This window comes from Actinoplanes sp. DH11 (assembly GCF_020873875.1).
GTDB lineage: Bacteria > Actinomycetota > Actinomycetes > Mycobacteriales > Micromonosporaceae > Actinoplanes.
Window position 1 is genome coordinate 113,383 of the sequence record NZ_JAHWGU010000008.1, and the last position, 57,671, is coordinate 171,053.

Sequence of the window (57,671 nt, forward strand, 5' to 3'; positions counted from 1 at the left end):
CGCAGCGGTCACCAGCGACCGGCTACGGCTGCGGGTCACCGCCGCCCGCGGCATCCCGCAGGTGGCCACGCTCACCGCGTACGCCACGGACACCGCCGCCAACCCGGCGTCCTGCTGACCCGTCCGCACCAGAACTCCGGCCTGATCTTCCCCGGTGTCGCGCCAGGGTCCGCTGTGCGGTCGCGGCCCCCGGCCGCACCTTCGCCCTCCACCCGTCCGGCCCGCCTTACCAGCCATACCTCCCGGCAGCATCCTCCCCTAATACCGGCCGGTGGCCTTGCCGGGCGCGAACCGCCCCCCGGCAAGGCCACCGGCGTCACCGCGCCGGGTGCACCGGCGCGGCGGTTCAGGCGCGGCTGAGCCGCCACTGCTGGCCGAGGTCGCCGGTGTCGCTTTGCTGGACCACCGGCGCACCGTCGCGGGTGACGTCGCCGGCCACGCCGAGCACCCTGCCGGTGGAGACGTTGACCAGCTTCACGTACTCGCCGGTGACCGTGACCACCCGCCACTGCTGGTTCGTCCCGCCGTTGCCCGCCCACTGGATGATCCGGGCGCCGTCGGTGCTCACGTTGCCCTCGACGTCGGCCAGCAGCGCCGAGTTGACGTTGGTGATCGTGGTGACGCCGCCGGCCGCGCCGGCCATCAGCCATTTCTGGTTGGTGCCGCCGTTGCCGGCCCATTGCACGAGTTGCACGCCGGGTTCGCGGGACAGTGCGGGCACGTCGAGGGCCTTGCCGCTGCGCCGGTTCGTCAGGGTGTAGGTGAGCGCGCCGGCCTGCCCGCTCAGCGAGTCCTCGAAGGTGATCGGCTGGGCCTGGGTCTGGTGCAGGTCGAACACGACGATCTCGTTGGCGCCGGTGCGCAGCCACGGCGCCGGGCAGTAGAGCCGGTGCTGGGGGCCGATCTTCCAGTAGCGGCCCAGGTTACGGCCGTTGACCCAGACCACGCCCTTGGTCCAGCGTGACATGTCGAGGTAGGTGTCGCCGGTCTCGGTGAGGGTGACGGTGGCTTTGAAGAAGATGCCGGGACGCGACGGGTTGCTCAGCACCGGGCGCAGGCCGGCGACGTACGCCTCGTCGACCGGCAGCGAGAACGTCTGCCAGCCGGTCAGTGCCGTGCCGCCCAGCGACACCGAGGTGGTGATGCCTTTGCGGTCGACCACGTACCGGCCGAAGTTGTTGCGACCCATCCCCTCGACCAGGATGTCGAGGGTGGGATTGGCGGTGGCGGAGGCCTGCAGGGGCAGCGCTGCGGTGCCGGACACGATGCCCAGCGGCCCGGTGTAGGCGGACGTCACGGCCTGCCGGGAGATGCCGCCCTGGTAGACGCCGTCGAGGAACACGGTGGCGTAGTCACGGACGGCGTTGACGGTGAGGTTGGCACGGGCGTAACCGGGCAGGGTGCGCCGGTAGAGGATGAAGCCGAAACTCTGCCCGTACATCTCCATGGGTTGGGGGTTGACCGTCTGCGCGGCCGGCAGCGCGGCGGGCAGGTTGTCCCAGATCGACGCGAACGGTGTGGGGGTGACCGCCTGGCTGCCGGTGCGCACGATGGTCGCGACGGGGGCGGGCACGGCCGGTGGGGTGGTGCCGAGCGCGGTGGAGATGATCTGGCGGTACGCCTGGTACATGCGTCCCGGCCGGCCCTGTTCGGTGATCGGCGCGCCATAGTCGTAGCTGGTGATGTCGGCCTGGTAGCCGCTGCCGTCGTCATTGGCGTTGGCTCCGGCGAAGTAACCGAAATTGGTGCCGCCGTGCAGCATGTAGAAGTTGAACGACAGCCCGCCGGCCATCAGCCCGCGCAGTTCGGCGGAGATGTCGGTGGCCGATCCGGCGAAGGTGGTGTCGCCCCAGTGCGTCAGCCACCCCGGGTACAGCTCACCGGAAAAGGCCGGCACCGCCGGGAACGACTGCCGTGATGCCGCGATGGCGGCCGCGTCGCCTCGGCTGAGCCCGATCGCCCCGCCGGTGACGACCGAGCGGTTGGCCTGCACCTGGGCGAGGGGGTCCTGGGTGTAGAACGGCCCGTTGATGCCGGCGCGCAGCCACAGCTGCCGCAGTTCCTCGAGGTAGACGCTGTCGTTGCCGAAAAAGCCGTACTCGTTCTCCACCTGAACCATCAGGATCGGCCCGCCGTTGTAGACCATCAGCGACCGGACCTGCGCGGCCAGGGCGTTGGTGTAGCGGGTGGCCGCGGCCATGTAGTGCGGGTCGGCCGCGGCTCGGACCCGCAGCTTCACGCCCGGGTGGCGCAACAGGTACGCCGGGATGCCACCGGCATCCCATTCGGCGCACACGTACGGGCCGGGCCGTAGCAGCACGTACATGCCCTCTTCCTGGCACAGCCGGATGAAGCCGGCAATGTTGCGGCGGTCGGTGGTGAAGTCGAAGACGCCCTCGCGTGGCTCGACGTCGTTCCACATCACGTAGATGCCGATGGTGTTCAGGCCCATGGCCTTGGCCATCTGGATCCGGTGCCGCCAGTGCTGCACGGGGATGCGGGAGGGGTGCATCTCGCCGCTGCGGATCTGGAACGGCCGGCCGTCGAGGAGGAAGGCGCTGCCGTCCGCGGCGAAGGAGAAGTTCTGCGGCGCGGCGGCGTGGGCGGGTCCGCCCGAGGCCATCATCGCGGCGAACGGGCTGAGCGCGCTGACAGTGAGCAGGGTGCGTCGATGCATGGGCTCTCCCAGGAGGTTCACATCGCTCGATGCGTTGCCACCGATGCTGCCAGGCTCTGATCAAAGTTGTAAATATGGCCACTCAATATTGCATATATTTTCAGGTAATGAGGACGTATCCGGCCACAGCTACCCCACCGGCCAGCACGAGGACACTGCCGACGGCGAGCAGACCGGCGCCGCCCGGGCACCCGAGAACCTCGGGCACCCGGACGGCGCGGTACCGCCGGCGGGCCAGGACGGCGACCACGCCGGCGATCGGGGCGCAGGCCAGCACGCACGCGGCGGCGATCCGGTGCTGCGCCAGCAGTTCGCGCCCCACAACCAGCAGCGTCGCGGCCGCGGCCAGGGCGGTCCGCGACCACGCGAGCAGCGTGCGCTCGGCCTGCGCGCCGGGGTCGCCCGGTTCGAGCGGCGTCATCGAAGCACCACCGCCACCCCAGGCGTCAGCACAGCAACACCGCCGCCCCGGGTGTCCTCACAGCAACACCGCCGCCCCGAGGGCCGTACCGGCCACGATCACCACCACCGCCGAGAGCGCCACGACCGGCGTCGACGGCAGCGGGGACCGCAGCCGCAGGGCCCGTTCGTTGCGGCCCCACCGCGGGAAGGCCTCGACGGCCACCACGACGGCCAGCACCGCCAGTACCCCGGCGCCCCAGCGCGCCTGCTCGGCACCGAAAGCCTTGACCGCCACGGCCGCGACCATGAGTCCGAGCGCCGTTCGCAGCCAGGCGAGGAAGGTGCGCTCGTTGGCGAGGGTGAACCGGGGATCCGGTTCGGTGCCCACCTGGTAGACCCGGCGCGGCCAGCGGCGGTCCTCACCGCCCGGCGGGGGTCCAGGCGACGTCACCGCACTCCTCCTGCACCCGGGCGAGCTCCCGGGTGAGCTGCTCGCGGACGGAGGCGTACGCCGGATCGTCGTAGACGCTGCGCATCTCCCACGGATCCGCCCGCAGGTCGAACAGCTCCCATTCCGGCTCCTGCGGCGTGGCCGACGTGCCGGGCAGACCGAGCCCGTCGGCGTAGTAGAAGACGAGCTTGTGGTCGTGCGTGCGTACCCCGTAGTGCGCCCACACGTGGTGCTCGTCGTCGTCGTGTTCCCAGTAGCGGTAGTACACCGACCGGCGCCAGTCCGTGATCTGCTCACCGCGCAGCAGTTCCCGCAGCGAGCGGCCCTGCATCCGCGGGTCGGCCGGCACCCCGGCGTAGTCCAGGAAGGTCTGGGCGAAGTCGACGTTCATGGCCAGCGCGTTGCTGGTCAGCCCGGCCGGGATCTCCGCCGGGTAGCGGATGAGGAACGGCATGCGCAGCGATTCCTCGTACATGAAACGCTTGTCGTACCAGCCGTGGTCGCCGAGGAAGAAGCCCTGGTCCGAGGTGTAGACGACGATCGTGTCGTCGGTCAGGCCGTGCTCGTCGAGGTAGTCCAGCAGCCGGCCGACGTTGTCGTCGACGCTCGCCACGCAGCGCAGGTAGTCCTTGATGTAGCGCTGGTACTTCCACAGCGCCGCCTCGTCCGGGTCCAGGCCCGGCGGCAGCATCTCCTTGATGTCGTCGGCGGTCAGGTCCCGGTCGATACGCATCCGGGCAGCGCGGGCGGCCGCGGCGTGCCCGGTGTGGTCGTCGTCGAAGGTGGCCGGGACGAACACGTCGTCGACGTACATGTCCCGGTGCTTGTCGTCGGGCTCCCAGTTGCGGTGCGGGGCCTTGTGGTGCACCAGCAGGCAGAACGGACGCTCCTGGTCACGGCGGTCCAGCCAGTCCACGGCCAGGTCGGTGATGATGTTCGTGCAGTAGCCCTCCCGGACCCGCTCGACACCGTCCATGCCGATGAAGACCGGGTCGCGGTAGCGGCCCTGGCCGGGCACGACTTCCCAGTAGTCGAAGCCGCGCGGATCGTGCTCGGGACCGTGTCCCAGGTGCCACTTGCCGACCAGGGCGGTCTGGTAACCGGCCCGGCGCAGCAGCTCGGGGAAGACAAGCTGCCGGTTGTCGAACTCGGTCGAGAGCGTCTGCACGCCGTTGACGTGGTTGTAGGTGCCGGTGAGGATCGTCGCCCGGCTGGGCGCGCACAGCGAGTTGGTGCAGAAGCAGTTGTCCAGCAGCGCGCCACCGTCCGCGATGCGGTCGATGTGCGGTGTCTCGTTGATCTTGCTGCCGTAGGCGCCGACCGCGTGGGCGGCGTGGTCGTCGGCCATGATGAAGACGATGTTGGGCCGCACGGCCTTCCTTTCTTGCCGGAGCTGCGGAACGTCAGGCGGCGTACGCGGCCGCGTCGTAGTAGGTGGCCGGGTCGACGACGCCGGGCAGCTTGCCGAGGTCCTTGAACAGGCCGTTGAGACCGGTGAGCCAGCCGTTCACGGTGCCGTCGCCGGACTTGGCGGCCAGCTCGGCCGAGGGCAGGAAGCGGGCATTGTCCGCCTCGGCGCGCAGCTGGTCGGCCGGCGCGGATTTCAGGAACTTGGTGGTGACCTCGACCGCGTTGTCCAGGTCGGTGGCCCGCTGGTCGTTGGCGGCCTTGAGGACGGCGAGCACCTTGCCGACCAGCTCAGGCTTGCCGGTGACCACCTCGGTGCGGCCCACGTACGCCGACGGGAAGCTCACCTTCGGGTAGAAGTCCTCGTTCTTGGCCAGTTCGGTCAGCTGCGGCACGCGCTTCTTGATGGTGCCGATCAGCGGGTACCAGATGCCGGCCGCGTCGATCTGCCCGGACCCGAACGCGGTCACCACCGTACTCGCGTCCATGGTGACCTTCTCGATGTCGTCCATGGTCATCCCGGCCTGCTGCAGCGCCAGCCGCACGATCATGTCGCCCGAGGTGCCCTCCGGCACGCCGACCTTCTTGCCCTTGAGCGCGGCCAGCGACGTGATGCCCGGTTGCGCGATGACCCGGTCGGCGAAGCCGAGGGAGTTGATGGCGATGACCCGCGCCTTGCCGGAGGCCGGCAGCCACATGGCGCCCGGGCCGACGTAGCCGAAGTCGAGGTCGCCGGCGCCCAGCGCCTGTACCTGCAGCGGCCCGTTGGTGAACACTTTGAGTTCGGGCTTGAGGCCGTGCTCGGCCCACAGGCCCTTGTCCTCGGCGATCGCCATCAGGCTGGCGCCGGTGAAGTCGGCGATGTAGCCGAGGCGTACCGGCTCGGTGCCGGAGTCGCCGGATCCGGCGTCCTCCTCACCGCAGGCGGCCAGGGCGGCGGCGGCGCCGATGCCGGCGAGGCCGGCCAGGACGGAACGACGGGACAGCGGGCTCATCGGGAAAGGCCTTCCTGTACGGGCTGGTGGTAGACGGCGCGCCAGACCCGGTTGCGGATCCGGGTGAACTCCGGGGACAGCCGGACGGCTTCGGTGCGCGGGTACGGCAGGTCGACGTCGATGACCTCCTGCACCCGACCGGGGCGCGCGGCCATCACGACGACCCGGTTGGCCAGGTAGACGGCCTCGTCGACGTCGTGGGTGATGAACATGACGGTGCGCTGCTCGGTGCCCCAGGTGGCGAGCAGCTGGTCCTGCATCTGCACGCGGGTGAGCGCGTCGAGGGCGCCGAACGGCTCGTCCATGAGCAGTACCTGCGGGTCCACCGCGTAGGCGCGAGCGATGGCGCAGCGCTGCTTCATGCCGCCGGACAGCATCCGGGGCAGCACGTCGGCGAAGTCGGTGAGCCCGACCAGGTCGATGAAGTGCTGGGCGCGCCGCCGGCGTTCGGTGCGGCCGACCTTGGCGATGCGCAGGCCGAACTCGACGTTCTCCCGGACGGTCAGCCAGGGGAACAGCGCGTACTGCTGGAAGATGACGCCGCGCTCGGGGCTGGGCCCGTGCACGGGCCGGGAGTCGACGAGCACCTCCCCGCCGGTCGGCTCGATGAGCCCGGCGGCGATGTTCATCAGCGTGGACTTGCCACATCCGGAGGGCCCGACCACGGTGACGAACTCGCGGTCGGCGATGTCGAGGTCGACGCTCTGCAGGGCGTGGAAGGGTTTGCCGCCGACGTCGAAGGTGCGGCTTGTGGAGCGGAAGGAGATCTTCTCGGTCATCGGCGTTCCTGCCATCCGGTGAGGCGCTTCTCGGCGGCGAGCAGGAGCCGGTCCATGATCAGGCCGAGCACGCCGATGGTGATCAGTCCGACGAAGATGCTGGGCAGGTCGTAGTAGATCTGGGCCTGCTGCATCCGGTAGCCGAGGCCTTCCTGCGCGGCGATCAGCTCGGCGGCGACCAGGGTGGCCCAGGCCGCGCCCAGGCCGACGCGCATGCCGACCAGGATGAACGGGGTGGAGGCCGGGACGATGATCCGGCGGAACACGACCGCGTCGCCGGCACCGAGGACCCGGGCCGCGTTGATGGTGGTCTTGTCGACGCTCACCACGCCCTGGAAGGTCGACACGACGCAGGACAGGAACGCGGCCAGGAAGATGACGAAGATCTTCGGGGTCTCGCCGATGCCCATCAGCAGGATGGCCAGCGGGATGACGGCCAGTGGCGGGATGGTGCGGAAGAACTGCACGTAGGGCTCGATGAGGCCGCGCGCGGTGCGGTACCAGCCCATGAGGAAGCCGACCGGGACGGCCAGGGCGGTGCCGAGGGCGAAGCCGATGAGCACCCGGCGCAGGCTGGCAAGGCCGTCGTCGAGCAGGGTGCCGTCCATGGCGAGTTCGCCGGCACGGACGGCGACCTCCTGCGGGCCGGGCAGCCCGGAGACGCCGGCCCGGGCGAGGCCGGCCCAGACGGCGAGGCCGAGCACGACGGCGAGCACGTTCCACACCGGCAGGGGCAGGCCGCGGCGCGGTGGTGAGGCCGCGCGGGTGGTCGCGGGCGCACGCGGCGGCGGTGGACGAAGATCTGTCGGCACGAAGGTCCTCCGTAGCCAGGTTCGGGGGGCGGGCACAGGAATCTTGGGCGCCACCGTGAATCTTGTCAACCCGTCGGACTAAATCCGAGAGCTGGATCTGATCGTAGGATGTCCCACGTCCTGAGAAAAGCCCTCTTTTATGTCCGGCTCATTGACGTAATTCGACGGCGCGGCCACACTCCGCTTACCCGCCCCTCACGGACGACGAAGGAGTCCCGTGCCAGTCCCCCGTAAACGCCGCGCGGCGGCGTATGCCGCCGTCGTGCTCGCCACGACCGTCCTGGCCCCGCTCGCCGGCAGCGCTTCCCCGGCCACCGCCGCACCCGTCAACCTGGCCCGCACCGGTACCGCCACTGCCTCGAGCGTCGAACTGGATCGCACCGAGTTCGCCGCGTCCCGCGTCAACGACGGCGACCGCGGCACCCGCTGGTCGTCGAAGTACCAGGACGACAGCTGGGTGCAGGTGAAGCTGGCGGCCGCCGCCCACGTCGACCACGTCACGCTCAGCTGGCCCAACGCCTGCGCCCGCGACTTCGTTCTGCAGACCTCGCCCGACGGCGCCACCTGGACCGACGTGGCCCGCGTGCAACGCGACACCTGCCCGCGTAGCGACGTCGTCGACGTCAAGTCGGCCCAGCCGGTCACCCACGTCCGGATGCAGGGACGCCAGCGGTGGGGCAGCTACGGCTACTCCCTCGCCGAGTTCGAGATCTGGGACAGCGCCACCCCGGCACCCACGCCGTCGCTGGGACTGATCCCCAAGCCGGTGTCGCTGGTGGAGAACGGCGGCACCCCGTTCACCCTCACCCCTGCCAGCCCCATCGTCGCGACCGGCGCCGGGGCCGGCGCCCCGGCGGCCTACCTGGCCGGCATCCTGCGCCCGTCCACCGGGTACGCCCTGCCCGTCGTCACTCAGAGCAGCGCGGCAGCACCGATCGTCATCGAGGTCGGCACCGGCAAGGGACCCGCCGGGCAGGCCGCCGAGGGCTACCGGCTCACCGTGACCAGCACCCGGGTCCAGATCGGCGCGGACACCGCGGCCGGCGCGCTCAACGGGGTGCAGACGCTGCGCCAGCTGTTCCCGCAGTGGGTGGAGTCGGACACGGTGGCGTCCGCGGTCTGGCAGGTGCCGGCCGTGAGCGTCACCGACTACCCCCGGTTCGCCTACCGGGGCATGATGCTCGACGTCGCCCGCAGCTTCTACCCGGTCACCGAGGTGAAGGCTTACATCGACGCCGCCGCCCAGTACAAGGTCAACCGGCTGCACCTGCACCTCACCGATGACCAGGGCTGGCGCATCGCCCTGGACAACCCGGCGAGCAACCCGGCCGGCATCGACTACACCCGCCTGACCGGGATCAGCGGGCGTACCGCGATGACCTACAACGACAGCGGCCAGCTGATGGGCACCGAGCTCGGCGTGACCGGTTTCTACACCAAGGCCGACTACGCGGAGATCGTGCGCTACGCCGGCCTCAACGGGATGACGGTGGTGCCGGAGATCGACATGCCGGGGCACACCAACGCGGCCCTGCACGCCATCCCGCAGCTCAACACCGCCGGCGCCCAGCCCCGGCCGGCACCCGGGCAGCAGACCGTGCCGGCCAACGGAACCGGCAACGTCGGCTACTCGTCGCTGGACGCCGCGAGCCCGGTCACCTACGAGTTCGTCCGCCAGGTGCTGACCCAGATCGCCGCGATGACGCCCGGGCCGTACCTACACATCGGCGGCGACGAGGCGCACGTGACCAGCCACGCCGACTACACCGCCATGGTCAACGCGTTCAACGGCACGGTCGCCTCGCTGGGCAAGACCGTGGTCGGCTGGAACGAGTACGCCGGCACCACGCTGCCGCAGAACAACGCCGTGGTGCAGTACTGGAACGGCGACCGCAACGCCGTGGCGAACGCGGTCACCGGCCGCGGCGCCAAGGCTATCCTCTCTCCCGCACCGCACACATACGTGCCGCAGAAGCAGGACTCGCGCCAGCCGCTGGGCGGCACCTGGGCCTGCGGCGGCCCGTGCGGGCTGGACCGGCACTACAACTGGAACCCCGGCACGTTCATCCCCAACATCGCCGAGACCAGCGTGCTCGGCGTCGAGTCGGCGCTGTGGGGCGAGTTCATCCGCCGCCTCGGGCAGGCCCAGTACTACAGCTACCCCCGGCTCATCGCCACCGCCGAGGTCGGCTGGACGCCGCAGGCGCAACGCGACTACGCCGACTTCACCACGCGGCTGTCGGTGGCCGGCGGCCGGTTGACGGTCCAGGGCGTCAACTTCTTCCCGGCCGCCGACGTGACCTGGCGCCGCCAGGTCATCGGCAAACCGGTCACCGTGGCCGCCGGCGCACCGGCCGGCGCCACCTGGACGGTTACCGCACCCGGCGCCGCGGCCGCCGACCTCATCACGACGGTCACCTGGAGCGACGGACGCGTCGAGGCGCTGACACCCACCGCGACCCAGGAGGCGAACATCCCGGCGATGCGGATCAACAGCGGGTTCACCGTGACGTCGCTTCGGACCTTCAGCACACCGGGCACGTACACCGGGACACTGTCGGTGCGCGCTGCCGGACAGCCCGCGCTGACCCGCAACCTCACAGTCACCGTCCGACCCGCCGCCTGAGGCCCGGCCACCGCCGTCATTCCCGCCCGGGTGACGGCGGTGGCCGGTGGGCGCTCCCGCGGTTCGCGGCTGCCGGACAGCTGACGCCGCCGGTCACGGCGCCTCGAGCAGCTCCAGCAGCCGGCTCACCACACCGGTCATCGCCTCGCGTCCCGCGGCCAGGTACCGGCGTGGGTCCGCCGTCGCGGGCAACGCGACGCGCACCGCATCGGTGAAGGCCACATTGAGTGCCGTCCCGACATTGATCTTCGTCATGCCGCGGCCGGTGGCGGCGCGGATCTGCTCCAGCGGCACGCCGGAGGAGCCGTGCAGCACCAGTGGCACCGGCACCGCGTCGCGGATCGCGGCGAGGAGATCCAGATCCAGTGCCGCGGTGCGCTCGGCCATCGCGTGTGAGCTGCCCACCGCGACCGCCAGGGCATCGACGTCGGTCTCGGCGACATAGCGGGCCGCCTCTTGCGGGTCGGTGCGCACCCCGGCGGCGTGTGCGTTGGCGGGGGCGTCCGGTTTGCCGCCGACGTAGCCAAGTTCCGCCTCCACCCACAGGCCGTGCCCGTGCGCCCACGCGGTGGCGTCGCGGGTAGTGGTCACGTTGGCGGCGTACGGCAGCCTCGACGCGTCGACCATGACAGAGCTGAACCCGGCTGCCGGGGCCTGTCGCAGCAGGTCGAGGTCGTCGACGTGATCCAGGTGCAGTGACAGTCGCGCCGGGCACCGCTGCGCGATGTCGCGGGTGGCTGCGGCGATGGCCGACAGGCCGCCGTGGTAGCGGGCAGCGTTCTGGCTGATCTGCAGGATGGCCGGCCGGCCCGTACGCCCGGCGGCGGCTGCGATCGCCTGGGCGTGTTCGATGGTGATGACGTTGAAGGCGAGCACACCGGTGCCGCACGCCCGGGCCGCGGCGATCAGCTGCGCGGTGGTGACCAGCGCCATCAGAGAGCCGGCTCGGGCAGCACGACGGAGCGGGTGAGCAGCCGGGGACGGTCGGGATGCAGGCCGCGGCGGGTGGCGAGCTCGACCGCGAGCCGTTGCGCACCGATCAGGTGCGCCATCGGGTCGATCGGCGCGTGCACCACGAGCGCGCCCGTCGCGGTGAGGTCCTCGAGCAGCCCCGGTACCGGCGGCCCGAAGATCCACACCACGGAGCGGTGCCCGGCCACGCTGATCGGCCCGTGGCGGAACTCCATGGCCGGGTACGACTCGGCCCAGACCTGTGCGGCCTCACGCAGCTTGAGGGCCGCCTCGTTCGCCAGGCCCACGGTCCAGCCGGTGCCGAGGAAGGTGAACTGCTCGCGCTCGGCGAGCCGTTGCTCGATCGGCGCGCCGGTCTGGGCCCGCGCGTCGGTGATCGCCATGGTGAGGTCGTGGCCCAGGCGGGCCCGCCAGGTGGCCAGTACGGTGGTGGCGAAGCGGGTCTGCACCACGGACTGCTCGTCGGCGAAGTCCAGGACTACGCGGTCGGTGGCGAGCCGGGTCACCGGCCGATCGGTGGCGGTGGTGACCACCGTCGAGCGACTGCCGGCGGGTAGATCGCGCAACAGCCGGTTCACCTCGGTGGTGGTGCCCGAGCGGGTGATCGCCACGATCCGGTCGTAGCGCCGCGTGCCCGGGAACTCCGAAGCGGCGAAGGCGTCGGTCTCACCGTGCCCGGCGGCCTCGCGCAGGGCCGCGCAGCTCTGCGCGATGAAGTACGAGGTGCCGCATCCGACGACGGCGACCCGTTCGCCGGGCTGCGGCAGCGCGCGCACGGTCGCCGGTGAGGCGGCCAGTTGTGCGGCACGCCGCCAGGTGTCGGGCTGGGAGGCTATCTCGGCGGCGACGTACACGTGTCCTGCTTTCTCTCGGTGGTTCGCACGATGACTTCGGGCAGCAGCCGCGAAGCCACGTCGGGATCGAATCCGCCCGCCCAGGGGCAGGCCACGGCGGCCGCGGACACGGCCGCCGCGCGGGCGAGCACATCGGGCAACGGCACCCGGCGGGCCAGCCCGTGTGCCAGTACGGCGGCCAGTGCGTCACCGGCGCCGGTCGGGTTGCCGGTGACCGGGTGCGGCACGCGGACGCGGTAGCTGGCTCCGGCAGTCACCGCGACGAAGCCGTCGGCGCCGCAGGAGACCACCCCGGCCCTCGCGCCGAGGTCGACGAGGCGCTGCGCTGCCGCGACCGCGTCGTCGTGCCCGCGCACCGGGCGTTCGATCAGCTCGGCCGCCTCGGCGGCGTTGGGCTTCGCCACCGCCGGCGCTGTGTCCAGGGCGCGTCGCAGCGCCGGTCCCTCGGTGTCCACGAGCACCTCGGCGCCGGCCGCGGTGGCGATGCCCGCCAGGTCGGCGTAGGCGCTCACCGGCACACCCGGTGGCCGGCTGCCGGTCAGCACCACCACCCGGGCCTCGCGCACCACACCGGCGAACAACTCCTGAAAAGCCGTCCACTCGGCTGCGGTGACGTGCGGTCCGGGCTCGTTGAGCACCGTGGCCTGCGGCCCCGCCACGACGCTCACGGTCCGGCGGGTGCGTCCGCCCACCCGCACGAACCGGGCCGGCACGCCGGCCTGCGCCAGTTCGGCCGTGATGTCGCTGCCCGTGGCATCGTCGCCGATCAGGCCCAGCACGACGGCGTCGCTGCCGAGCCGGCCCAGCACCCGGGCCACGTTGACGCCTTTGCCACCGGCGCGCGTCACGACGTCGGTGACCCGGTGCGAGGTGTCCGGCATCAGGTGGGGAACGGTGTAGGTGATGTCGAGGGCGGTGTTGAGCGACACCGCGACGACCTCGCCGGGGCTCATTTGACCGCGCCGGCGGTGAGACCGCCGACCACCTTGCGTTCGATCAGCGCGAACAGCACGATGACCGGCACGGTGGCGACCGCGGAGGCGGCGAACAGATGCCCCCAGTCGATCTGGTAGCCGCCGAGGTAACTGTCGAGTACCACGGTCAGCGGCTGTTTGGCGGGATCGGAGGTCAGGATCAGGGCGACCACGAACTCGTTCCAGGCGGCGATGAACGTGAAGATGAGTGCGGTGACAACCCCGGGCCAGGCCAGCGGCAGGGTGACCCGCAGCAGCGCGCCGAGCCGGCCGGCACCGTCGACGGTCGCGGCCTCCTCCAGCTCCACCGGGATGGAGCTGATGTAGGCGTTGAGGATCCAGGTCGCGAACGCGAGGTTGAACCCGGCGTTGACCAGGATCAGTCCCCAGATCGAGTTGTTCAGCCCCAGGGCCACGAACTCGCGATAGATGCCGACGAGCATCGCGGTGGGCTGGAACATCTGCGTGACCAGCACGAGCAGCAGGAAGGCGGTGCGGCCGCGGAAGCGGCGACGGGCGGTGAAGTACGCCGCCGGCAGGGACACCAGCAGCACCAGCGCGGTCGCGCCGGCTGCCACCTGCAGACTGATCCCGAGGTTGGCGCCGAGTCCGCTGGACCACAGGGTGACGAAGTTCGACCAGTCGAATCGCGACGGCAGATACGTCGGGTCCTTGAGCTCGCCGGCCGGCCGGGCCGCCGCGACCACCATCGCCAGGTACGGCAGCAGGAACAGCGCGGCGACGCCGTAGGCGAGCACCGCCAGGACGATCTTGCGGGTGGCGCTCACGACTGCACCTGCGATCTGCCGCCCGCGGCCTTGAGGAACAGCACGACGAGCACGATGACGATGCCGAAGTTGACCACTGACAGGGCCGCCGACTCGGCGATCGACGACGATTTGAGCTGGTACATGAAGATCGTGGTGGTGGCGGTCTGGTCACCGGGCCCACCGGCGGTCATGGCCCAGATGATCGGGAAGCTGTTGAACACGTTCATGATGTTGATGAGCACCGCGACCAGCAGTGCCGGGCGCAGCAGCGGCAGGGTGATCGAGCGGTAGGTGCGCCACGGCGACGCACCGTCGAGCACCGCGGCCTCGTACACGTCCGCGGGGATCGCCTGCAGCCCGGCCAGGATGGCGTAGGTGGTGAACGGGATGGAGACGAAGACCGCGACCCCGATCATCCACCACAGCGCGGCGGAGGGTCGCCCGAGCCAGTCGGCCTGCGCGGTGCCGAGTTCGGGCAGGACGCCGATGTCGTGCAGGAAGATGTTGATCAGCCCGGATCGGGGATCCAGCATCCAGCGGAAGACCACGGCGGTCATGAAGACCGAGGCCGCCCACGGCGCGATCAGCGCCCATCGGGCCACCCGGCGGCCCGGGAAGCGCTGGTTGAACAGTTGGGCCAGCAGCAGCGAGCACACCATCGTGGCGGTCACCACAACCACCACCCAGACCGCGGTACGGGTGACGACCGCCGCCAGGGAGGGCTCGCGCAGCAGCGCCTCGAAGTTCGCCCAGCCGACGAAGCCGCGGTCGAAGCCGACGGCGTCGATGTCGTGGAAGGCGGTGCGGAACATCAGCACGACCGGCACCAGCACCACGCTGAAGATCAGCACGATTGCCGGGCCGATCCAGGCCAGCGGCTGACAGGCGGCCCACACCCGCTGTCGAGGGGTGCCCCGCCGGCCGGCACACGGCTCGGCGGGGACCGGTGGTGGTGGCGGTGCCAGCGTCACATTCGGCTGCATGTCAGCGGCCCGCGGTGGCCTTGGCCTGCAGGTCGCCGAGCACCCGCGCGGGGTCCTCAATCACGGCCAGGCCGATGTTCTTCTTGACCGCGGGCAGCACCGTGGCCGTCCACTTCTCGTCGCTGGGGAACTGCACCGTCTGCGGCAGCAGCTGCGCGAAGGTTCCCAGCACCGGATCGTCTTTTAGGCTGTCGAGCGCGGACTGCGTACCGGGCAGCAGCGCGTACTGCTCGGCGAAGGCGAGCTGGTGCTCGTCGGCGAGCGCGAAGTCGAGGAACTTCTTGATCGCCTCGCCTTTGGCGGCGTCGGTGGTCTTGAAGGCCTGGACGGCGTCGGCCACCCCGAGCGTCTGCTGGACCGGTGCGGTGCGACCGGGGATCGGGGCGGTGGCGAAGTCCGACTTCCCCAGCTTGCCGGCCGAGGCGATCGTGGCGGTCAGGAACGGTCCGCTCAGCGCCATGCCGACCTTGCCTGCGGCGAAGTCGGCGGAGGCGTTCGCGGTCCGGTCGTAGGTCGCCGGGTTCGGCTGGGTCAGGCCGGCGGAGACCAGGTTCTTCAGGAACCCGAAGGTCTGCACGTTCTGCGGGCTGTCGATGGTGTACTGCCCGTCGGTCTGCCAGCCGCCGCCGTTGCCGAGCATCCACAGGGTGGACTCGGCCTGTGCCTCCTCGGGGCCCAGCGGCAGCGCGTACCCGATGTATCCCTTGGCTTTCAAGGCCCGTGCCGCGGTTTCCAGCTCTGCCCAGGTGGCCGGGGGCTGGGTGAGGCCGACGTCGGCGAACGCCTTCTTGTTGTAGAACATGGCGCGGGCGGAGGTGGTGAACGGCGCGGCGTACTGCACGCCGTTGACGCTGAACGCCTCGTTGAAGACGGCCGTGCCGGCCCTCGGGTTCGACATCACCTCGCTTAGCGGCGCCACCAGACCGTTCGTGGCGTACTGGGGATAGAAGACGCCCTGAAGGATGTCCGGGTAGTCCTTGTTCTGCAGCTGAGTCTTGACCTTGGTGTCGTAGTCGGTCCAGTTGATGGTCGAGACCTCGACGGTGATCGACGGGTTCTGCGCATGGAAGGCGTCGGCGATGCCCTGCCAGTACTTCGCGGTGCTGTCCTCGGGGCCGGTGCCGTAGTCGGCACCGACCAGCTTCAGGACGATCGATCCGTCGGACCCCTCGTCGGCCGATCCGCAGGCGGTGATCAGGAGGGCTGATGCGGCGGCGGCGGCGAGTGCCGCGCCCAGACGTCGCTTCATGTTAGCCTCTTCCGGCATGTGAAATCATGATGTGAACGAGTCAGTTTCAATCAAGATATTGCATGACAGTAAGAGGCCGGTATGTCGTCGTCAAGGCTTCGACCCGTGCGCAACCGAGCGCTGAACAGGCGCCGCGCCCGCGCATCACCGCATCGGCGCACGTCACATCGCACGATGTGGCACGAGGCTCGCGGCGCGCACCGCATCGCCGCTGCAAGTTTGTGTGACCTCGCCGGGCGCGGCTCAGTCTCCACCGTGTACGAAATTGTTTCGTGAAGGCGAGGTTGTGAGCGTGACTCATCAGGAATACCCGGACAGGATCGACATGGCAGCGCAGGTGGACAGGGCCCGCCGCGGGAATCAGACGGCGATGGACGAGGTGGTCTCACACCACCTGCCGCTGGTGTACAACATCGTGGGCCGGGCGCTGAACCGGTCGGCGGACGTGGACGACGTCGTGCAGAACACGATGGTGCGGGTCGTGCGTGGCATGGCGGGTGTTCGTGATCCTCGGCGGTTCCGGTCGTGGCTGGTTGCCGTCACCATGAACGAGGTCCGCAACCACCAGAAACACCGGCAGGTCATGCCTGTGCCGTCGGAGGACATCGACACGCTGATCGATGCCGGCTCCGACTTCGAGGACCTGACCCTGACCCGGCTCGGCCTGTCAGCTCAGCGCCGGGAAGTCGTCCTGGCCACACGCTGGCTCGACGACGACCATCGCCACCTGCTGTCGCTGTGGTGGCTGGCGGAGGCCGGTCACCTGTCCCGAGCCGACCTGGCCGACGCCCTGCAGCTGAGCCCGCACCACGTGACCGTCCGCGTGGCGCGGATGAAGGCGCAGTTGGACACGGCGCGGTGGGTGGTACGGGCCCTTGCCGCCCGGCCTGGCTGCGCCGACCTGATCGGCGCGGCCTCCGACTGGGACGGCCGGCCCGCCCCGGTGTGGCGTAAACGACTGGTGCGACACATCCGCACCTGTGCGTACTGCCCGCGCATCTCGTCGGAGCTTGTCCCGGCCGAGCGGCTCTTGGCCGGTCTGGCACTTACTCCGGTCCCGGTCGATGCAGCCTCTCAGATCACTCAGCAGGTCCATGCCGTCGCCGGCACGTGGCGGACCGGTGCCCAGGCGGGTGCGCACGCTAAGAACACCGGGGTGTTGCGGCAGGTTCGCGTCGCGGCACTGTCGGCGCCCAAGTCGCTGGTCGGCGTCGTCGCGGCGGCGGCCCTGGCGGGCGGGGCGGGGCTGGTGGTCACCGGATATTCGGCCGGGCCGAGCCCGGAACCGGCGAGTGCGGCACCAGCGCAGCCCTCATCCGTGGCGTCCGCACCCGCCTCGGCATCCGGATCCGAGACGAGCGCGGCCGGGCTCCCAGCGCCGTCCTCGTCCACGCCCGACGCGTCGCCGGCCGCCACGGACTCGAACTCCACCCGCACCAAGAGCCCGGCCCCCGCCTCGTCACCGACCATCACCAAGACACCGAAACCCACCACGACGCCGACGGCCACCAGGTCTTCGACCCCGGCCGAGGCGCCGACGGCCACCAAACCGTCGAACAAGCCAACCGGTACGGCCAGCAGTACGTCCGGCAGCGTGTCCGCGGCGGAACAGCGTCTGCTGGTGCTGCTCAACGACCGGCGCAGCGCGCTGGGACTGCCCGTGGTGGAGCTGGGCACGACGGAGCGGCGCGCTGCGGAGTCCTGTGTGAAACAGAACCTGGACGCGGGGACGTTCGAGCACTGCGGGCATGAGGTCTTGTTCGCCTCCGGAGGCAACTCCACACCGGAGCAGATGATCGAGGCCTGGTTCAACAGTCCCGGGCACAAAGCGGCGCTGACCTACTCCAGCTCCCGCTTCGCCGGCCCCGCCATCGTTTTCAACGGTTCGCGCCAGATCGCCGCCATCAACATCGATTACTGAAGCGTCCCGATGGAGGGCCTGACCACGAGCCTCGAGTATCTGGTCGGGGTGAGCGTGACCGCGACGACCACGTCGCGGTCACGCCTCATTCGACTGATCCGGCAGAGAGCCCGCCGTTCATCGGCGGTGAACGAGGGCCCCGGTGCTGGACCCTAGACCTGGACCACCGTCACACCGGCCTGCTCGATGAGCCGCACCTGATCCTGATCGGCCGCCTTGTCGGTGATCAAGGTGTCGATGCTGCCCGGCAGGCAGATCCGGTTGAAGGTGCGGCGGCCGATCTTCGAGGAGTCGGCCACCACGAGCGTACGGGCCGCACTGGTCACCATGACGTGGTTGATCGCCGCCTCGTCGTCGTTGTGCGCACTGGCCCCGTGCTGGTGGTCGACGGCGTCCACTCCCAGCACGACCAGGTCCAGCGCCACCGAGGTCAGCATCGTCTCGGCGATCCGGCCGACCAGCTCGTACGACTGCGTGCGTGCCGTCCCGCCGGTCATCACGACCCGGATGTGCGGGCGCACGATCAGCTCGTTGGCGATGTTGAGCGCGTTGGTGACCACCGTGACCGGGGTGGGCGAGCCGTCCGGGTCGGTACGCAGCGCGAGTACCCGGGCCACCTCGGTCGTGGTGGTGCCGCCGTTGAGCCCCACCGTGACCCCGGCCGGGATCATCGCGGCGGCCGCCGCGGCGATGCGCTGTTTCTCCGGCGCCTGCCGCGCGACCTTGTAACGCAACGGCAGGTCGTAGGAGACGCTGGTGGCTATCACGCCACCGCGGGTGCGGGTGACCAGCTGCTGGCCTGCGAGTTCGTCGAAGTCGCGCCGGACGGTCGCCGCGCTCACCCCCAGCTCACGAGCGGTGGACTCGATGTCGAGCTGCCCGGCGTCCGCCACCATCTCCAGCAGCCGGTGCCACCGCTCGTGCTGATTCACGCTTCACTCCGGTCATCGGGCCGCCGTTTGCGCCATCTTTGCATCCGCTGTGCAAAGTACGGACAGCACCGTGGCCGGGGCGGCGATGAGGGCACCGCCCCGGTCACGGATTCAGCGGCGGCACCGCCACCGTCTGGTCAGCCGATCACCCCGGCGCGGATAATGGCAGCCGCCAGCGCTGGGCGAGGGATCCGTCGCAGGTCCAGATCCGCAGCCGTCTTCACAAGAACTTCAGGCCGCGTACGCGGCACCGTCGTAGTAGGTAGCCGGATCGGTGACCTTCTTCAGTTTGCCGATCTGCTGGAACAGCTCGTTGAGCTCGGTGAGCCAGCCGTTGACGGTACCGTCCGCCGACTTGGCCGCCAGCTCGGCGCTGGTGAGGAACCGGGCGCTGTACGCCTCCGTTCGCAGCTGTTCGGCCGACACGGTACGCAGGAATCTGCTGGTCACCTCGATCGCCTCCGGGACACCGAGCGCGCGGATGTCGGTGGCCTCGCGCAGCACGGCCAGCATCTTGCGCACCAGCGGCGCCTCGCCGGTGACCACCTCGTTGCGCGCGAGGTAGGCCGAGGGGAAACTGACCGCCGGGTAGTAGTCGTCGTTCTTGGCCAGCTCCACCAGGTCCGGGACGCGTTTCTTGATCGTGTCGATCAGTGGGTACCAGATGCCGGCCGCGTCGATCTTGCCGGAGCTGAAGGCGGTGACGACCGTGGCGGCGTCCATGGTGACCCGTTCGACATCGTCCTCGGTGAGCCCGGCGGCCTGCAGGGTCAGCCGGACCAGCATGTCGCCCGACGTACCCTCCGGCACGCCGATCCGCTTGCCGGCGAGGTCCTCGGCCTCGGCGATGCCCGGCTGGGCGATCACCCGGTCGGCGAAGCCCAGCGAGTTGATGGCGACGACCCGCGCCTTGCCGGAGGCCGGCAGCCACATGGCACCCGGGCCGACGTAGCCGAAGTCCAGGTCACCGGCACCCAGCGCCTGCACCTGCAACGGCCCGTTGGTGAACACCGACAGTTCGGGCCGCAGCCCGTTCTTCGCCCACAGATCCTGGTCGTTGGCGATCGCCATGAGGCTGGCGCCGGTGAAGTCGGCGATGTAGCCGATCCGGACCCGCTCGGCGACCCCGGTCCCGCCGGGCGCATCCTGCTCCGCCGCACCGCAGCCGGCAAGAGCCGCGGCGCCGATGCCCGCGAGACCGGCGAGAACAGAACGACGGGGCAGAACGCTCATGAGGAGGCCTCTTCTGTGGGAGGGAAAGCCACAGAAATCTTGGGCGGACCGGCAAATCTTGTCAACCCGTCGGAATAATAATGCGCACGCCGCCGCGCATCGAGCCCGCGGCGGCGCACCGCGTCGTCAGGCGATGCGGAACCGCTGGTTCCCGCCGCCGTGGCAGTCCCAGATGACCAGCCGGGTGCCCGGCGCGGTGGCGTTGGCCGGCGCGTCCACGCACCGCTGCGACGCCGGGTTCATCAACGTCCCGTCGATGCGCTGCACCCACTGCTGGTTCGCGCCGCCGGTGCAGGTCCACAGCACGAGGGCCGCACCTTGGGCGGTGCTACCGGCGGTGACGTCGAGGCAGCCGCCGTTCGCCCGCATCGTCCCGTCCGCGTTCAGCGACCACTGCTGACCGGTGCACGGCGCCACCTGGATCACCGTGCCGACCGGCGCGACGCAGGTGTTGGCCGGGCCGGCCAGCACCCCGCTCAACGCCGGGCCGGGCGTGCCCGGCAGCCGGAAGCGCTGACTCGCCGCAGCCGTGCAGGCGGAGATCTGCAACCGGCTCCCGGTGGACACCGCGGCGCCAACCGTGTCGAGGCACATGTTCGAACGAGGATTGCGCAGGGTGCCGTCAGGCTGCTGCCGCCACTGCTGGCCGCCGGCGCCGTTGCAGTCCCACAGGATCACCGCCGTGCCGCTCGCGGTGCCGCTGCCGTAGACGTCGAGACACCTGCCGTAGGCGCGGACGGTGCCGTCGGCCACCTCGGTCCAGGCCTGGGGGGCGTTGTCCGTGCACTCCGCCAACTGCACCCGTACGCCACTGGTCGCGGTGCCGCCGGGCACCTCCAGACAGGTGCCCGCCGGCGCGGCGACGCTGCCTCGGCGGTGGAACGCTGACAGGTCGACGGCGTTCGCGAGCGCCTGCGCACCGGCCGCGTTGAAGTGCAGATGGTCGCCGGAGTCGAAGGCGGGAAGGATGCAGTTCGGCGACGCCGGGTTCCGCACGGCGGCGTGGAAATCCACCGTCGCCTCCACCATGCCCGTCGCGCGAATCCAGTCGTTGATCACAGCGATCTTGGTGTCCCAGGCGTCGTCCGGCTGCCCGCAACCTTTGTGCCGGGGCGTCACGGTGGCCAGCATGACCGACACGTTTGCCGCGTGCGCACGGTCCACCAGTTGCGTCAGCCCGTCGATCACCTGCTGGGCGGTAGCGTTGCGGGAGATGTCGTTGATGCCTTCCAGCAGCACCATGTGCGCCACCCGGCGCTGTTGCAGCACGTCGGTGTCGAAGCGGGCGAGCGCGGTGGGACTGCTGGCCCCGGCGGCCACGACGGTGTTGCCGCTGATACCCATGTTGACCACCGACAGCCGGCTGCCGGCCGCGGTGCGCTGCAGCCGGCGCGACAGGTGGTCGGGGTACCGCTGGTAGGCGGCTGCCAAGGCGTCGTTGCCGTCGGTCAACGAATCACCGAGCGTGACGACGGCGTTCTCCGCACTCGACGCCTGCACGTCGACGCCGTTGAGCCACCACACGGCGTTCTGGCGTTGCGGCAGACTCACCACGGCGGTGTCCCTGGTACGGTCACCGCCGCTGCCGTCGAAGGCGGAACAGTAACCCGGTGCCGCCATCTCGTGCTCGGAGATCGTGGTGACCGCGCCGGGCACGTACACACTGACCGCGACCTCCATACCGGCCGCCACACGCAGTGCCACCGTGTCGCTGGTGACCTCCGCGCCGGGGGCGAGCGTGACAGCGGCCTGCCCGCCGAAACGGACCGGCACCGCGGTTCCCGTGGCGCCGTCACCGCGGTGCGCCGCGGCGGTGACCGCACCGAACGTCACGGGGGCGGTGCCGCGGCTGTTCGACAGCCGGATGCGGACGGCCGAACCCATCAGTGTCATGCGGGCCACCTGCCGGCAGGTGAAGTTGGCGGCGGTCGTGGCGACCGTGCGGGCGGGTGCGGCGCCCCATCCGCTGACGAACGCCCCGGTCGCCGCGGCGGCCGGCGACGCCGGGACAGCGAGGGCGACCGCAGCCAGGCCGGTTGCTGTCGCGAGGACGGTCAGGCGTCGAAGATGGTGTGCCAACACATGCTCCATTCGCCGTACGACGAGTGACCCGCAGGAGGATTGCGATAGGACGTCAGATGTCCAATGTATAGGCACTGTAGAAAGCAGACAGAAGGTCGTCAATAGCCGGTATGGGCTGGGCGAGGAACGCAGGGGCGTGCCCTGACTCACCAGGCGGCGAACTGGGTGGCGCTGATGACGAAGGTCGGGGCACGAGCAGGCCGGGTCTTCTACCCACCGTCATCGACGATTCATGATCGCTCGCTAGCGTCGTCGCATGACTCGTCGAGTTCTGACCCTCGTCGCCGCGATCTGCGCGCTGCTGACCGTCGCGCCGTCCGTGGCGCAGGCGGACGGGCGGCACACGGTCCGTCCGCTGCCGCGCGCGCACGCCCACAACGACTACGAGCACGAGCGCCCGCTGGCCGACGCGCTGTCACACGGCTTCGCCAGCGTGGAGGCCGACATCTATCTGGTCGGCGGCGAGCTGCTGGTCGCCCACGACCCGGACGACGTCGTCCCCGGCCGTACCCTGCAGAGTCTCTATCTCGACCCGCTGGCGCAGCGGGTCCGCGCCAACCGCGGCCGCGTCTACCGCGGCAACAAGCTGCCGTTGCAGCTGCTGGTGGACATCAAGAACACCGGTGCGGCGACCTACACGCAGCTCGACTCGGTGCTGCGCCGGTACCGCAACATGCTGACCACCTACCGCAACGGCCGCGTCGTTCCCGGCGCCGTCACCGTCGTGATCAGCGGCGATCGGCCGCGAGAACTGATGAGCGGCCAGCGGGTCCGGTACGCGTTCTACGACGGCCGCAGCGCCGACCTGAACTCCGGCGCCCCGGCCACCTTCATCCCGCTGATCAGCGACAACTGGAACAACCTGTTCACCTGGCAGGGTGCCGGCCCGATGCCGGCCGCCGAGCGGGCGAAGCTGCGGAAGTTCGTGCGGGACGCGCACGCCGACCGGCAGCGGGTCCGTTTCTGGGCCACCCCGGACATCGCCGGCCCGCAACGCGAGGCCGTCTGGCGGGAACTGGTCGCGGCCCACGTCGATCACATCAACACCGACGACCTGGCCGGCCTGGAGTCGTTCCTGCGCCGCCCGGCGTACGCCCCCGCAGCCTGAACCGTCGCCGCCGGGCCCGCACGGGCCCGGCGGCAATCAACGATGCCGATCCGACCCGACGTCGTCACCCGGTTCGTCTCCCTCCGCCGCTTCCTGGCGAGCCTCCACCGCATAAACCTCGATCTCCACCTTCATCGCCGGGTCGAGCAACCCGGAAACCTGCACCAGGGTCGCTGCCGGCCTGACCTCGCCGAGCACCTCGTTATGAGCCCGCGCCACGAGCTCCGCATCCGCGATGTCGGTCACGTAGGTGACGGTGCGAACCACCGCGGCCATGCTCGACCCCGCCTTCCGCAGGGCGTCCTCGATGATCGCGAGCGCGGCACGTGCCTGCCGGTAGGCGTCCGCATCCTCCAGGTCCGGCGGTCGCGCTGTCGTTCCTGACACATGTATCTGGTCACCGACCCGTACCGCACGGCTGTACCCGTACACATCCTCGAACGGTCCGTCTGAAGAGATGTTGCGGCGCATCTGAACACCCCTGGCCGAGTTCCGGTACGACGCCGACGGCGTCGCCGCCGCGTCAGCTCGTTGCATCGCGTACGTCGTGTCCCTGCTCGGCGAACGCTTTGAAATCCTGCATATGTTGAAGCGACTGCTTGCGGAAGGTGCCGGGCATCACGAACCCCACCAGCCGCATCAGTACGCTGCTGAACCGGTACTCGTTCTCACTTTCCCACAGAGTCCGCTGCGGGCCGGCCTCGGTCAGCCGTTCGCGCGCAGCGCTCCACATGCCCCCGCCGACGATTTCGCGCTCGAAACGCACGACGGCACTACTCGGGATCTCGTGCAGGTCCACCGGTTCCCTGCGGGTGACGGTCTCGGTGGCCTCGAACTTCTGCCCGCCCATCTCCAGCACGACTCGCGACGTGGTGCCGACGTGCCCGTGTGCTCCACTGATCGGCTCGTGCAGCACCAGGCCCCGCAGCCAATGCGGAAGATGCACCGGATCCGCCAGCAGCTGGGCCACCCTCTCCCTCGGCTCGGCGATCTCTATCGAGACGGTGTACTTCATGGTGGAGCGCTCCACATCCTCGAACTCCTGCTGATCGGAGTCAACGCTCAGGACAGCATTGCGGCGTTCGAGAACGCAAGCGGCGGACTCCGCCGAATCCGGTCACGCGACGGTACTCAGGCCGGTGGTCGGAGCCGCGGGCGCTGGTTCACAGCGGCGACATCACCATTTTCACCTGTTGCGCCTCCGCCGCGTCGTCCACGTCGATCTGCAAAAGCCACCGGCCTGGGTGAAGCGCGACCTCGTCGCTGTCGTCGGCGTCACCGATGTCAAGCCTTCCCGAGGGAACCTCGAAGGGCAACTCATGCGCCAATCCCTCGACCCGCTGAGATGCCACTCGAACGTCGAGGGTGACCTCGGCCTCCCCCTTGTCGACAGCGCCGGGATGAACCACCAGAACGGCGACGTGCGCAGCCGTGGAGAGCACGGGGCCCTCGCCTTCGTGGAAGTCGATGTCGAAGTCCGCTTCGCAATCGGCATCACTGATGTAGATGGCACCCCAGTAGTACGGGCGGACCCGCCGTACGCGCTGATCTTCTGACATGACGCCGCACCTTATCCGCCTGATCTCGACCACGCGAGAACCAGATGCCGCAGGCCGGATCACAGCGTGCCGGACCGCTGCATGCGCTGGGGCGCGTCATGAAGCTTCCTGATGCGGTGGTGGCTCACCGAGGCGCCAGGCGTTTGTGGGTGCGGGCTGCGCGAGCCGCAGAAGCCACCGGCTCGTCCTCGTCGGGTACGCCCGGGTGGTGTATGGCGTGGCCGTGCCGTCGAAGGCTTCGATCATGGATCCGTCGACCAGGATGCGGGGTTGCACGACCGGCGAGGGCGCTAGGTCGAGCTCGGCGACCAGCTGTTTGTGCCCGTTGTCGACCAGCCACAGTGTCGCCTTCGTGCGTCTGGGTGCAGCTCCACGTCGTAGGCCGTGGCGGTGAAGGGCTGATCCGGGATGATCCGCAGCGTCTCGCGGCGCAGGCCGGCGAGTTCGGGCACCGGCTGCGACACCAGCGTGTCACCGAGCAGGGACAGCTCGCGGCAGAAGGTGAGCGCACCGGCCCAGCCGGCCGCGGTGATGTCTTGCGGTGTCCGGCCGTGCTCCCAGGACCATGCCCACAGCAGGGTCCGGCCGTCATGGCGCAGGATCTGCGGGGCGTAGAAGCACGGACCTCGGTCGAGTTCTGCCCCGCCGACGGGGGTGAGGCGTGGCCCCCGCGATCCGATCTCAAGATCGCCGACCAGGTATCTCACTCCGGCCAGGCGGTGCGTACCGTCGACCTGACGCCAGAGCGACAGGATCAAGATCCATCGGTCGCCGAGCCGGAACAGGTTGGGCATTCCCAGGTGTTCGCCGGCGCGATCTCGGCAGCGATCGCGTTGTCGCCCGCCAGCAGAGTCCCCCACTCGGTCCACGAGGACAGGTCGTCGCAGCCGTAGACGAGGATGCGCGGCATGCCATGGGTGTGGCCGGCGCCTTGGACGGCAAAGCGGCGGCCGTCGGCCTCGAAGACGAACGGGTCCCGCGTGTGACTGATGGCCGGGTCGCCCGGCACGCCGGCGGCGGGCTCCCGGCCCTGGTGCCAGCGCAGCATGTCCCGGTCGCTGCGGGCGAGCAGCACGACGGATCGGGCGCTGTCGTCGGCGACGGCACTGTAGACCGCGGTGGGCACGCCGGCATCGACGGTCACCGAGCCGCTCCAGCACCCGTACGCGTCAAGCTCGCCGGGCCGGTTCACCAAGGCGATCGGGTGCTGCTGCCAGTGGAGCAGATCCGCCGAGCTGACGTGCCCCCACGTGATCCCGCCGTGCACGGGCGCGTCCGGGTTGTACTGGAAGAACAGGTGGTAGCGGCCGCCGACGAACGAGCAGCCGTTCGGATCGTTCACCCATCCGTACGGGGGCCGGCCGTGCAGGCCCGGGAAGGCCGGATCCGGATGCGCGGCGTTCACCGAGCGCCTGCGCCGACGTCAGGGCTGCCGGCACGGTTCATGCCTGCACCGTAGCCCTTCGCGCGCACGGCGGGGCGCCGCACGGTTGACAGCCGAGCAGAGTGGGCAGAGGGTGTGAGTCAGGTCACGTGATCGACGCATCTCGTTCGACGGGGGCTGGTATGCACAGGTGGAGACGGGTGTTCCGGGGTACTGCCGTGGCCGCGGTCGTGGTTCTGACCGGTTCGGCGTGCCTCGCCGAACCCGGAGCCGGCCGCAACCGCGGCGCCGAGGACGACGTCGTCGAGGTGATGTACGGCTTCAGCGGCGACCAGTCGCAGAGCTTCCAGGACATCGTGCAGCCGTGGGCGGACCGGAACGGCATCAAGGTCCGGCTGTCCTCGACGCCGGACTTCGACAAGCTGATCCGCAGCCGGGTGGCCGGCAACAACCTGCCGGACGTCGCGATCTTCCCGCAGCCCGGCATCACGCTGGACATCGCGCTGTCCGGCCGGCTGATCGACCTCAACACCGTCGTCGACACCAACCGGTACAACAAGAACAACATGTACCTGTTCGACGCGGCCAGCGACGCCGAGGGCAAGGTCTGGGCGATCCCGATGTCCACCAGCGTCAAGAGCCTGGTGTGGTACCCGAAGAAGGCGTTCGAAGCCAAGGGGTACACGGTCCCGAAGACGCAGCAGGAGCTGCTCGCGCTGACCGACCGGATCAGGGCGGACGGCACGCCACCGTGGTGCGTCGGGATCGAGAGTCAGGCCGCGACCGGCTGGCCGGCCACCGACTGGGTGGAGGACTACGTCCTGCGGTTCGGCGGCGCTGCCAAGTACAAGCAGTGGACCAGCCACCAGATCCCGTTCAACGACGTGGTGATCCAGCAGGCCGTCGACGAGATCGGCAAGATCTGGTTCACCGAGGGCAACGTGCTCGGTGGCCCCCGGTCGATCGCCAGCACCAACTTCGCCACGGCCGGCAACCCGATGTTCGAGAACCCGGCGAAGTGCTTCCTGCACCGCCAGGCCAGCTTCCTGGCCCAGCCGGGCAACTTCCCGGACCCGATCGTGCAGAACATCGACACCGAGGCCGGCGTGTTCCCGCTGCCGCCGGTGCAGGCGGGCGACGGCCAGCCGGTGCTCGGCGCCGGCGACCTGGCCGGGTTGTTCAACGAGAACCCGGACACCGTGCGGGTACTGGAGTTCATCACCAGCAAGGAGTTCGGCAACCAGCTGGCGCCCGAGGGCGGCTTCATCTCCCCGTGGAAGGACTTCGACGTGTCGAAGTACCCGAACGAGACGATGCGCACCATCGCCGAGATCGCCTACTCCGCCACCGAGGCGGTGTTCGACGGCTCGGACACCATGCCCGGCGAGGTGGGTTCGGGCAGTTTCTGGCGCGGGATGGTGACCTGGGTGACCGGCCAGGAGAACACCGCCACGGTTCTGCGGGACATCGACGAGAGCTGGCCGGACTACTAGGAGCTGATCGGTGATGACCGCGAAAGTGATGACCGCGCTGATCTCGATCGTCGCCGGGGTGGGCGGCGCGCTACTGCTCTACTACCTGCTCAACAAGCTCGCCGAGCGGTTGCCGCGGCCGTGGGAGGACCGGATCAAACCGTACCTCTACATCCTGCCCGCGGTGGCGGCGATCGGGTTGTTCCTGATCTATCCGGCGTATCAGACCATCGTCTACAGCTTCGCCAACCGGACCTCCACCGAGTGGGTCGGTCTCGACAACTATCGGCGGCTGCTGACCTCGGAGGCGTTCCTGCAGACGCTGTTCAACACGCTGCTGTGGATCGTCATCGTGCCGACCGCCACGGTGATCCTGGGTCTGGCGGTGGCGGTGCTGGCCGACCGGCTGCGGCCGCGCGGCGAGAAGCTGACCAAGACGATCATCTTCCTGCCGATGGCGATCAGCATGGTGGGTGCGGCCACGATCTGGCGCTTCGTGTACGAGGCCCGCCCGGCCGGCCAACCGCAGATCGGGCTGCAGAACGCGATCGTCACGGCGCTGGGCTTCGATCCGGTGGTCTGGCTTCAGCAGGAACGTTTCCATCTGAACAGCTTCTGGCTCATGATCATTTTGATCTGGGCGCAGGTCGGCTTCTCCATGGTGCTGCTGTCCGCGGCGGTCAAGGGGGTGCCGACCGAGACACTGGAAGCCGCCCGGATCGACGGCGCCACCGAGCGGCAGGCGTTCTTCCGGGTGGTCGTACCGCAGATCTGGCCCACCGTCACGGTCGTGTTCATCACCGTGCTGATCGGCGTGATGAAGGTCTTCGACGTGGTGTACGTGATGACCAACGGCAACTTCAACACCAACGTGATCGGGCTGGAGTTCTACAACCAGCTGTTCACCAACGGCAACGCCGGCTTCGCCGCGGCGATCGTCGTCATGCTGATGGTGGCGATCGTCCCGGTCATGATCTACCAGGTCCGCCAGTTCCGGGCACAGGAGGCAGCACGATGACCGCCGTCAGCCAAGGGCCGCCGCCGACCCCGACGCCCGATCCGGTCACCGACCGCAAGACCACGGGCGGCCGTCGCCGCAAACTCGCCGGAGTGGGCGAGAACGCCGGCAAGGCCAACTGGATCGTCAAGGCGGTCCTGCTGATCGTCTGCGTCCTGTGGATCGTGCCGGTGATCGGCTTGTTCATCACCTCGGTCCGGGAACCGGACGCCGCCAACGCCACCGGCTGGTGGACGGTGCTGAAATCACCCCTCGACGCCACCCAGTGGACGCTGGCGAACTACGCCGAGGTGGCCACCGAGAGCAACATGTTCCGGGCCTTCGTCAACAGCATCGCGATCACGTTGCCGGCCACTCTCATCCCGATCCTGATCGCCGCGTTCGCCGCCTACGCGTTCACCTTCATGCGGTTCAAGGGCCGCGACGTGCTGTTCATCATCATCGTCAGTCTGCTCGTCGTACCCAATCAGGTGGCCCTGGTGCCGCTGCTGCAGCTGTACGGGCAGTTCGGTCTCAACGGCACCTTCCCGTCCGTCTGGCTGGCGCACATCGGGTTCGGCATGCCGCTGGCCATCTTCATCCTGCGCAACTACATGGCCACCCTGCCCAAGGAGCTGATCGAGTCGGCCAAGATGGACGGCGCCTCGCACTTCACCACGTTCTGGCGGCTGATCATCCCGGTGTCGGTGCCGGCGCTCGCCTCGTTCGCGATCTTCCAGTTCCTCTGGGTGTGGAACGACCTGCTGGTGGCCCTGATCTTCCTCGGCCCCGGCGAGAACGAGCCGATGACGGTCAACCTGGCCGGCCTGATCGGACAGCAGGGTCAGGGCTGGCAGCTGATCACCGCGGGCGGCTTCTTCACGATGATCGTACCGTTGATCGTCTTCCTGTCCCTGCAACGCTTCTTCATCCGCGGCATGGTGGCGGGCTCGGTCAAGGGCTGAGCCGCTCCGCCGGCGCCTTCTCGGCCCACAGCCGCAGCCCGGCGACGGCCCGGTCGTTGAAGGGCTCGAACCAGTCGTCGCCGTCGGCAGCGAGCGCCCGGACGGTCTCCTCGGCGAGGTGGCAGGTGACGGTGCCGCCGGCGGGGTCGTCGACGCAGGCCAGCTCGTCGAGCCGGGTGTCGCCGGTGCGGGCGATGATGACAAGGCCGGAGTAGCCCGCCGATCAGTCCTTGCGTTCGGCGGCACGCCGTCGGGCGAGGGCCACGATGTGGGCGCCGACGCTGCCGGGGTCGGCGTGGGGGCACGCGATGACGGCGTCCACGTCGCCGCGTTCGGCGTGTCCGTACGCGCGGATCAGGCGTGCACTCCAATGACCGTCCGGCCAAGCACCGGGCTTCCACCGCCCGGAGGCCAGCTGCTCGGCGCGGGCCTGCGCCGCGCGTTCCCGGTCCGCTTCGGCGGCGGCGAGCATCGCGTCGGTGTCACCGAGCCAGGTCCGCATGCGCGGCAGATTTGCCGCCAGCCAGGTCCGCACGATGCCGGCGGCACGGTCCGCGTCGGCCTCCGTGGACAGCTCAAACGTGTGGTCGGGAAGGTCCGCGGTGTCGTCGGTCGCTGTCAGGCGATGGTTCCAGACGCCGTGGTGCGGCATGGCGTCACGGCGCGGATCGCCGTCGCCGACGAAATAGTCCAGATGCGGGGCGAGCAGGACCCCGACGTTGATGAAGAAAGCCACCTCCCCCTCCATCCCGGCGGTGCGCTGGATGTCGAGGGCGATGCCGTTGCCGCCGGCGTCGAAACAGCGGAAGACCGGGCCGCGGCGGACGAACCCGGCGGGTTTCAGGGAGGCGTCGAGGAGCCCGACGAACCGGCGTAGCAAGGCGTTCACGAACCGGAACGGTACCGTCCCATGCCCGGCTCATCTGGGCGTCCGCTGTGGGCGGGCGGCACGGCAGTACATTGGCCTCACGTGACGGCACGAGGAGGCAGCGATGTCGCCCAGCTTCGTACGGCCCGGGAGCGAACCTGTCCACAAGGTCTCCCGGCGCACGGATCGGTCCGAGGTCGAGGCCGACGCTGTCGCGCGGGGGCTTTCGGCGCGCGGCATGCCGGGTTCGATGCCGCCGGACGGTGTGCTGTCCAAGGCGGCTCGGGCGTGGGCGGAGCCTGCCTTCGGGTTCGACTTCAGCCGGGTGCGGCTGCGTTCGGATCCGCCGGCGGCGGAGTTCACTCGTGGTGTCGGCGCCCGGGCCGTCACCACCGGTACGGACATTCTGTGGGATCGTGGCCGGCCGGGGCCGGGGCGGTCGGTGCTGGCACATGAGCTGGCGCATGTGGTTCAGCAGGCCACGACGGTTCCCCGGGTGGTGGCGGGTCGGACCCTGAGCCCGGCGCCGGGACTTGTCCAGCGTCAGGCGGTTCCGGACGACGAGCGGGTGCGGCGGGAGGTCGAGGCCGCCGCCGCGCCGATCAACACCAGGGAGATCGAGGCGGACTGGGCCGAGATCCGTGCGCTGGCGCAGAGCGACGTGACCCGCCGGTGGGTCACTGTGGGTGACTCGGTCATCAGCCTGCTCCGGGAGCATGCGGCGCTGGCCGCGGACGCGTTTCGCGCCGGCGACGATGAACTGTGGTCGAAGATGAAGACGATCATCGAGGGCGAGATGATCGCCTGGGGTTTCGTCGCCTGGCATGTCGTCGTCGGCGCCCAACTGGACTCCCTGGCACCGGACATGGCCGACCTGATCACGTCGTTCGACGCGGACGAGACGCAGTACACGGGACGCGAGAAGGCCGAGGAGATCGTTCGTGGCCTCTTCGAACTCGCCACGGTGTTCCCGATTCAGGGCGATGCCGCGCTGGCCCGGCTGACGCACTTCCGGGTGGCGCTCGACATCGGCTCCGGGCGTTCTCAGCTGTTGCAGGTCACGAGCGCTGTCAATCCGTCCTCTCTCCAGTTCTTCATCGCCGAATCCCTCGAACTCGCGACGGTCTCCGAGGAGATCAAAGTCGGTGTCGGCGCAACGGGCGAGTTCCTTTCCAAGGCCTTCGCGGAAGGGCTCGAAACGGCGGTAACGCTGTACCTGGAACACCGGCCCGCCGGGCGCGGCGGCAGGGGGCAGCCGAAGGTCGGACCGAAGCAGGCGGGTAAAGGTCCGTCGGGCAAGGGTAAGGGCGGCCAGCAGGATCGGAAGAAGTTCGACAAGGGAAAGAACAAGAACAAGGACAAGAACAAGGGAAAGGACAACGACCAAAAACGACGGAAACCGTGGTGGTGGAACATCAGCAAGTCGCGCTCCACGGTCATTGACTCCGGAGGCATACCGGGCACCCTCGACACCCGATCACCGATCGGGTCGAAAGCGCCGCTGCACGGCCATCACGTCTGGCCCGAGTACGCCGGTGGTCACTCGAAACAGCCGCTGATGTCGGTCCGCGACACGGTGCACCTGGGCGAACTGCATCGCATGCTGGACGGGTTCATCAAGGTGGCGTCCAGCGGTCTCGGCTACCCCGCGACTCGAACGGGCGGCAACTACGAGTTCATCCGGGAGATGCGGCGCAACCCGGCGAAACGCGCCGCGTTCGCCGGGTCCCTGCTCGGCTTCTACCGGGCGCTCGACCTGAGGACGGACCCGCCGATCCCGGTTGCGGCCTACGCCCGCGGTGTCACCTACGCTGCCGCCAGGATCTAGCGTGCACAGGTCGTGGACGATCACCGTGCTACGGCACGAGCAGCCGGACGACGCGATATGGGATCGGGTGCGGCAGCTGGAGGGTTCGTGGCCGGCCACGGCGGACTTCATGATCCAGGTGACGTTCGATGACGAGGATCGCGAGCACCGGGAGCGGCTGCTCGGTGCGACGGGCGCGGCCTTCCACCTGACGAACACCGTGTCGTACGACGCCGCGGACCACGCCGCAGCGGACTTCGTGGAGCTTCTCGGTGTGGACGGATCGGCGCCGGACGGCGTGGTCGTCAACGAGGACGAGGCTTTCGCGGCACCGCGCCCGTGCCCGGTCTGCGGTTTCTGCGACGCCCTCGACGCGGCGGTGTCCGGGCCGGTCCTGGTGGACGAAACCGCTGCCGACGCCGCCGGCGAGGCCGTGCATCTGCCCAACGGCCACCTGCTGGTGAACCGTCGTCTCGCCGGGTTGCTGACGGAGGCGGCGGCGGGCGACGTCCGGCTGCATCCGGTGCTGGACGCCGATTCGGGCCGCCGTTCAGCGCGTTGGTCGAGGCTGACCACGCGTTGGACGATGCTGGTGCCCTGCCCGGAGCACAGTGCGATGGGCGGCGGGTACTTCTGCTTCCGGTGCGGCACCGGCCACGGGGACATCGTGGGCCCGGTGACGATGCGTGCGGACGTGGTCGGCGGGCATCAGGTGTTGTCACGCCATCCGGGCGGCGGCGCGATGCTGTACGTCGGCCGTCGCGTCCACGATCTGCTGCTCGGCGCGAACCCGGCCGGGGTGACCTACGGCGACGTTCTGATGCTCTGCCGCCATTGAGGTGGATCCCCTGCGGGACGTACCCCTATCGATCGGATCAACGACAACGCAGGCTTTCTGCCCGGCTATGTCCCCGCCGGGCCGCCCCCGTCGATGGAACCAGCAGCGACCACACCGCTACTCTCGGCCATTACCCACGGGATCCCTTCGCCATGGAGGGAACGAGATGGCTCTCGCCGGTTCTCCCATACTCGACAGCAGCTGGTCGTTGACGTTGCTTGGCGGCTGGCAGCTCACTCACGACCAGACGTGCGCCGTCGTCAACAGCCGGGAACGCCGGGTCCTGAGCCTGCTGGCGCTGCGCGGGGAACACCCGCGCAGCGGCCTGGCCCGTACCCTGTGGCCGGACAGCGTGGAGAGCAAGGCGTACGGCAATCTGCGCGCCGCCGTCTGGCGCATCCAGCGTCTGCACTGGGGACTGCTGGCCGAAGGGCACGGCACGCTGCTGCTGGCCCCGCACATCCAGGTCGACGTGCACGAGTTACGGGCTGTCTCGGACCGGCTTCGCGAGGGCAGTTACGCCCCGGCGCGGCTGCTGCGGATGCTCAGCCAGGACGAGCTGCTGCCGGCCTGGGACGAGGACTGGGTGACCGAGGAACGTGCCCTGCTGCACCAACTGCGCCTGCGCGCCCTGGAGGATCTCGCCCACCGGCTGCTGCACCGCCGCGACAGTGACGGCGCCCTGCAGGCCGCCATGCGGGCGGTCACCATCGACCCGCTCCGGGAGAGCGCCCACCGCGCGCTGATCGAGGTGCACCTGGCCGACGGCAACCACGCGGAGGCCGAGCGGGTCTACCGATCGTTCCGCAAACGACTGCGTGACGAACTCGGCGTGTGTGTCTCCCGGCAGATGGTCGACCTCGTGCAGTCGATGCGGCGCGGCGGGACTCCGGCGCCGGCGCACGGACTGGGGCCGATAACGCCCCAGTCCGTGCCGGGATAACGCGCGGATAACGGCACGGTACGCCGGTGCTTCCTACGGTGGGGTCCACAACCGCCGGAAGGGAGGTTCGCGGTGGTCAGCAAGAGAGAGAGCAACGGTGACCCGCCGCCGACCCCGGAACACGGGCAGACGCCGGATCCGCCCGATCAGCCGGAGCCCACCGGCCCGGCCCGGGTCGAGGAACTCCTGGAGGCGTTGCGGGATCAGCAGCACACGCTGGAAATCGAGATCCGGCACGGCAAGGCCTCCCTGGGTAGCCGGGAAAGCCGGCAGACCGCGGTGAACAAGCAGCTCAACGATCTGAAGAAGGCCGCGGGCGAGCTCGGGAAGTCACGCGGTGACGCCGGCGCGCAGCTCGCCGCGGCCGACACGGCGTTGCAGGCCGCGAAACCGTTCGTGGAGCAGCTCGACGGCGAGATCACCGATTGGGTCCGCGCCGGGCTGACGGCGATCGATCAGGAGATCGACGACGCGGCCGCGGCGGCCGGGCAGGAGTCGGCCAAGCTGGATCAGCTCACCGCGGAACGTGACCGGCTCAAGCTGGGCCTCCCGGTGAAACAGGCACGGTACGACCGGGCCGGCGCCACCCTGACCGGCCTGCCCACGGCGTTGAAGGCCGAGGGCGCCGTCCTCAAGGCGCATCTGGGCGATCTGGCGTCGGCCGTCGCGGCCGGGCAGGCGCAGCGCGCGCTCGTGTTCTACGAGGAGGCGTCGCAGAGCAGGCAACGGCTGGGGAAGCTGCATGACCCCGCCCGCGAGGCGCAGTACGTCACCGACCTCCAGGACGCGGAGAACGAACTCACCGACGCCACCGACGCGCTGGCCGCCGCCGAGTTGACGGTCGCCGACCAGCGGCTTGCCGTGACCGGCCGGGCCGCTCACCTCAAGAAACTCCAGGACGACCGGGTGGCCGGTGTCAAGCGGCTCGAATCCGAGGCGCCAGCCGCATCCCCCGCGTCAGGAGGGTGAACCCATGCCGAACGAACTGAGTTTCCCCGGCGTCTACATCGAGGAGATCCCGAGCGGGGTACGCACGATCACCGGCGTGGCCACGTCGATCGCGGCGTTCGCCGGGTGGGCGCCCCGCGGTCCGGTCGACCAGGCCGGGCACATCTTCTCCTGGGGTGACTACGACCGGCTCTTCGGCGGGCTGAACCGGGACAGCTGGATGAGTTACGCCGTCTCGCACTTCTTCGCCGGTGGTGGCCGCGAGGCGTACATCATCCGGATCGCCGATGCGACGGATCCGGCCTCGGTCGCCGTCGGTGATCTCACGCTGACCGCGACCGGCCCCGGCTCCTGGGCCGAGGAGTACGGCGTGGACGTCGAGGTGGTCGGTGACAGCGGACGGTTCGGGCTGACCGTCTTCCGGCTCGGCGGCGACGGGGACCGGCTGGTGGCAGAGGTCTTCCAGAACCTGTCGCTGGACCCGCTGGACCAGAGGTTCGTGCGGAGCGTCGTCAACGAGGAGTCCGAGATCGTCAACGCCGACGTGGCCGAAGGCGGCGGCGACATCGAGTCCACCGCCGGCGCGATGCTCACCGGCGGCGACGACGGCACGATCCTCAAACCGGGCGACGCCGAGTTCTGGGCCGGGGTGCTGCCCGCCGACGCCGACGACGACGGACGGCTCGGCGGCATCAACCACCTCGACCGGGTGGACCTGTGGAACCTGCTCTGCGTGCCCGGGCTCACCGACACCGAGAACCTGGCGACGCTCGCCACGTTCTGCCGGGATCGGCGTGGTTTCCTCATCGCCGACGGAGAGGACACCCTCAACGAGGCGACCGTGCAGCCGGTCGGCGGCGGCGACGGCATCAACGCAGCCCTGTACTACCCGTGGGTGCGTCTCGCCGACCCGTTGCAGCAGGGGCGGCTGCGCGCTTTCCCGCCGAGCGGCCTGATCGCCGGCGTCTACGCGAAGACCGACACGCTGCGGGGCGTGTGGAAGGCGCCCGCCGGGATCGACGCCTCGCTCACCGGTGTCCGGTCGCTGACCAACGCGCTCACCGATCCCGAGTCGGGCGGGCTCAACAAGCGGGCCGTCAACGCGCTGCGGATCTTCCCGGTCTACGGCCCGGTGGTGTGGGGCGCACGGACCTGCCGCGGCAACGACGTGATCGGCTCGGAGTGGAAATACGTGCCGATCCGCCGTACCGCCCTGTTCATCGAGGAGACCCTGCGCCGCAGCCTCACCTGGGTGGTGTTCGAACCGAACGACGAACCGCTGTGGGCGCAGATTCGGCTCAACGTGGGCGCCTTCCTGCACGACCAGTTCCGTAAGGGCGCGTTCCAAGGCACCTCGCCGCGGGAGGCGTACTTCGTCAAGTGCGACCGGGAGACGACCACCCAGAACGACCGCAACCTGGGGATCGTCAACATCGTCATCGGGTTCGCCCCGCTCAAGCCGGTCGAGTTCGTGGTGCTCCGGCTGCAGCAGATGACCGGCCAGGTCGAGGTCTGAGGAGGCGTTCGATGGCTCAGTTCAACGTCAACGTCCACCGCTTCGACCCGTACCAGAATTTCAAGTTCCGGGTGCGGTGGGACGGCCGTGACGTCGCCGGGATCAGCAAGGTCAGCGCCCTCAAGCGCACCATCGAGGTGGTCGAGCATCGCGAGGGCGGCGACCCGAGCACGAGCCGGCGCTCACCGGGCCGGGTGACGTACGAGGCCATCACCCTCGAACGTGGTGTCACCCATGATCTCGAGTTCGAGCAGTGGGCCAACAAGGTCTGGACCTACGGCAACGGCCTCGGGCAGGAGATGTCGCTCAAGGACTTCCGCCGCGACATCCTCATCGACCTCTACAACGAGGCCGGGCAGGTGGTGAAGACCTACAAGGTGTACCGGTGCTGGGTCTCGGAGTTCCAGACGCTGCCCGACCTCGACGCCAACGCCAACGCCGTGGCGATCGAGACGATCAAGCTGGAGAACGAGGGCTGGGAACGCGACATCGAGGTACCCGAACCGTCCGAACCGACCCTGAGCACGTGACGGCATGCGCCCGGCCGACCTCATCACCGCCTGGGAGCGGGGCCTGCGCCGGTCACCGGCGGGGCGGGCGCAGGCGCTGCTGGAGGCGGCCGGTGTCGATCGGGCGGACGGTCTCGCGCTGACCGTCGGGCAACGGGACGCCCTGCTGATGGACCTGCGCGCGGAACTGTTCGGCACGCGGATCAGCGGGGTAGCCGGCTGCCCGGCGTGCGCGACCGTCCTGGAACTCGGTTTCGTCCTCGACGACGTGCGCACGGTCTCACCGGAGCCGGCGCCGGGCCCGGTGGAGGTCACCATCGAGGTCGACGGGTACGCCGTACGGGCCCGCCCACCGACCGGAGGTGACCTGGTCGCCCTCGAAGGCGCCGGACCGGACCGGGCGCTGCGGACGCTGCTGACCTGCTGCGTCGTCGACGCCCACCACGGCGGCGTGACGGTCGGCCCGGACGATCTGCCGCCACGGGTGGTGTCGCGGCTGGCCGGGCGGCTCGCCGCGGCCGACCCGCAGGCCGACGTCCGCCTCGACCTGACATGCCCGGCCTGCGCCCGCACGTGGTCGGCCGCGTTCGACATCGTCACGTTCCTGTGGCGCGAGCTCGACTCGTGGGCGCGGCGGCTGGCGCAGGACGTGCACACCCTCGCGACCGCGTACGGCTGGGCCGAGGTCGACATCATCGCGATGAGCCGGTCACGGCGCGGGCTGTATCTGGAACTGGCCCGGCGATGAGCGACTTCCTGAACCACCTCGTGGCCCGTGCCGCCGGCACCGCGGAGCAGATCACGCCCCGGCCCGCTTCCCGGTTCGAACCGGCCGGGTGGGAGCCGGACGCCGACTTCGAGGAGCTGGCGGCAACCAGGAGACGCCTGGTCAGCGAACCGCACGTGCCGGCTGGACCGTTGCGCAAGCTGTCGCCGGGCCTGCCGCCTGTCGTCGCGCGTCCTGAGCGACTGCCGGCCGCCGATCCATTGCCGGAACCGGCACTGGCGGTGCCGGCCGCCGCAACCGCGCCGTTGGCCACCATCGCGGCCGAGGCCGGCCCGCCGGGCCACCGCAGCGCCGCGGTCGATGTCGTCGAAGCTCGCCGGGTCGAGGTCACGACCCACCGGGCCGTGGTGGGCCGGCCGCCCGTTGAGCAGGTGACGGCCACGCCGGCCGTGCCCGCGCGGGTTGACGCCCCACCCGTACACCTTGAGCTGCGGCCGGATCCGCCATCGCCGCTCGTGCCGGACCGCGGACCCGCGACCGGGCGCCGCTCCCCCGGGCCGGACCCCGCGCCGAGTGTTACCCCGGCGGCGGACCGGGTGCCCCGCGATGCCGGGGAGGTCCGCGTCGAGCGGGGGGCCGAAGCGGTATCGGTGACCGGGCCCCCGGCGCCCTACCGGGTCGGCCTTGCACCGCGACTCGACGATGTCGTCAGCCGTCGGCCCGCCGCGACGGAGCCGCCGCGGCAGGCCGAATCGCACACGCCGGTCGCCGGGCCGGCGAACGTCGAGGTTCACATCGGCCGGATCGAGATTCGCAGCGCCGCGACACCGCCACCGGCCGCCCGCAAGCGGGCCGAACGGTCGCGGGTGATGCCCCTCGACGAGTACCTGACACGGCGGCGGGGGAGATCCTGATGGCCAACCATCTGGCGATCGCCACCGTCACCGAGGCGCTGCGGCAGCGTCTCGCCGCCGCCATCGACCCGGTCCTCTCCGGTGTGCAGGTCGAAACCCGCCGCCCCGAGGCCACCGACAGCCCGCAGGCCAGCCAGGTGACGATATTCCTGTTCCGGGTCTCCCCCAACGCCGCCCTGCGCAACAGCGACCTGCCCGCCCGGACCTCCGACGGCCTGGAGGTGCGGCGGCGCCCACGGGTGGCCTTGGATCTGCACTACCTGCTCAGTTTCTCCGGCGATGAGCAGACGTTCGTGCCGCAGCGGATGCTGGGCGCCTCCCTGAGCGTCCTGCACAGTGTGCCCAGCCTGAGCCGGACCGAACTGGAGAACGCCGCGACCGACGGCGGCCCGGCGCTGGCCGGCTCGGACATCGCCCGCGAGACGGAGTCGGTGAGGTTCACACTCAGCGACCTGAGCCTCGATGAGCTCTCCCGGCTGTGGTCGGTCTTCTTCCAGACGCCGTACCGGCTCTCGGTCGTCTACGCGGCCAGCGTCGTGCTGATAGAGGCGGACATCGCCACCCGGGCCGCGCTGCCGGTGCGGCAGGGCCGGGCCGAGGCGGTGCCGCTGCGGCGCCCCGAGATCACCGGGGTGAGCGCCGCTGGTGACGTCCACGGCGTCGTCGGCGCCGCCGCCGAACTGGAGATCGTCGGCCGCGCCCTGCGCGGGCGCGCCACGGCGGTCCGTTTCGACGGCGGCGACCCGGTGCCGGTACGCACGGCGACCGACCGGCGGATCACCGCCGGCGTCACGGGACTGACCGCCGGGGTGCACGGCGTGCAGGTCACCCATGAGATCCTGCTCGGCGACCCGGCCGTCGCGCACCGCGGCGGCGAGTCGGAGACCGCCGCCTTCGTGCTGCGGCCCGCGGTCACCGTCACCGCCGATGCCGCCGATCTGGTCGCCACGTTCGATCCGCCGTTGCGCGCCGGGCAGCGGGTCCGCCTGCTGCTCAACGAGGACGTCGCCGACGCGCCCGCCTTCCACCGGCTGGAGCCGGCTGCCGAGTTCCCGGACGGCGCGACGAGTGTGCGTTTCCCGCGCGGATCCGCCGCCGCCGCCACGTACCTGGCGCGGGCGCAGGTCGACGCGGCCGAGAGCCCGGTGGCGCGGGTGGTGCTGCCGTGACCGTGACCGACCCGGACGACCGGCTGATGCGGGCCACCATGACGTGGCTGCGGGCCCTGCTTGTGCCGCCGCGTCGGCACTCCTGGCTCGCCGGGTGGCGGCGGGCGGCGGCGCGGCGCGCGCGGACCGCGGTCGAGGAGGCGCTCGACGGCGACCCGCCGCCCCGCTTCACCGAACTGTGCCGGGTGTTCCGGCTGCGGCCGTTCGAACGGGATGTGACGCTGCTGTGCCTCGCCCACGCGGTGAGCACGGAGATCGCGCGGCGCTGCGCGGCGATGCCGGAGAGCGCGGGGGACGCGCCGACGTTCGCGCTGGCCCTGGGACTCGCGATGGACCCGGAGTACGACGGTGCGCCGCCCGCCAGGCAGGCCACGATGACCCGCGTCGCCGCCGTGCCGGACTGGGATGCGCTGGCGCCGGACCGGCCGTTGCGCGCCCGGCGCCTGCTGGAGCTGACTCAGCCGCCGGGACGGCCGCTGATCAGCAGCGCGCTGCGGCTGGACGAGCGCATCGTCAACCACGTCCGCGGGCACAGCCACCTCGACGCGCGGCTGGCCACCCTGATGGAGGCGGCACCGGCCGATCCCGACGGGCAGTTGACGGCGTCACAGCGGGGATGGCTCGATGCGGCGCTGGACCGGCTGCAGCGGCTGTCCGCCGAGCAGCCCCGGTTGCTCGTCCAGCTGCCCGGCGGGGACGCCGCCACCAAACGGCTCTTCGCGGGCTGGCTCGCCGGCGCCGCCGGGCTGGCCCTGTACCGGATGCGGCTGGAGCACGCCGAATCCGCGCTGGACGTGCCCACCCTGGCCGCGCTGTGGAACCGTGAGCAGCATCTGCAGGACGTGGCGTTGCTGATCGAGGCGACCGACCCGGGCCTGCTGCTGACCCGGCTGCTGGACCGGCTCTGCGGCCTGGTGTTCCTGGACGTGCGTGACCCGCTCGCCTACGACGACACGACGCTGGTGCTCGATGTCGCCAGGCCCACACCGGATGAGCAGCGGGCTCTGTGGCGGCAGGTCCTCGGCGACGGCGGCGACTGGCCGGAACGTCTCGCCGGGCAGTTCGACCTCAACGCCGGTGAACTGATGGAGGCGCTGGCGATCGCCCACGACGACAGCGTGCCGACGGCCCGGGTGGGCGCGCTGGTGTGGGACGCGTACCGGGCGCGGGCCCGGCCGCTGCTGGAGGGCCTGGCCCAGCGGATCGTCACCGGCACGACCCTGGCCCACGTGCAGCTGCCGGAGGCCGAGAGACAGCTGCTGGAGCAGGTGCGGGACCAGGCCGCGCACCGGGTCCGCGTCTACGACCGGTACGGGTTTCGCGCCCGGCTCGGTCGCGGGCTGGGCATCACCGCGCTGCTCACCGGCGAGAGCGGCACCGGCAAGACGCTGGCCGCCGAGGCGCTCGCCAACGAGCTGCGGCTCGACCTGTACCGCATCGACCTGGCGGGCGTGGTCAGCAAGTACATCGGCGAGACGGAGAAGAACCTGCGCCGGGTCTTCGACGCCGCCGAGCAGAGCGCCGCGGTGCTGCTGTTCGACGAGGCCGACGCCATCTTCGGCAAACGCAGCGAGGTGCAGGACAGCCACGACCGGTACGCGAACATCGAGGTCAGCTACCTGCTGCAGCGCATGGAGGCGTACCGGGGCCTGGCGATCCTCACCACGAACATGAAGAGCGCGCTGGACCCCGCGTTTCTGCGCCGGCTGCGGTTCGTCATCGCCTTCCCGTTCCCCGGACCCGCCGAGCGGCTGCGGATCTGGCAGGGCGTGTTCCCGGCGGCCGCGGACGGCAACGCGCCGCCGGGTGTCGGCGCGCTCGACATGGCGGCGCTGGCCCGGCCCAGCCTCACCGGTGGGCAGATCCGCAACGTCGCGCTGAACGCGACCTTCCTGGCCGCGGCGCGCGGCGGGGACGTGACGATGGCGCTGCTGGCCGAGGCGGCGCGCACCGAACTGCGCAAGAGCGGGCGGCCGTTCGTGGCCGCCGACTACACAGGATGGCGGGCGGCATGACCATTCGCGTGCACATCGGGCGGCTGATCGTCCACGACGCACCGGCGGGCCTGGACCGGGAGGCGCTGGCGCGAGCGGTGAGCGCCGAGCTGATCCGGCTGCTGGGCGAGGCACCACCGGGGCCGGCCGTGCGGTCGGACCTGCGGGAGGCGGACATCGGTGCGCGGGCAGGCACCGCGGAAGGTTTCGGCGCGCAGGTCGCGGCGGCGGTTCACCACGCGATGCGGGAACCGCGATGAGCACGCTGGGGCAGATGTCGCCGCGGATCCTCAAAGGTGGGATCGCCCTGATCGATCCCGGCACCGGGCGGGTCGAGCGGGTCATCGCGCTGCAGTACAACCCCGAGACGATCACCCGCACCCTGCAGGCGCAGACGATCGGCGACGGGGGTGACGCAGACCGGTCGCAGGCGCTGCGGCTCACGGGGCCGCCGGTCGAGTCGTACCAGCTGGACGCCGCGATCGACGCCGTCGACCAGCTCGCCGACGCCGACGAGGACGCCGTGCGGTACGGCGTCCAGCCGTACCTGTCGGCGCTGGAGCTGCTGTTGTATCCCACCAGCGCGCAGCTGGCTGAGCAGCACGCCGCCGCCGGCCGCGGTGAGCTGGAGATCGCGCCACTGGAGGCGCCGCTGGCGCTGTTCATCTGGAGCACCAGCCGGGTCGCGCCGGTACGGATCACCAGCTTCAGCGTCATCGAGGAGTTCTTCGACACCCGGCTCAACCCGATCCGTGCACGGCTCAGCCTGGGCATGCGGGTGCTCAGCGTCAGCGACCTCGGCTACGACCATCGCGGTGGTGCGCTGTTCCTGCGCTACCAGCAGCAGAAGGAGCGGCTTGCGGGCAACTCCCCGGCCGCCACCGCGGCGGCACTCGGCCTGCGGGAGGTGCCGTCGTGACCGTCGAGGACCAGCAGGACCGGCTGGCCGCCCTGCTGCAGCCGCCGCCGCTGGGCGCCACCCGGTTCCCGCCCGGCAGCCGGTACGCGGGAATCGGCACCGACGTGTACGACGCCGGCGGGGAGCGCCCGATCGTGTACCTGCGGCGCCGGTTCGTCCCGCACCCGCAGCGGCTCGCCACGATCGGGTGGCATGTGGTGAACGCCGGTGAGCGTACCGACCACATCGCGGCGGCACGGCTTGACGATCCGGAGCTGTTCTGGCGGCTGTGTGACGGCAACCGGGCGGTCTTCGCCGAGGACCTGGTGCGCGAACCCGGCCGGCGCCTGCGGATCACCGCCCCGGACGGCGTCCCCGGGGTGACGCCGTGAGCGGCGCCGTGACGCTGGCGCTGTTCATCGGCCCGGCGGTCCCGCTGCCCGCGCCGCGCGTGGTGATCGACGCGCTCACCGACGTCACGGTCAGCGCCGGCACGGGCGACGGCGACGGTTTCGAGCTGCGGCTCGGCATCGGCCGTGACAACGCCGCCCTGCAGACCCATTTCCTGCTCGCCGGCGGCCTGGTTCCGCCGCTGATCCGGGTGGTCATCGCGGTCACCGTGCGGGGTGTTCAGCAGGTGCTGATGGACGGGGTCGTGACACAGGCCCAGATCGCCCCGGACACCGGCGGCGGGGCGACGCAGCTCGTCGTCAAGGGCCGCGACCTGAGCCAGGTGATGGACAGCGTGGACCTCAGCGGGCTCTTCTCGTACCCGGCGATGCCGCTGGAGGCCCGCGTCGCCCTGATCCTGGCCAAGTACGCGGTCCTGGGTGTGCAGCCGTCGGTCATCCCCACACCCACGATCGACGTCAACAACCCCCTGCAGAGAATCGAACAACATTGGGGTACGGACCTCGCGTACCTGCGTGAGCTGGCAGACATGGCCGGCTACACGTTCTACGTCGAGCCCGGCCCCACTGTCGGCGCCAGCATCGGCTACTGGGGTCCGGTGCTGCGTGTCGGGCCGCCGCAACGTGCCCTCAACGTCGACATGGACGCCGAGACCAACGTCCGCGACATCAGCTGCACCTTCGACAGCGACGTGGCCAGCATGCCGATCGTCAGCATCGAGAACCCGCTCACCCAGGTGCCGGCGATACCGGTGCCGCTGGGGTTGACCAATCCCCTCGACCCGCCGTTGGCCGCGATCCTGCCGATCCCGAAGGATTTCCCGATCGTCGCCGACAGCGCGTTCCGGGGTTTCCCCCGCGCGCTCATGAGGGCCTGGGCCGACCAGGCGGCGAGCAACCGCAGCGTCACCGCGCAGGGCAGCCTCGACGTGCTGCGCTACGGGCAGGCGCTACGGCCGCGCCGCATGGTGGGCCTGCGCGGCGTGGGCGCCGCCTTCGACGGCCTCTACTTCATCCAGCAGGTCACCAGTTCGATGCGGCGCGGCGAGTTCACCCAGTCGTTCACGCTGGTCCGCAACGGCCTGGTCTCCACGGTGGAAAGGATCCCGGTGTGACCGCGCAGTCATCGGCCGGTCCGGCGGCCCGTCGCAGCCGGCCGCAGTATCTCGGCAAATACCGCGGCACCGTGCTGCCCGACGTCGATCCGGAGGGCAGGGGGCGGATCAAGGTCCAGGTGATCGGTGTCTTCCCGGTCGCGTCCTCCTGGGCCGAGCCGTGTTTCCCGGTGGCCGGCGCCGGGACCGGCGTCGTGGCGGTGCCGCCGGCAGGCGCCGGCGTGTGGGTCGAATTCGAACGTGGCGATCCCGACCACCCGATCTGGGCGGGCTGCTACTTCCTCAACACGTCGGAGGTTCCGCCGCTGGCGCAGCGCGTCACGCCGCCGGTCGCAGCCGTGACCGCGCAGACGCCGCTGGGCAACGCGATTCAGGTCAGCGACGCCGCGCCGGCCAAGGACAGTGGTGGGATCGTGCTGCGCAGCGCGAACGGGGTGTCCATCGTCGTGAATGACTCGGGCATCGTCCTGAGCGACGGCAAGGGCGGCGAGATCACCATCGCCAACGGCACAGTGAAGATCAACGGCGGCGCCTTCGAGGTCCGGTGAGGCGGCCGACATGACCGGATACCTGCTCACCGTCGCCGATACCGCGCAGTGCACGCACGCGGCGGCGGCCTCCGTGCGAACCGGCAACACCAGGGTGCGCGCCGGACAGAATGCGGTGATCATCGCCGATGACCTGCACACGGTCGCCGGCTGCCCGTTCACGCTGCCGAACGGCAAGCCGCAGCCGTGTGCCTCGATCACGTGGGCGCCGGCCACCCGGGTGTTCGTCAACGGCAGACCCGCCGTGGTGCAGCAGACCGGCTCGGGGCAGGGCATGTGCCGCAGCGCCGAACAGATCCCGCAGGGCCCGCCGCAGGTCGTTAGCGTGCAGACCCGGGCGAAGGGAGTGTGAGTGATGGACGTGGATCACCCGTGGCACTACGACCGGCGCGGCCGGACCGCGGACACGAACTATGCGGACCACATCCGCGACATGGTCACGCTGCTCGTGCTCACCAGCCCCGGCGAACGCGTCAACCGGCCGGGCTTCGGATGCGGCCTGCGCGAGCTGGTCTTCGCACCGAACAGCCCCGACCTGGCGGCCGCGCTGCAGTTCATCATGCAGGCCACCATCCAGCGTGAGCTCGGTGACGTGCTCACGATCGAGGACCTGCGGCTCGTCTCCGTCGCCGACGCGCTGCGGGTGAGCGTGGGCTACGTAATGCTGGCCACCGGCACGCGGGTCGACATGGTCACCGAGCAGGGGATGCAGCCGTGAGTGGGCCGCACCACGGCGCCGACCGCAGGCGTGCGCGGCTGCGCCGCACCGCATGGCTCAACGGCCTGGACTACGTCGAGGTGGAGGGCGACGAGAACCAGCCGGAACTGCACGTGTACCTGTTGCGGTCGTTGCCGCACGGCGACGACCGGCGCCCGTTCACCGCCGCCAACGTGGTCATCGAGGGCGGGCCGGTGGGCGAGGAGATCACCGTGCGGGGCGACGCGGAGTTCACGCGGGCGCCCGATCCGGCCCGCGACGATCATGCGGTGCTGCACCTGAGCCGCCGGGGCGGCCACGCGCGCTACACACTGCGCCTGCGGGCGACACCGGACGCGCCGCTTCCCGACATCGATCCCCGCTACAGCGCGGTGTCGTTCACGTTCGAGGCCGGCACGGTCACCGACGTCGACTGTCTGCTGCCGCCGCCGGCCGCCACCGCGCCACCGGCGGCGGTCCCGGAGCTGAGCTACCTGGCCAAGGACTACGCGAGTTTCCGGCAGCTGCTGCTCGACCGGCTCGCCACCACGATGCCGGCCTGGCGGGAGCGGCACGCCGCGGACCTCTACCTGACGGTGCTGGAGGTGTTCGCCTACGAGGCCGACCGGCTCAGCTACGCCCAGGACGCGGTGGCGACCGAGGCGTATCTCGACACCGCCCGGCTGCGCCGCTCGATCCGCCGGCACGTACGGCTGGTGGACTATCCGATGCACGAGGGGTGCAACGCGCGTACCTGGGTGATGCTGCGGGTCAGCGGCGATCCGGTGGTACGGGCGGACCGGATCGCCTTCCTGACCCGGCCGCCGGGCGTACCCGCCGATCGTGTCCTGCTGGGTACCGAGGACCTCGAACGCGCCGGCCGTCTCCGGCCGGAGGTCTTCGAACCGCTGATCGCCGCGCGCCCGGCGACCGTCGTCACCGGCGACATCGTGCATCCCCGGCGGCTGGCACGGCGGCTGCTCAGTGAGCCCGGCGCCGCCTTCGACCAGCTACGGGCACGGTTGCCGGACGCGGGCGCGCTCGAACGCGACGACCTGACGACGCCCGCGCTGCTGGAGCTGCTCGCCGAGCGGTTGACCGCGCTCGTGCGCGATCCCGGATGGGCACTGCGCGACGACGACGCCACCTGCCGGGTGCTGCGCCGGCACGGCACGCTGACCGCGCTGACCGGCGACCGGATCGTCGAACACAACCGGGCCGAGCTCGACGGCATGTTCGGCGGCGAACTGTCCGGTCCGGGCCGGCTGCACCTGCACGAGTCCCTCAACGACATCCGGATCTACCCGTGGCGGCAGACCAGCCATGTGCTGCCGGCCGGGGCCGTGTCGGCGACACTGGCCGATGCCTGGGCCGGCGAGCCGCCGGTCCGCGAGCTGCGCCGGCTGCGGGTCGGCGAGGTGCTCGTCTTCGAGGAACGGCTCGGTCCGGCGAGCGGCCAGGCCGCGGACGCCGACCCCGCTCATCGGCACGCGGTCCGGCTGACCAGCGTGGAGCCGGCCACCGACGCGATCGACGACCGGCCCATCGTCGAGATCGGCTGGTCCGCCGCCGACGCGCTGCCGTTTCCGCTCGTGGTCACCGGTCGCGGGCCCGCTCCCGACTGCGCGGTGCTGCGGGATGTGACGGTCGCGCACGGCAACGTCGTGCTCGCCGACCACGGTGAGACGGCGCCCGGCCCGGTGGGGCTGCGTGACCGTGACCGCACCATCATGGCCGGGCCGTTCGAACCGCCCGACGAGGTGGTCACGGTCGCCGATCCCACGTTCTGCTGCACCGATTGCGGCGGTGTGGCGCAGGTGGACGCCGCCGTCCGGCCGTACGAGCCACAGGTACCCCGCTCGCCCGTCGTGTTCGCCGCGCCGGTGCGGTTCGACGCCCCGGCTCACGACGCCCTGGAACAGGATCCCGGCCGGGCCCTGCCGGCGCTGACCGTGTTCGGCCCGGTGACCCGCCCGACAGCCGGCGAGGACACCGTGGAACGGCCGGTCGGCGACGGGCCGGCGCTGCGCTACGAACGCTGGCGGGCCCACCGTGACCTGCTGGCCGCCGGACCGGCCGACCGTCACCTGGTGGTGGAGGTCGACGACGACCGTGTCGCGCACCTGCGGTTCGGCGACGGGCAATGCGGTGCCCGGCCGCGGCCCGGCAGCCGGATGCTGGTGTCCTACCGCGTCGGTGGCGGGGTGGCCGGCAACGTCGGCGCGGACATGATCCGGCATGTGCTGGTGCGCGGCGGCGTCAGCGGTGGCCGCATCGTCGGCGTGCGCAACCCGTTGCCCGCGGTCGGCGGCATCGACCCCGAACCGGTCGAGCAGGTGCGGCTGCGGGCGCCGCACGCGTTCCGTACCCGCCTGGAGCGGGCGGTCACCGCCGGGGACTACGCGGCGATCGTGATGCGCGACTACGCGGGCCGGATCCAGCGGGCCGCCGCGACCCTGGCCGAGACAGCGGCCGGGGTGACGATCACCGTCGCCGTCGACCCGGCGGCGGCCGGCGACGCCCCGCCGGAGCTGCTCGAGGAGATCACGGCGCATCTGGAGCGGTACCGCCGGATCGGCCATCGCGTCGAGGTCACCGCGGCCGAGTACGCGGCGATCTCGCTCGCCGTGACGGTCTGGGTGCGGCCCGGCCATCAGCCCGGCGCGGTGCGCGGCGCCGTCCTGGACCGGCTGGGCAACCGGGTGCTCGCCGACGGCACCCTCGGTTTCTTCCATCCCGACGCGCTGACCTTCGGCCAGCCCGTCGCGATCAGCCGGCTGATCGCGGCGATGGCCTCGGTCGGAGGCGTCGAACGGGCCGACGTCACGAGACTCCACCTCGTCGCCGACGGTGCCGGACTGCCCGCCGACGACGTCCTGGTGATCGAACCCGGGAGGATCGCCCGGCTCGACAACGACCCCGACCGGCCCGAACGGGGCTCCCTGACCATCACGACGGAGGTGTGACGGTGACCGAGCGCTACTCCTGCGGCGGCGGCGGCGGCTGCGGCTGCGGCTGCGGCGGCGACGCGACGGACCGGACCGGCAACCCGCCCGGCCTGATCGAGGTGGCGTTCACCGCGTCCGCGTACCCCGCCGCTCTGGACCGGATGCGGCGCCGGCTGTCGTCGGCCGAACTGCCGGCGCTGCGCGGTCTCACCGCGCGCGGCGGCACACCGCCGCTGGACCCCACGCCGGCGTTGATCGACGGCTGGGCCTGCGTCGGGCACGTGCTCGGCTTCTATCATGACCGCCTGGTCAACGAGCACTACCTGCGGACCTGCCGGCACCTGCGCAGCGCGACCGGCCTGGCCCGGCTGGTCGGCTATACGCCGCGGCCGGGTCTGGCCGCCGACGCGTATCTGGTGTTCACGCTGGAGGACTTGGACCCGGAGGCGCAGATCGCGGTGCCGGCCGGCACGCGCGCCTACAGTCAGCCCGGACCGGGCGAGACCATGCAGCCGTTCGAGACCGACGAAGCCCTGACGGGGCGCCCGCGGTGGAGCGTCATGCGGCCGCGGCTGACCGAACCCGCGGTGATCACGCCCGAGACGACCGCGTTGCTGTTCGCGGGTACGGGACTGGGCCTGGCCCAGGGTGATCGCCTGGTTCTGAAGGTCGGTGACGCGTTCCTGGCCCCAGCCGTCGCGACCGTCGAGGAGCGCCCGGACCCGACCGGGCGGCCCGAGCTCGGCCGCACCCGCGTGGTCCTGGACCGGGAGCCGGATCCGGCGGTGACACGTCCCGCGGTCGAACTGGACTCGGCGCTGCTGCAGAAGCTGCTGATCGCGCCGGCCGCCGTGACCGCGGGCCGGGACCGGCCGGCGCTCACGCCGCAGGACATCTTCGCGCCCGGCTCCTATGCCGCGTACGCACTGGTGGAGAGCTCGTATCCGGGGTTGCGGGACACCCTGGACGTGGCTCTCGGCGGCTCCACCCACGCCGGCGCGAGCGCGCAGGTCGCGGCGTACGTTCTGCGGGTCCGGGCCGGAGTGCACGGCGGCACGGCCCTGCCCATCGCGGACTTCGACGGCAACGTGGTCCGGCGGTACCGCCGGTGGAACCAGGACGGCACCGGACCCCAGGCCGACGCCGTCATCGGTGTGGCGTCCGCGGAGCCGGTGGAGCCGTTCGTGGAAGGCGCGGTCCGGCTGGAGCCGAAGGACATCGCCCTCGACGCCGTCTACCCCACGATCGTGGTGGGAGGCCTGGTCGTGGTCCTCTACGACGACGGGTTCGTGCACGTCGACCAGGTGGAGTTCGTGCGCGTCGAGCATCGGGCGAACTTCCTGCAGCCCGCGCGGGTCACCGTGCTGACGCTGCGCGCCGGGCGGCCGACGGACCCGGAGAGAGTGGCCGCCGACGACGTGCGCGTGACGGCCGTTCACGCGCAGAGTGAAGCGCTGGCTCTCGCGGAGGTACCGGTCGGTGCGGACGTCAGCGGCGACACGATCACACTCGACGGCTTCTACCCGGGACTGCGCCCGCTGCGCCGGCTCCTTCTCACCGGTGAGCGCACCGACGTGGCGACCCGTGACGGCTCACTGACCTCCGTGCCGGGCAGCGAGCTGGTGATGATCACTACGGTGGAGCACCGGTCGGACGACGCCGTCGAGGGCGTGGTGGCCGCCACCCTGGGTGCTCTGCACACCAGGATCACGGTCACCGCGCCGGGCCTGGCGTTCTCCTACCGCCCGCAGACGGTCCGGCTGTTCGGTAACGTCGCGCACGCCACCCACGGCGAGAGCCGGGCCGAGGTCCTCGGCAGTGGTGACGCCGGCCGTGCCCTGCAGACGTTCGCGCTCAAGCAGGGCCCGCTCACCCACATCTCGGCCGCCACCGGCGCCGGTGAACGCTCCACGCTGCAGGTCCGGGTCGAGGATCTCGTCTGGCAGCAGGCCCGGCACGCGGCGGACATCGGGCCCGGCGAGCGGAGCTACGTGGCGGGCGCCGACGACGCGGGACGGATCCTTGTCACGTTCGGCCTGGGCGCCCGGCTGCCGACCGGCGCCGACAACGTCCACGCCCGATACCGCACCGGCCTGGGCCGGGCCGGGAACGTGCGGGCCGGGCAGATCTCGGTGCTGGCCAGCCGGCCGGCCGGGGTGAGCGCGGTGACCAACCCGCTGGTGACGACCGGTGGCGTGGACCCGGACGGCGCCGACGCCGTACGCCGCCGGGCACCCGTCGGTTTGGCCGCCCTCGAACGACTGGTGTCGGTCACCGACTTCGAGGACTTCGCGCGAGCGTTCGCCGGCATCGGCAAGGCGTCCGTGTCCCGGCCGGACCCGGCCCGCCACGACTACGTGCTCACGGTGGCGGCAGCCGACGACGCGCCGCTGTCCGCCGGTTCCCAGCTGATCCTCGATCTGCGTGCCGCGCTGCTGCGATTCGCGGAGATGCGGCCCGGCCCGGACGACTCGCTCATCACCGTGGGCCCGCCGCAGGCGAGCCTGGTGGTACGGGTCCGCACCGCCCTGCTGCTTGTCGTTCGCGCCCGGATCCGGCTCGAACGCGATTTCGTCTGGGAGCCGGTGCGGGCCCGCCTGGCCGAGGCCGCCGAGGCCGCGTTCGGTTTCGCGGCGGCCGAGATCGGCGTGGTCCCGCGCGCGGGCGCCGTGATGGCCACATTGCAGGGGGTGCGCGGGGTGGCGCTGGTGGACCTGCGCACGTTCGGTGTGATCGGCACCGGCGCGCCGGGGCTGCCGGACAGCCCGCAGCAGGTGGCCGCCACGGCGGCGGCCCTGTTCGCGGATCCCGCGCAGAACGGCCCCGGGCTGCCGCCGGATCCGCCCGTTCCCGCGACCGCGATCGCGTACCTGTCCCCCACGGCGCCGGGCACGCTGCTGCTGGAACTCGACGAGGAGGCCGCCGGATGAGCGCGGACCGGTTCTTCGACCTGCTGCCCGCGGTCATCCGCACCGTGGACGCCGACCGGGGCCACCCGCTGCGCGACCTGCTGCGGGTGATCGCGCGGGAGGCGGACACCGTCGAGGACGACGTGCGCCGGATGTACGCCGACCTGTTCATCGAGACCTGCGAGCAGTGGGTCGTGCCGTACCTGGGTGATCTGGTGGGCTACCGGTGGCTGCCGGTGCCGCAAGGCCGTGCCGCGGGCGCGCTCGTCCCGCGCCGGGCGGTGGCCGACACCATCCGTCATCGCCGCCGCAAAGGCACCCGGTCGGTGCTGGAAGATCTCGCCCTCGCGGTCAGCGGCTGGCCGGCGATCGTCTGCGACAGCGACGACGCTGATCCGCTTTGCGCGGGCGCGCCACGCGGACAGATCACCGTCCGCACGTGGCGGCTGCCGGTGTGGCCGCTGACCCGGATCCGGCCGTTCTACCAGGGCGATCGGGTCAACAGTTATCACCTGAGCGTGCTCGGCAACGACGCGCCGATGTTCATACGCCCGCAGGCGCCCACCGACGACGACCCCGACCGCCGCCCGCGCCCGCCGCGCCGGCTGAGCCTGACCGCGCTGCGCGCGGACCTGCCCGCCCACTACGGCGAAGGCCGCAGCATCTGCCTCTACGAGAACGGCTCGCCGATCGCGGTCGAACGGATCGAGCCGATGAGCCTGCGCGGCTGGGACGCCGAGGTCTTCGGCGACCGGGTCGGGCTCGACCCGGCGCTCGGGCGGGTGCTGTTCCCCGAACGGTACGACCTGGGCCGGATCACCGCGTCGCTGTGGTACGGATTCGCTCAGCCGATCGGCGGCGGCGAGTACCAGCGCGGGGAGCCCGCCTCGGCCGGGGCGGCCCCGTCGCTGTTTCGTACCGGGCACCTGACCGACGACGGCACGGCGCTGATCGCGGCGCTGCACGGCATCAACCCGTTCGCCGCACACCTGCGCGAGCTGATCGACCCGGCGGTGCTGACCGCCGATCCCGGCGACCCCGGCACGGCCGCGCGGCTCTGCGCCGAACTCAACCGGCTGATGGTGGCCCACGACCTGCGCCAGGGTTCACCTGATCTGCGGGAGCTCGACGAGGAGGGCGCGCAGCTGGCCGTGACCGTCGACGGGGGGCCGGGACGGATCCGTCTGAACCGGCTGCTGCTGGAGGCGAACCTTCCCCGGGCGGTCCGGCGGGCCATCGCGGTGGTCCGGGTCCGTGCCGAGGACGCCCAGCCGGTGATCATCGAGGCGGTGCGCGGCGCGCAGCAGTCCGCGCGGCCGCCCCTGCACCTGGTCGTCGAGCTGTGCGACAGCGGCCTCTACGTGGAACCGATCGAGATCACGCTACCCGACCAGCACACGTTCGAACTCCGCGCTGCCGACGGCTGCCGGCCCACCCTGCTGTTGCCGGCGCGGAGGCGCGACATCGACGACATGATCGTCGAGTGCGGCACCGGGTGCCGGGTGATCCTCGACGGGCTGATGATCGCGGGTCATCCCGTGCGGATCGCCGGTGATCCGGCCGAGGTGCTGATCCGGCATTGCACGCTGGTGCCGGGATGGGAGATCAGCGACAACTGCGAACCCGGCCATGGTGACGAACTGAGCCTGATCCTGACCGACCGCAGGGATCATGGGCTGCGGTCGCGCCCGCGTGCCGCGCCGGCGGCGGAGGAACTGCTCGCGACCTGCTTGACGATCCAGCACAGCATCGTGGGGACGATCATCGTGCAGCGTGACGAGGTACGGGCCGAACCGATCCGTCTCGACATCCGCGGCAGCGTCGTTGACGCGACCCGCGACCGGATCGACGCGATCGCGGCGCCGAACCATCGGCACGCGCACGCGATCGCATCGATCGCCGACTCGACCGTGATCGGCGGTGTCCGGCTGCACGCGATCGAACTGGGCGAGAACTCGATCTTCACCGGTGCGATGAGCGTCCACCGCCGCCAGATCGGCTGCCTGCGCTACTGCTTCGTCGCCACGGCGCAGCGCACGCCGCGGCGGTTCGCGTGCCGGCCCGATGCCGCCGCACCCGGCGTGCGGCCCAAGATCATGACGAAGAGGTACGGCCGGCCGGATTACTGCCGTCTGGCCGACAACTGCCCGGCGGAGATCCTGACCGGAGCCGACGACGAATCCGAGATGGGGGTGTTCCACGATACGTACACGGCTCAGCGCCGGGCCAACCTGGAGCGGGCGCTGCTCGACCACGTACCCCTCGGGTGGGGTTTCACCGTGGAGAACCGGTCCTGACCGGTCTCGCAGCCAACAGATGAATTGCGCCCCGATCTCACGCGCCGGGGTTGTCGTTCTGGTACTGGAACTGGACGCGGACCGTGTCGTCGATCGGCACCACCAGGGTGGAGTTGCTGGCCGACCACACCTCCGGGACCAGGAACATCCGGTCCTGGCCGATCACCAGCAGCCGCAGCCGGCGGTACCGGTAGCGGAACTCCTGGTCCTCGGCCGGCGGTAGACGGGACTCCTCGACGGTCCCGTCACGCAGGTTTAGGCGTTCCTTGGTGTCCAGGATGACCCGCGGCAGGTGCTCCGGCCGGGCCGCGACGTCGCGTGCCAGGCCCCGGCCGGACCACTGGGCGACGGTCGCGGTGGTCCAAGACGTGGCGGCGATCAGCTCGGCCGCGGTGAGCACATTTTGTCCGGAGACATCATGCCCGCCGTGGCGGCCCCGGCCAGTCCGGCGTGTTGGAGCCGGGCGTCAGCTCCAGTACCCGCACGGCTTCAGCCTCGGCGAGGCTGTCGTCGGCGGCGTGGTTGAGGCGTTAGGCGCGGGTGAGTGCGCGACGGCCAACGGCTTGCCGGACGGCCCCCAGCCGAGTACCCGGACCGCGTGAACCCCATCGAGGGTGATCCTGCGGGCCGGCGACGGCACCGGTCGACGCCGACAAGGTGCTGACGGTCCACCGGAGCGGGTTGGCGCCGCAGGTGTCGCACGGCTCGGCGGCGACAACCAGCAGGCCCCGGCTGTCACGGGTGCAGCAGCCCGTGCCGGCCAGCCTTGCCTCTGCGGCATCGCGATCGCGGGCCCCGCTGCGCAGGCCGGAGTACGGATCCGGACATGGCCACCTGAGGGGTACGCGAGCCGGGTGCCGTCGGGTGAGAAGGCCACCGTCCAGCCGTCAAGGTCGGGCTGCTGTCGTCGAGTTCGATGACCGACGAACCACGCGGCTCCTGTCACCAGCCGGTCCAGCGGTCTCAGCGGTCGGTGCCCGTCCTGGGGCAAACACGGCGCCCGCGACAGCGATGCCTTCTGATCGCTATGTGGATCACTGAACTGCGGGCCGACTTTCGGCGATGCGGCAGAGGGTGCACGCGGGCCGCCCGTCCTTGCGCCGGGCGGCGCTCAAACCGTGCCGGCAGTGGCGCCCGTTCGCGCGCGAAAGGGTACCGGCCGTAGGTGGATCGAGTAGTGGTTGGGCGGTGAGGGTTGTGTCTAGGTCTTGGTGGGTGGCATGTCCTTCAGGCCACTGCGGCGCGGTCCCTGTGGGCTCTGCGGAAGCCGGTTCGGCGGTCCTCGAGGGCTCCGCGTTTCTTGCGGATGCGGGGTCCTGTGGGTCCTGCGTGTGATCTGTCGGCGCAACGGCTTGTGGGCCTTGCGGCTTCGGCGCTGCAGCGGGCGTTGCCGTACGGCTTCTGGTGTTGGCTCCCCCACGGTGGGCGGCACGGGTCTGCTGCACCTGGTCCGTGTGGGTGGTGGGTGACCAGACGGTGAGGTCGTCGCGGTCGAGTAGGTCGGTGGGCAGGGTGAGGCGGTATTCGTCGGCGCGGCCGCGGCCGGTGGCGGGTCGTACGAGGGTGATCAGGCCGAGGCGACGGAGCAGGCTCAGGACGTCGCGGGCGGCGCGGTAGTCGATTTCGAGGTCGGTGGCGAGGCGGGCGATGCCGGGGTGGATGCGGGTGCCGTCGCTGTCGGCGTAGGTGGCCAGGCGGTGGGCGACGAGTTTGATGCGGGCGGCGCTGTAGGACTTGCCGGCGACGCGGACGGTTCCGAAGCGGATGCGGGCGAGGATGTCGGTCCAGGCGCGCACCGTGGCGGGTAGCTGGCCGGACGGGGTGATGTGGTCCATGGACGGCTCCTGGAGTGAGGGGCAGAAACGACGAAAGGGCCGACATCTGCAACAGATGCCGGCCTTTTCGTCGGGGCCGTTAGTCGTGTTCGCGCAGGACGCTGCGGATGGTGTGCGGGCTGATGCCGGCGGCGGTGATGCGTTCGAGCAGGTCGGCCAGTTCGTTGTCGGGTTCGCTGGCCAGGGCGCGCCGGACGGCGATCCTGGCCAGGGCTCCGTGGCCGGCTTGCAGGGCGGCGAAGGTGAGCAGCAGGGCGGGTCCGCAGACGAGGTCGTCGCTGGCGCGGCGGGTGAGGTCGGTGAAGGCCTGCAGGTGGTGGTCGTCGCCGTGGACGTAGTTCAGGGCTCGGTCGCGCAGCGCGGGGATGCGTAGCAGGATGAGCAGCTGTGCGGCGCGGTCGTCGGCGAGGCGTTCGTTGGTGATGGCGGTGGTGATGGCTTCGACGACGAGGTCGTTGGTGAACTCGACGACGTGCTGGGCCGCGTTGTCGCCGTCGATGAGGTCATTCACGACGGTGGTGGCGTTGTCCAGGGCCAGGGTCATGAGGTCGCGTTCTACGCCGGTGACGGGGTCGAGGGTGGCGGCCACGGCGTCGCGGCTGGGTTGCACGGCGATGCCGAACCAGGTGGCGGTCGCGGCTGCGGCAGTGCTGGTGGGGTCAAACGCCACGCCGTTGATCTGGCATTGCGGGTCATCGCAGAGCGGATGCCAGATGCGGTTGTCAGCGACGCGGATGGTATCGAGGACCTCGATGTCGTGGCCGCGGATCGCGGCGGTGGCGTCGGCGACTGCGGTGACGATCGGTTTGTGGTCGCCGTATCCGACGAGCAGTACCGCTTCGACGTGTTCCCGGACCAGGGCGTCCGCGACCCGGGCGAGGTTCGCGGGCTGGGTGGCTTCGAGGCCGGCGTTGGCGCCGAACAGGATGTGGGAGTCACGGATGGCCAGGATGACCAGGCTGTCGTGTGGTTGGTAGCCGAGCAGGTAGGGGGCGATGGCTGCGGTGTCGAACGGGTTGTTGATCTGGATGGTGGGTCGGTCGGTCATGGCAGTCTCCGGTCGGGGTGCGGGGCCGGGACTTACGCACACACTGCTGCCCCGGGCCGGCCGGGGCGGGTGGTGCTGCCCGGCCAGGGGCGGTGGTGCGGGTGGTCAGCGGTGGCGGCGTTGGCTGCCGAGGATGCGCACGGTGGTGCTGGATTTGATGGGTGCGTCGGCGGGGCCTTTGAGGAACGGGTCGATCTCGATGTCGCGGCGTAGTGCGCGCCCAGGCCCGTACGCCTGGCGTCGGGTGTGGCCGCTGACCCAGTACCGGTAGTCGGGGGTCGCCCGGCTTCCGGTGGCAGCGGTGCCGCGCTGACCGATGCCGCGCAGGGCTGGGCCTTTGATGCTGATGGTGTGGATTTCTGGTGGGCGGCGGCGGGCACGGCGGTAGGCGCGCTGGATGCCCGGTTCGGCAGGGCTGGGGGTGGTGCGGGTGGCCTGTTGGGCGATGATCAGCCAGGTCGCGACGAGCGCGGCCAGCGGGTCGTCGCCGTCCATGGTGTGCCCGCTGCGAACCTCGGCGGTGTGGGCGGGGATCAGCCAGCCGATGTCGTGCCGCAGTGTTTGCGCTACTTGCTCGGGTGGGGTGAAGCTGCGATAGGCGATGAGGCGCCACCCGCCGGGGCGCGGTGTCCAGCTCGCCGCTGTCAGCCGGTATCGGTCGTCGACTGGCTGGCGGAAGGCCAGCAGTCCGGTGCCGGCCGGGACGATGCGCTCGGTAATCGTGGTGGCCGGCAGGTCGCGGTGGGTGTCGGCGGCCAGCTGGGTGAATTCGTCGTCGATCCAGTAGAGCCGGGCCTGTTCGAGGCTGTCGGCCAGGGCGGTGCGCTCACCGAGAGCGGCGGGCAGCCCGGTCGGGCTGCGCAGCAGGTCGGTGAGCCGGTCGCGGACCTTCGGCAGTTGTCCCGCCTTCAGGGGTGCTGGCGCCCAGGTGCCGGTGGTCAGTACTGCTCGCCCGGGTGCGCGCCCGGCGATCAGTGCCTGGTGGATCCCGCCGAGGATGTGGGTTTTCGGGTCGTGCGGCGCCCAGCCCATGACGGTGGCGCACCGGTCGGTCAGGATGTCCGGCTGGTCGCTGTCGATCAGTTCGGCGCAGGTCGGGCAGACGTGCCAGGTCGAGGAATAGACCTGG

At 70.7% G+C, this 57,671-nt stretch carries 51 protein-coding genes and 2 pseudogenes (2 of these 53 only partly in view); 28 read left to right on the forward strand and 25 right to left on the reverse strand.

The genetic code is table 11. The annotated features are described in order from the left end of the window. On the forward strand, positions 1-118 hold the final stretch of the coding sequence (locus LPA41_RS13765) for an alpha-L-fucosidase (protein ID WP_229070724.1). Its footprint begins 2,636 nt before the window's first position; the window shows 118 of its 2,754 coding nt (coding positions 2,637-2,754); its start codon lies off the left edge, out of view; it ends in the stop codon at positions 116-118. A 228-nt stretch (positions 119-346) separates the two neighbouring features. Here the strand turns inward: LPA41_RS13765 and LPA41_RS13770 are convergent, their stop codons facing one another. The 7 genes from LPA41_RS13770 to LPA41_RS13800 all read right to left on the reverse strand — a co-directional run bounded on the left by LPA41_RS13770 (position 347) and on the right by LPA41_RS13800 (position 7,523). Then, positions 347-2,677: a beta-galactosidase gene (locus tag LPA41_RS13770; protein ID WP_229070725.1), complete on the reverse strand. Its 2,331-nt coding sequence runs from the start codon at positions 2,675-2,677 to the stop codon at positions 347-349. A 100-nt stretch (positions 2,678-2,777) separates the two neighbouring features. Then, positions 2,778-3,098 (reverse strand): DUF202 domain-containing protein, encoded by a 321-nt coding sequence (locus tag LPA41_RS13775; RefSeq protein ID WP_229070727.1) that lies wholly within the window; start codon positions 3,096-3,098, stop codon positions 2,778-2,780. Positions 3,099-3,155: 57 nt separating this feature from the next. Continuing rightward, on the reverse strand, positions 3,156-3,530 hold the full coding sequence (locus LPA41_RS13780) for a DUF202 domain-containing protein (RefSeq protein ID WP_229070729.1): 375 nt from the start codon (positions 3,528-3,530) through the stop codon (positions 3,156-3,158). Then, positions 3,499-4,902, reverse strand: a complete 1,404-nt coding sequence (locus tag LPA41_RS13785) for a sulfatase (protein WP_229070731.1) — start codon at positions 4,900-4,902, stop codon at positions 3,499-3,501. The genes LPA41_RS13780 and LPA41_RS13785 overlap by 32 nt, the downstream gene beginning before the upstream one ends. A gap of 31 nt (positions 4,903-4,933) precedes the next feature. Beyond that, the gene (locus LPA41_RS13790; RefSeq protein ID WP_229070733.1) at positions 4,934-5,932 is read right to left on the reverse strand and encodes an aliphatic sulfonate ABC transporter substrate-binding protein; all 999 of its coding nucleotides are present in this window, start codon (positions 5,930-5,932) and stop codon (positions 4,934-4,936) included. Continuing rightward, positions 5,929-6,711, reverse strand: coding sequence for an ABC transporter ATP-binding protein (locus LPA41_RS13795; protein ID WP_229070735.1), 783 nt, complete (start codon positions 6,709-6,711; stop codon positions 5,929-5,931). The genes LPA41_RS13790 and LPA41_RS13795 overlap by 4 nt, the downstream gene beginning before the upstream one ends. After that, a complete protein-coding gene (locus LPA41_RS13800) occupies positions 6,708-7,523 on the reverse strand; it encodes an ABC transporter permease (RefSeq protein WP_229070737.1) in 816 nt (271 codons plus the stop codon). The genes LPA41_RS13795 and LPA41_RS13800 overlap by 4 nt, the downstream gene beginning before the upstream one ends. A gap of 217 nt (positions 7,524-7,740) precedes the next feature. Here LPA41_RS13800 and LPA41_RS13805 point away from each other — a divergent pair, with 217 nt between their 5' ends. Further along, a complete protein-coding gene (locus LPA41_RS13805; protein ID WP_229070739.1) occupies positions 7,741-10,149 on the forward strand; it encodes a family 20 glycosylhydrolase in 2,409 nt (802 codons plus the stop codon). 93 nt (positions 10,150-10,242) lie between these two features. Here the strand turns inward: LPA41_RS13805 and LPA41_RS13810 are convergent, their stop codons facing one another. Genes LPA41_RS13810 through LPA41_RS13835 form a run of 6 tightly spaced genes read right to left on the reverse strand, consistent with a single transcriptional unit; the run spans position 10,243 to position 15,951 of the window. After that, a complete protein-coding gene (locus LPA41_RS13810; RefSeq protein WP_229070740.1) occupies positions 10,243-11,082 on the reverse strand; it encodes a class II fructose-bisphosphate aldolase in 840 nt (279 codons plus the stop codon). Then, positions 11,082-11,975, reverse strand: a complete 894-nt coding sequence (locus tag LPA41_RS13815; protein WP_229070742.1) for an SIS domain-containing protein — start codon at positions 11,973-11,975, stop codon at positions 11,082-11,084. The genes LPA41_RS13810 and LPA41_RS13815 overlap by 1 nt, the downstream gene beginning before the upstream one ends. Next, positions 11,954-12,928, reverse strand: a complete 975-nt coding sequence (locus tag LPA41_RS13820; protein WP_229070744.1) for a 1-phosphofructokinase family hexose kinase — start codon at positions 12,926-12,928, stop codon at positions 11,954-11,956. Before LPA41_RS13820 ends, LPA41_RS13815 begins: the two co-directional genes overlap by 22 nt. Then, the gene (locus LPA41_RS13825) at positions 12,925-13,737 is read right to left on the reverse strand and encodes a carbohydrate ABC transporter permease (protein ID WP_229070746.1); all 813 of its coding nucleotides are present in this window, start codon (positions 13,735-13,737) and stop codon (positions 12,925-12,927) included. Before LPA41_RS13825 ends, LPA41_RS13820 begins: the two co-directional genes overlap by 4 nt. Beyond that, positions 13,734-14,690 carry a carbohydrate ABC transporter permease gene (locus tag LPA41_RS13830; RefSeq protein WP_229070748.1) on the reverse strand — a complete coding sequence of 319 codons (957 nt, stop codon included), beginning with the start codon at positions 14,688-14,690 and terminating at the stop codon, positions 13,734-13,736. The genes LPA41_RS13825 and LPA41_RS13830 overlap by 4 nt, the downstream gene beginning before the upstream one ends. A 13-nt stretch (positions 14,691-14,703) precedes the next feature. Beyond that, on the reverse strand, positions 14,704-15,951 hold the full coding sequence (locus LPA41_RS13835; protein ID WP_229070750.1) for an extracellular solute-binding protein: 1,248 nt from the start codon (positions 15,949-15,951) through the stop codon (positions 14,704-14,706). Between the two features lie 292 nt (positions 15,952-16,243). On the opposite strand from LPA41_RS13835, the gene LPA41_RS13840 reads away from it, so the two are divergent. Next, a complete protein-coding gene (locus LPA41_RS13840; protein ID WP_229070752.1) occupies positions 16,244-17,872 on the forward strand; it encodes a sigma-70 family RNA polymerase sigma factor in 1,629 nt (542 codons plus the stop codon). 152 nt (positions 17,873-18,024) lie between these two features. Here LPA41_RS13840 and LPA41_RS13845 read toward each other — a convergent pair whose 3' ends face one another. The 3 genes from LPA41_RS13845 to LPA41_RS13855 form a co-directional block, all read right to left on the reverse strand. Then, positions 18,025-18,804: a DeoR/GlpR family DNA-binding transcription regulator gene (locus LPA41_RS13845; RefSeq protein WP_229070754.1), complete on the reverse strand. Its 780-nt coding sequence runs from the start codon at positions 18,802-18,804 to the stop codon at positions 18,025-18,027. Between the two features lie 231 nt (positions 18,805-19,035). Next, positions 19,036-20,037 carry an aliphatic sulfonate ABC transporter substrate-binding protein gene (locus tag LPA41_RS13850; RefSeq protein WP_229070756.1) on the reverse strand — a complete coding sequence of 334 codons (1,002 nt, stop codon included), beginning with the start codon at positions 20,035-20,037 and terminating at the stop codon, positions 19,036-19,038. 126 nt (positions 20,038-20,163) lie between these two features. Further along, positions 20,164-22,116 (reverse strand): ricin-type beta-trefoil lectin domain protein, encoded by a 1,953-nt coding sequence (locus tag LPA41_RS13855; protein WP_229070758.1) that lies wholly within the window; start codon positions 22,114-22,116, stop codon positions 20,164-20,166. Positions 22,117-22,375: 259 nt separating this feature from the next. Between LPA41_RS13855 and LPA41_RS13860 the strand changes: the two genes are divergently transcribed. Next, entirely contained in the window at positions 22,376-23,227 is an 852-nt protein-coding gene (locus LPA41_RS13860; protein ID WP_229070760.1) for a phosphatidylinositol-specific phospholipase C/glycerophosphodiester phosphodiesterase family protein, read from the forward strand. 36 nt (positions 23,228-23,263) lie between these two features. Here the strand turns inward: LPA41_RS13860 and LPA41_RS13865 are convergent, their stop codons facing one another. From LPA41_RS13865 to LPA41_RS43260, 4 genes and pseudogenes are all read right to left on the reverse strand, one after another. After that, the gene (locus LPA41_RS13865; protein WP_229070762.1) at positions 23,264-23,698 is read right to left on the reverse strand and encodes a RidA family protein; all 435 of its coding nucleotides are present in this window, start codon (positions 23,696-23,698) and stop codon (positions 23,264-23,266) included. A gap of 52 nt (positions 23,699-23,750) precedes the next feature. Then, entirely contained in the window at positions 23,751-24,242 is a 492-nt protein-coding gene (locus LPA41_RS13870; RefSeq protein WP_229070764.1) for an SRPBCC family protein, read from the reverse strand. A gap of 148 nt (positions 24,243-24,390) precedes the next feature. After that, positions 24,391-24,786, reverse strand: coding sequence for a hypothetical protein (locus tag LPA41_RS13875; RefSeq protein WP_229070766.1), 396 nt, complete (start codon positions 24,784-24,786; stop codon positions 24,391-24,393). 290 nt (positions 24,787-25,076) lie between these two features. After that, a pseudogene (locus tag LPA41_RS43260) lies at positions 25,077-26,191 on the reverse strand (glycoside hydrolase family 32 protein). Between the two features lie 179 nt (positions 26,192-26,370). Here LPA41_RS43260 and LPA41_RS13890 point away from each other — a divergent pair. The 3 genes from LPA41_RS13890 to LPA41_RS13900 are packed head-to-tail and all read left to right on the forward strand — an operon-like array spanning position 26,371 to position 29,604. Then, the gene (locus tag LPA41_RS13890) at positions 26,371-27,663 is read left to right on the forward strand and encodes an ABC transporter substrate-binding protein (protein ID WP_229070769.1); all 1,293 of its coding nucleotides are present in this window, start codon (positions 26,371-26,373) and stop codon (positions 27,661-27,663) included. Positions 27,664-27,676: 13 nt separating this feature from the next. After that, complete coding sequence (locus LPA41_RS13895) at positions 27,677-28,660, forward strand: carbohydrate ABC transporter permease (protein WP_229070770.1); 984 nt, start codon at positions 27,677-27,679, stop codon at positions 28,658-28,660. Further along, positions 28,657-29,604: a carbohydrate ABC transporter permease gene (locus LPA41_RS13900; protein ID WP_229070771.1), complete on the forward strand. Its 948-nt coding sequence runs from the start codon at positions 28,657-28,659 to the stop codon at positions 29,602-29,604. Before LPA41_RS13895 ends, LPA41_RS13900 begins: the two co-directional genes overlap by 4 nt. Before the next feature lie 223 nt (positions 29,605-29,827). Here the strand turns inward: LPA41_RS13900 and LPA41_RS13905 are convergent, their stop codons facing one another. Further along, on the reverse strand, positions 29,828-30,493 hold the full coding sequence (locus LPA41_RS13905; RefSeq protein WP_229070772.1) for a DUF4304 domain-containing protein: 666 nt from the start codon (positions 30,491-30,493) through the stop codon (positions 29,828-29,830). Positions 30,494-30,722: 229 nt separating this feature from the next. Here LPA41_RS13905 and LPA41_RS43265 point away from each other — a divergent pair. The 21 genes and pseudogenes from LPA41_RS43265 to LPA41_RS14005 form a co-directional block, all read left to right on the forward strand. Further along, positions 30,723-30,944, forward strand: a pseudogene (locus LPA41_RS43265) (DUF4157 domain-containing protein); the annotation flags it as partial. A gap of 96 nt (positions 30,945-31,040) precedes the next feature. Then, complete coding sequence (locus tag LPA41_RS13910; protein WP_229070773.1) at positions 31,041-32,300, forward strand: hypothetical protein; 1,260 nt, start codon at positions 31,041-31,043, stop codon at positions 32,298-32,300. A 1-nt stretch (position 32,301) separates the two neighbouring features. Next, positions 32,302-33,117: a hypothetical protein gene (locus tag LPA41_RS13915; RefSeq protein WP_229070774.1), complete on the forward strand. Its 816-nt coding sequence runs from the start codon at positions 32,302-32,304 to the stop codon at positions 33,115-33,117. A 208-nt stretch (positions 33,118-33,325) separates the two neighbouring features. Further along, entirely contained in the window at positions 33,326-34,060 is a 735-nt protein-coding gene (locus LPA41_RS13920) for a BTAD domain-containing putative transcriptional regulator (protein ID WP_229070775.1), read from the forward strand. Between the two features lie 72 nt (positions 34,061-34,132). After that, the gene (locus tag LPA41_RS13925) at positions 34,133-35,029 is read left to right on the forward strand and encodes a hypothetical protein (RefSeq protein WP_229070776.1); all 897 of its coding nucleotides are present in this window, start codon (positions 34,133-34,135) and stop codon (positions 35,027-35,029) included. Positions 35,030-35,033: 4 nt separating this feature from the next. Beyond that, positions 35,034-36,524: a phage tail sheath C-terminal domain-containing protein gene (locus LPA41_RS13930; protein ID WP_229070777.1), complete on the forward strand. Its 1,491-nt coding sequence runs from the start codon at positions 35,034-35,036 to the stop codon at positions 36,522-36,524. 11 nt (positions 36,525-36,535) lie between these two features. Continuing rightward, positions 36,536-37,054, forward strand: coding sequence for a phage tail protein (locus LPA41_RS13935; protein WP_229070778.1), 519 nt, complete (start codon positions 36,536-36,538; stop codon positions 37,052-37,054). Between the two features lie 4 nt (positions 37,055-37,058). After that, positions 37,059-37,781, forward strand: a complete 723-nt coding sequence (locus LPA41_RS13940; RefSeq protein ID WP_229070779.1) for a hypothetical protein — start codon at positions 37,059-37,061, stop codon at positions 37,779-37,781. Further along, positions 37,778-38,674, forward strand: a complete 897-nt coding sequence (locus tag LPA41_RS13945) for a hypothetical protein (protein WP_229070780.1) — start codon at positions 37,778-37,780, stop codon at positions 38,672-38,674. Before LPA41_RS13940 ends, LPA41_RS13945 begins: the two co-directional genes overlap by 4 nt. Further along, positions 38,674-39,843 (forward strand): DUF4255 domain-containing protein, encoded by a 1,170-nt coding sequence (locus tag LPA41_RS13950; protein ID WP_229070781.1) that lies wholly within the window; start codon positions 38,674-38,676, stop codon positions 39,841-39,843. Before LPA41_RS13945 ends, LPA41_RS13950 begins: the two co-directional genes overlap by 1 nt. Further along, entirely contained in the window at positions 39,840-41,858 is a 2,019-nt protein-coding gene (locus LPA41_RS13955) for an ATP-binding protein (protein WP_229070782.1), read from the forward strand. The genes LPA41_RS13950 and LPA41_RS13955 overlap by 4 nt, the downstream gene beginning before the upstream one ends. Beyond that, on the forward strand, positions 41,855-42,097 hold the full coding sequence (locus LPA41_RS13960) for a hypothetical protein (protein ID WP_229070783.1): 243 nt from the start codon (positions 41,855-41,857) through the stop codon (positions 42,095-42,097). Before LPA41_RS13955 ends, LPA41_RS13960 begins: the two co-directional genes overlap by 4 nt. Continuing rightward, entirely contained in the window at positions 42,094-42,756 is a 663-nt protein-coding gene (locus tag LPA41_RS13965; protein ID WP_229070784.1) for a hypothetical protein, read from the forward strand. The genes LPA41_RS13960 and LPA41_RS13965 overlap by 4 nt, the downstream gene beginning before the upstream one ends. Next, positions 42,753-43,127 carry a hypothetical protein gene (locus tag LPA41_RS13970; RefSeq protein ID WP_229070785.1) on the forward strand — a complete coding sequence of 125 codons (375 nt, stop codon included), beginning with the start codon at positions 42,753-42,755 and terminating at the stop codon, positions 43,125-43,127. Before LPA41_RS13965 ends, LPA41_RS13970 begins: the two co-directional genes overlap by 4 nt. Further along, positions 43,124-44,260 (forward strand): hypothetical protein, encoded by a 1,137-nt coding sequence (locus LPA41_RS42960; protein ID WP_229070786.1) that lies wholly within the window; start codon positions 43,124-43,126, stop codon positions 44,258-44,260. Before LPA41_RS13970 ends, LPA41_RS42960 begins: the two co-directional genes overlap by 4 nt. Next, the gene (locus LPA41_RS13980) at positions 44,257-44,808 is read left to right on the forward strand and encodes a phage baseplate assembly protein V (protein ID WP_229070787.1); all 552 of its coding nucleotides are present in this window, start codon (positions 44,257-44,259) and stop codon (positions 44,806-44,808) included. The genes LPA41_RS42960 and LPA41_RS13980 overlap by 4 nt, the downstream gene beginning before the upstream one ends. 10 nt (positions 44,809-44,818) lie before the next feature. Further along, positions 44,819-45,160 (forward strand): hypothetical protein, encoded by a 342-nt coding sequence (locus LPA41_RS13985; RefSeq protein ID WP_229070788.1) that lies wholly within the window; start codon positions 44,819-44,821, stop codon positions 45,158-45,160. A gap of 3 nt (positions 45,161-45,163) precedes the next feature. Beyond that, positions 45,164-45,526: a GPW/gp25 family protein gene (locus LPA41_RS13990; RefSeq protein WP_229070789.1), complete on the forward strand. Its 363-nt coding sequence runs from the start codon at positions 45,164-45,166 to the stop codon at positions 45,524-45,526. Then, a complete protein-coding gene (locus LPA41_RS42965; protein WP_229070790.1) occupies positions 45,523-48,471 on the forward strand; it encodes a putative baseplate assembly protein in 2,949 nt (982 codons plus the stop codon). Before LPA41_RS13990 ends, LPA41_RS42965 begins: the two co-directional genes overlap by 4 nt. Positions 48,472-48,473: 2 nt before the next feature. Further along, complete coding sequence (locus LPA41_RS42970; protein WP_229070791.1) at positions 48,474-51,383, forward strand: baseplate J/gp47 family protein; 2,910 nt, start codon at positions 48,474-48,476, stop codon at positions 51,381-51,383. After that, positions 51,380-53,659, forward strand: a complete 2,280-nt coding sequence (locus tag LPA41_RS14005) for a hypothetical protein (RefSeq protein ID WP_229070792.1) — start codon at positions 51,380-51,382, stop codon at positions 53,657-53,659. Before LPA41_RS42970 ends, LPA41_RS14005 begins: the two co-directional genes overlap by 4 nt. A gap of 37 nt (positions 53,660-53,696) precedes the next feature. Here the strand turns inward: LPA41_RS14005 and LPA41_RS14010 are convergent, their stop codons facing one another. The 4 genes from LPA41_RS14010 to LPA41_RS14025 all read right to left on the reverse strand — a co-directional run. Further along, complete coding sequence (locus LPA41_RS14010; protein ID WP_229070793.1) at positions 53,697-54,059, reverse strand: hypothetical protein; 363 nt, start codon at positions 54,057-54,059, stop codon at positions 53,697-53,699. A 634-nt stretch (positions 54,060-54,693) separates the two neighbouring features. Further along, complete coding sequence (locus LPA41_RS14015) at positions 54,694-55,494, reverse strand: LAGLIDADG family homing endonuclease (RefSeq protein WP_229070794.1); 801 nt, start codon at positions 55,492-55,494, stop codon at positions 54,694-54,696. A 79-nt stretch (positions 55,495-55,573) separates the two neighbouring features. Then, positions 55,574-56,542: a DUF4192 domain-containing protein gene (locus tag LPA41_RS14020; protein ID WP_229070795.1), complete on the reverse strand. Its 969-nt coding sequence runs from the start codon at positions 56,540-56,542 to the stop codon at positions 55,574-55,576. Positions 56,543-56,647: 105 nt separating this feature from the next. After that, on the reverse strand, positions 56,648-57,671 hold the 3' portion of the coding sequence (locus LPA41_RS14025) for a hypothetical protein (RefSeq protein WP_229070796.1). 245 nt of this gene lie beyond the right edge of the window; only the last 1,024 of its 1,269 coding nucleotides appear in the window; its start codon lies beyond the right edge, outside the window; its stop codon occupies positions 56,648-56,650.

What these genes read in the sequence shown, in the direction of transcription:
- LPA41_RS13770 (WP_229070725.1), bottom strand. Translation starts at nt 2,677, where the DNA reads ATGCATCGACGCACCCTGCTCACTGTCAGCGCGCTCAGCCCGTTCGCC.
- LPA41_RS13775 (WP_229070727.1), bottom strand. Translation starts at nt 3,098, where the DNA reads ATGACGCCGCTCGAACCGGGCGACCCCGGCGCGCAGGCCGAGCGCACG.
- LPA41_RS13790 (WP_229070733.1), bottom strand. Translation starts at nt 5,932, where the DNA reads ATGAGCCCGCTGTCCCGTCGTTCCGTCCTGGCCGGCCTCGCCGGCATC.
- LPA41_RS13795 (WP_229070735.1), bottom strand. Translation starts at nt 6,711, where the DNA reads ATGACCGAGAAGATCTCCTTCCGCTCCACAAGCCGCACCTTCGACGTC.
- LPA41_RS13810 (WP_229070740.1), bottom strand. Translation starts at nt 11,082, where the DNA reads ATGGCGCTGGTCACCACCGCGCAGCTGATCGCCGCGGCCCGGGCGTGC.
- LPA41_RS13820 (WP_229070744.1), bottom strand. Translation starts at nt 12,928, where the DNA reads ATGAGCCCCGGCGAGGTCGTCGCGGTGTCGCTCAACACCGCCCTCGAC.
- LPA41_RS13835 (WP_229070750.1), bottom strand. Translation starts at nt 15,951, where the DNA reads ATGAAGCGACGTCTGGGCGCGGCACTCGCCGCCGCCGCCGCATCAGCC.
- LPA41_RS13850 (WP_229070756.1), bottom strand. Translation starts at nt 20,037, where the DNA reads ATGAGCGTTCTGCCCCGTCGTTCTGTTCTCGCCGGTCTCGCGGGCATC.
- LPA41_RS13860 (WP_229070760.1), top strand. Translation starts at nt 22,376, where the DNA reads ATGACTCGTCGAGTTCTGACCCTCGTCGCCGCGATCTGCGCGCTGCTG.
- LPA41_RS13865 (WP_229070762.1), bottom strand. Translation starts at nt 23,698, where the DNA reads ATGCGCCGCAACATCTCTTCAGACGGACCGTTCGAGGATGTGTACGGG.
- LPA41_RS13870 (WP_229070764.1), bottom strand. Translation starts at nt 24,242, where the DNA reads ATGAAGTACACCGTCTCGATAGAGATCGCCGAGCCGAGGGAGAGGGTG.
- LPA41_RS13875 (WP_229070766.1), bottom strand. Translation starts at nt 24,786, where the DNA reads ATGTCAGAAGATCAGCGCGTACGGCGGGTCCGCCCGTACTACTGGGGT.
- LPA41_RS13895 (WP_229070770.1), top strand. Translation starts at nt 27,677, where the DNA reads ATGACCGCGAAAGTGATGACCGCGCTGATCTCGATCGTCGCCGGGGTG.
- LPA41_RS13900 (WP_229070771.1), top strand. Translation starts at nt 28,657, where the DNA reads ATGACCGCCGTCAGCCAAGGGCCGCCGCCGACCCCGACGCCCGATCCG.
- LPA41_RS13930 (WP_229070777.1), top strand. Translation starts at nt 35,034, where the DNA reads ATGCCGAACGAACTGAGTTTCCCCGGCGTCTACATCGAGGAGATCCCG.
- LPA41_RS13935 (WP_229070778.1), top strand. Translation starts at nt 36,536, where the DNA reads ATGGCTCAGTTCAACGTCAACGTCCACCGCTTCGACCCGTACCAGAAT.
- LPA41_RS13940 (WP_229070779.1), top strand. Translation starts at nt 37,059, where the DNA reads ATGCGCCCGGCCGACCTCATCACCGCCTGGGAGCGGGGCCTGCGCCGG.
- LPA41_RS13945 (WP_229070780.1), top strand. Translation starts at nt 37,778, where the DNA reads ATGAGCGACTTCCTGAACCACCTCGTGGCCCGTGCCGCCGGCACCGCG.
- LPA41_RS13950 (WP_229070781.1), top strand. Translation starts at nt 38,674, where the DNA reads ATGGCCAACCATCTGGCGATCGCCACCGTCACCGAGGCGCTGCGGCAG.
- LPA41_RS13960 (WP_229070783.1), top strand. Translation starts at nt 41,855, where the DNA reads ATGACCATTCGCGTGCACATCGGGCGGCTGATCGTCCACGACGCACCG.
- LPA41_RS13965 (WP_229070784.1), top strand. Translation starts at nt 42,094, where the DNA reads ATGAGCACGCTGGGGCAGATGTCGCCGCGGATCCTCAAAGGTGGGATC.
- LPA41_RS13985 (WP_229070788.1), top strand. Translation starts at nt 44,819, where the DNA reads ATGACCGGATACCTGCTCACCGTCGCCGATACCGCGCAGTGCACGCAC.
- LPA41_RS13990 (WP_229070789.1), top strand. Translation starts at nt 45,164, where the DNA reads ATGGACGTGGATCACCCGTGGCACTACGACCGGCGCGGCCGGACCGCG.
- LPA41_RS14005 (WP_229070792.1), top strand. Translation starts at nt 51,380, where the DNA reads ATGAGCGCGGACCGGTTCTTCGACCTGCTGCCCGCGGTCATCCGCACC.
- LPA41_RS14015 (WP_229070794.1), bottom strand. Translation starts at nt 55,494, where the DNA reads ATGGACCACATCACCCCGTCCGGCCAGCTACCCGCCACGGTGCGCGCC.
- LPA41_RS14020 (WP_229070795.1), bottom strand. Translation starts at nt 56,542, where the DNA reads ATGACCGACCGACCCACCATCCAGATCAACAACCCGTTCGACACCGCA.